The organism is Bacillus bingmayongensis (assembly GCF_000299035.1).
In the GTDB taxonomy this organism is placed as follows: Bacteria; Bacillota; Bacilli; order Bacillales; family Bacillaceae_G; genus Bacillus_A; species Bacillus_A bingmayongensis.
In genome coordinates this window covers 859506-917176 of the sequence record NZ_JH921518.1, presented here as the reverse complement: position 1 = coordinate 917176, position 57671 = coordinate 859506, and the positions used below count along the sequence as shown (strand labels likewise).

The window sequence follows — 57671 nt, the reverse complement described above, 5'->3', positions numbered from 1 at the left end:
TCCATGACGATTCCACGCGGTATTTCAGCAGAAGCTTTGCGATAATCTGTAAAATAGTAAATTCCAATTCCGATTACAATGACTAAACCTAATGTAAAAGTAATATAAATTTTTTTCATTTTCCAATCCCCTCCCAGTTTTATTTTAAAAGAAAAATCCAAGGATTTTTAAAGAGGGATTGAAAATTGCATGACAATTCCGATTATTAGCTTGTTCTATTTTAGAAAGAACGAACTTACAATAATAAGAGACAGGCAGCATAGAGGAGGTAGTAATGTGAAAAAGGTTATTAAGTGGTCGCTTTTTTTGTACGTTGGTTTTGCGCTATTTATATATTGGTATTTATTTGGATGGAATCATGAGATTATTCCAGATATGTATAAAGGAACGAGTGCTGATCCACAGACGTTTATGAATGCAAAGGAACTTACATTAAGTCAAGATTACTCGCGCGTGAAAAACTTACTCTTTTTTTTAGCTACACCTCTTGAATGGATTATTTTATTGTTTGTCCTTGTTTTAGGAGTATCAAGACGTTTTGAAAAATGGTCAAAGGAAACGACAAAAGTACGGGTTATTCAAGTCGCTATTTATCTTTTTTATTTATCATTGCTTACAACTGTTCTCTCATTGCCACTGCAATGGATGGGACATCAAATATCAATTGATTACGGTATTTCAACACAATCAACAGCGAGCTGGATAAAAGATCATGTGATTGATTTTTGGGTCAATTATATTATGATGCTTCTCATTGTTTCTGTGCTTTTATGGCTCATTTATAAATTTCCGAAGCGGTGGTGGTTAGCCGGTTGGGCTTTGTCTGTACCGTTTACAATTTTTTTAACATTTGTACAGCCTGTTTTAATTGATCCGCTGTATCATGATTTTTCTACGTTGCAAAATAAAGACTTAGAGGAGAAAATTTTAGCAATTGCTGACAGGGCACATATCCCAACTGAGCATGTATATGAAGTGAACATGTCTGAGAAAACGACGGCTCTAAATGCATATGTGACAGGGATTGGATCGAATTCCCGAATTGTATTATGGGATACAACGCTCCAGCAGTTAAAAGATAAAGAGATTTTATTTATCATGGCTCATGAAATGGGACATTACGTGATGAAACATATATATTGGGGTGTGGCGAGTTATATAGTGTTAACGTTTGTAGGGATGTATTTGATTAGTCGTATTATAAATATGTGTGTACGGAAATGGGGAGACACATTACAAATTTCGAAACTGGCATGTTTCTCAATTATACCATTGTTTTTTCTTATCTCTTCCGTATTGTCTTTTGCGGTGAGTCCAGTATCAAACTATGTATCTCGTATAGAAGAACGGGCGGCTGATCAATATGCATTAGATATGACGAAGGATGGAAAGTCTGGTGTAAAAACATTTCAATATTTATCAAAAACAGGATTAAGTCAAGTGAATCCGCCGGCGTTAGTGAAGTTTTTCTTATATACACATCCGCCAATTTTTGAGAGAATTCATGCATTTGAAGAATATGATAAACAAAAGAAATGAGGAGCAGCGGTGACGCTGCTTCTTTATTTTACAATTCCAGTTTATGGAGTCTTTTTAATCAACCACAAAAGGGGTTAGGATTGAGAGGCTTAAAAAATCATTCCTCAAGATCTATATTTCTTTAGTTATATCATATTGCAACAATTGTCGTTTATCATAGAACTTCTCATAAATAATACCCATTAAATAGAAAAATAATAGACCAAAACAAATATGAATGAGTGTAAATTTAGCTCCAAATGAAGTAAATTCATATATAATAACCGGTAATTTTGCAGTTGTCCAAACTCCTAGAAAAAATACAATGTATCGTATGCTCGCTCCTTTTTTTAATAAAAGTGCCGCGATTGGAAAAGCAATATAGAGGGGACCGGCTGCAATTCCTCCTAATAATAGAGAGAATAAGATTCCATAGATACCGGATTTTTCTCCCATATATTTAATTAATGTTTCTTTCTTCACCCACTGGTCAAGTAACCCTACGAATATTAAGACAGGAGGAAGTAGAAACAGCATATCTAAAATACTTTTTCCTGTTAATTGAAATGCGTTCCATCCTAACGATTGGTTTATAAAAGTCAATATAATGAGCCCAAATAGTAAAATGAAAAAGAAACGATATCTTTTTAATTCATTCATACCATCACCACCCAAATAATATACGAGAATATGAGAGACATTAACAATGCAGATGCATTACGAGAATAAGCAAAACTTCGCCCAAATATCTTTTGTTCCATCGGTAAAGTTGTGATTCCTACTGACATTAATGTAGACATTAATGCCGCAACTTGAGGGAGACCCGCACCATTTTGGACTAATGTATTTCCAAGAGGAAACACAACAAAGCTTGGAATGAGTGCGACAGAGCCAATTATTGCTGAATAAACAATACCGATGAATCCAGATTTTTCCCCAATGATGGAAGAAATGAACGAAGGTGTTAATATTGATAGTGATAGTCCAACGAAAAGCATAATTGATAGCATGGAAGGTATAAGATTACGAAATATTTTCCATGACTTTAATAAAGCCTCTTTTGTTTTGTTTCGATCCTTTATAAAAGAAATACTGATAAGAATAATGGCTAAAGAGTAAAGGAGAGCGCCATTAATCATGATTAGACTCTTTCCAGTCTTTATATTTGTCTAAGAAAAATGATAAGTTTTTAATTTTTTCTTCAATATCTATTTGAAAATCTTCTAATTTTCTTTTTCCAACTGTAGTAATTTTGTACATTTTTATCGGCTTATCTTGATCAGATGTATCCAAATAAGACTCAATAGCACCTTCTGTCTCTAATTTTTTGAGTGTACGATATATGATGGCACTATCAATTGGATTGATGGGAAGCTCCTCCTCACATTTCTGTAGAAGTTTCCCGCCATAACTATCTCCCTCTGTTAAAAACAGCAAAAGAAATGCACCTGTATGTCTCCCTGTATGTTTCATAAAACATCTAACCTCCTTAATGAAATGTAAAAAATGGCTTTGTTATAATAACAACAATGTACTGTTATTAACAGTAATATGTTACTGGCAGTATAACCTTAATATAATTTCATGTCAATTCTAAAATAAACAACGAGTTTTTGATCAAGCTATATTCTAAAGCTACAACAGGATCCATCCATGCTTATAAGGGGCATTGCATATTTTCACCCCATGCCATGTGAAAACAAACCAGAGGATGTCACTTTTGGTTTACATAGCCGTGATGTATATGTTAAAAAATCAAAATAGATTGTTTAGGAAAAAATATTTTTATGTAAAATATGGTAAAATATAAAGGGGAGGGCGAAAAAATGAAGACGTATATGAGGAAAACAAAATTGGAGAGATAGTTAGATGTTTTTTCAATTCTTAGTATTGTTATGATGATTGTATATATATTTATGAATTGGACAACTTTACCTCATACAATTCCGACACATTTTAACGCAAGCGGGGAAGCTGATGGTTTTGGTGGAAAATGGAGGATATTTATCCATCTAATCGTTGGTCTTGGTTTATATATTTTCTTTAATATATTAAGTCGTTTTCCGAATCTCTTTAATTATCCTGTTAATACGACTGAAGAAAATAAACCGCTAATCTTTGTGAATTCTCGTAAACTGTTAAGCTGGATGAACTTGCAAATTATTATGTTCTGTATATATAACACATGGGAAAATGCCCAAGCAGCTATAACAGGGAAAACGAGTATTTCTATGTTGCTTTTACTCATCTTCATTTTTGTTTTGTTTGGCACAATGGTATTTTATATTGTAAGAGGAATGCGTATTGCCAGTGCTACCTCATAAGTTATGTGCAGGTTTAAAATTTGGAAGATTAAGAAATTTCATGTGAAAATGTGTATTTCAGATTAATGGGGGTTGTTTTTATTGTTTCAAAAAAGTTCCACAAATGTACTATTTCAAACAAAATCATTACCAGCTATAAAAATGATAATATCGATGTCTATTTTCGGTTCAATCGGATTTTTCTCAGTGAAAACAAATTTACCTTCATTTGAGTTGGTATTCGTCCGTTGTATTTGTGCCACGATCTTCTTAACGTTATGCTGGATTGCAACAGGTCAGTTTAAAGAAGAGAAGTGGAACAAAAAAGAAGTAATACAAATACTAGCTTGCGGTGTCTTTCTTGTTTTTAACTGGGTGTTTCTATTTAAAGCTTTCGAAGTAATGTCAGTAACAATTGCGATTTCTGTGTATCATCTTGCACCAATTATTGTATTAATGATTGGGAGTGTTGTGTTCAAGGAAAGATTAACTTTACTATCTGTTATTTCGATTCTTATTTGCTTTGTAGGCACTGTGTTAGTCGCAGGTATGGATGGAAGTGTATCTATAGAGAAACTGATGTCCTCTGGAATGGTTTGGGCGCTACTTGCAGCGTTATTTTATGCATTTACGACTTTATTAGGGAAAGGGATTAAACAGACGAGTGCGTATGCAATGACATTTTTGCAAACCTTTTTAGGCATATTTCTATTGCTACCATTTGTAGACTTTGGAGCATTTCAAGGTTTAACACAAAGCAATTGGATAGCAATTACAGCGACAGGACTTATTCATACTGGTTTTGTTTATTATTTGTTTTTTGATAGTTTAAGAGATTTACCAACAAGGCTCATTTCTGTATTAGTGTTTTTGGATCCAGGTGTAGCAATTCTATTGGATACAGTATTTACTGGATTTCGTCCGACTGCAATGCAGACAGTAGGAATTATTCTTATTTTTGTTGGGATGGCGTTTACTTTCCGGAAACCGAAAGCAGGAAAAAAAGGAGCCAAGGAAGAAGTTTTCTTTTAAGAGACTTGCATACAATTCGAATTTTCTAACATGGATAGAGGGCGAATCGGCTCTCCTTTAATAGTGAAGTTCACAATAATAGATCTTAGAGATAGTTAGTTTTATTCATATGGTTTGGAAGTGCATCATATGTAATATAGATTATCAGATTCAGTCTATTATGTTTCTATTTTAAAAAATAGAATTGAAGGAGAGAGAGCCATGAAGAAAAAAATATTGTGTGCGATGGCTGTAGCGGGGATGATGAGCAGTATATTTGTAAGTACAAATGCGATTTCTGTAAAGGCAGAAGAGTATCCAGAGATGAAGGTATTTGAAGATGTTCCGCAAGGCCACTGGGCATTCGATGCAATTTATGATTTATCCTATCACAAAATTATTGAAGGATATGGAAATAAGAAGTTTGGTATGGGGGATCCGGTGACACGTGAACAAGTAGCGGTCGTAATTTATCGTACGCTGAAAATAGAAAAGCAAGGGGCTTTGAATAATCCATATCGAGACCTTAATGCAAATTCAACGATGTTTTTAGAAGAAATATTGGCATTAACAAAGCGCGGGATTTTTAAAGGTGATGAACATGGAAACTTCAGGCCAAAAGCGCCGTTAACTCGTGCGGAAATGGCGCAAGTTCTTACGAAAGCATTTGAATTTGAGATAAAGCAAAAGCATACGTTTCGTGATATACCTGAAAATTTCTGGGCAAAGGATGCGATTAGTGCATTGCAATCAAACAATGTGGTAGTAGGAACTGGAAGCGGGAAGTTTGAACCAAGAACGATCGTAACGCGTGAACAATATGCGCAGTTTTTATATAATGCCATCATAAATTACCATTTGAAGGAAGAATTAAAAGGTAAGTAGAGTTTAAGAAAGCTCTTTTAATTAATAGGAAAAGCGCAATTATAAAATAGTTGCGCTTTTTGTGTTTTTAGAAAGAATAAGGTCGTATTTCATATTTTAAACGGATATTTTATTGGAAATCCGCTTGTTTTGGCGGTTTTCTACCTAAAATAATTGATTTACATTAGATTTATTATCAATCTACTAAACAAAACATAAGGTGTAATATGATTCACAATTTTGTCACTTATAGCATAAAAAACTATATTGTGCCTGTTTTGTTAATTATTTATATTAAAATAAAAATACATATATAAAGGGGTCTATTTTGTGAACAAAAAAATTTTAAAAGTGGTAACATCATTAACAATTATGGGTGGCGTTTTGTTAAGTACAGATAGTGCTGCTGTAAAGGCTGAACAAAAGGTAGTACAAAAATCAGATCAAATCATATTTCATGATGTTCCACAAGGCCACTGGGCATATGATGCGATTCATGATTTAGCAAATGAAGGAATTATCGCAGGGTATGGTAATGGGATATTTGGTATGGGAGACAATGTAACACGTGAACAAGTAGCTAGATTAATATACCTTACTTTTGGTATAGAAGAACAAGATGAATATGAGAATCCATATGGAGATATCGATGAAAATTCAACGATGTTCCCAGAAGAAATATTAGCTTTAACAGAGCTCGGAATTTTTGCAGGTGATGAAAATGGGAACTTTAGACCGAAAGCAACATTAACACGTGCAGAAATGGCACAAGTTATTACGAATGCTTTTGAATTAGAAGTGAAAGCTCCTCATAACTTTACTGATGTTCCAGCGGGCCATTGGGCGAATGATGCAATTAGCGCAGTACAATCAAATTACATTGCACAAGGGGTTGGAGAAAGGAATTTTGCCCCAAGTATGAAAGTAACGCGTGAACAATATGCGCAGTTTTTATACAATGCAATCATAAATGATCCTTCTGCAGAATAAGAAAAAGTGAATGTATAAAATAGGGCAGGTGTTATATAACACCTGCCTTTTTATTGCATGAAAAGGTGACTGAATCAGTAGATGAAACCGATGTTTCATAAAAAAATAAGTTAAATTTTCAAAAAACTCCTTCCTTTTCTGAAAATTTGTTATATAATATAAAACATAAAATCAAATCTGTTATAAAACAGTTTAAGAAGGAGATGCTAATATGTCGACGCAAACTTCACGGGTTACACTCGCTGGAGAAGTATTACCGGCGTATGGAGAAATTTTGACACCGGAAGCGCTCACTTTTTTAAAAGAGCTGCATGAGAATTTTAATACACGCCGTAAAAGCTTACTGCAAAAACGTGTGGAAAAGCAAAAAAGAATTGATGCAGGGGAGTTTCCGAGCTTTTTACCAGAAACAGCACATATACGTGCTGGAGATTGGACGATTGCACCACTTCCGAAAGATTTGGAAGATCGCCGGGTGGAGATTACAGGACCAGTAGATCGTAAGATGGTTATTAATGCTTTAAACTCAGGTGCACATCTTTTTATGGCAGACTTTGAAGATTCTAATTCGCCGACTTGGCACAATGCGATAGATGGCCAGATTAATTTAAGAGATGCGGTTAAGGGAACGATTTCATATAAGAACCCGGGCGGCAAGGAATATCGTTTAGGTGATAAAACAGCTGTACTTATCGTTCGACCACGTGGTTGGCATTTGGAAGAAAAACATATGTTAGTCGATGGAGAAAAGATGTCAGGTAGTCTTGTTGACTTTGGTTTGTACTTTTTTCATAATGCGAAAACATTATTAGAAAAAGGAAGCGGACCCTATTTTTATTTGCCGAAAATGGAGAGCTATCTAGAAGCGAGATTGTGGAATGATGTTTTTGTGTTTTCGCAGAAATATATTGGGATTCCGAATGGGACGATTAAAGCAACCGCTTTATTAGAGACAATCCACGCTTCTTTTGAAATGGATGAAATTTTATATGAGCTTCGTGACCACTCAGCAGGACTGAATTGTGGGCGCTGGGATTATATTTTTAGTTTCTTAAAAAGTTTTCGTAATCATAATGAATTTTTGCTTCCAGATCGGGCGCAAGTTACGATGACGGCTCCGTTTATGCGCGCGTATTCTTTAAAAGTCATTCAAACGTGCCATCGCCGGAATGCACCAGCAATTGGCGGAATGGCAGCTCAAATTCCGATTAAAAATAATCCGGAAGCAAATGAAGCTGCTTTTGAAAAAGTTCGTATGGATAAAGAGCGTGAAGCTTTAGATGGACATGATGGGACATGGGTTGCCCATCCGGGACTTGTACCGGTTGCGATGGAAGTATTTGATCACATTATGAAAACACCGAATCAAATTTTTAGAAAACGTGAAGAGATTCATGTAACAGAAAAGGACTTGTTAGAAGTACCGGTGGGAACGATTACAGAAGAAGGACTTCGTGTGAATATTAGCGTTGGCATTCAATATATTGCATCGTGGTTAAGTGGCCGCGGGGCAGCACCGATTTACAATTTGATGGAAGATGCAGCAACTGCAGAAATTTCACGAGCGCAAGTGTGGCAATGGATTCGTCATGAAGGCGGGAAGCTGGATGACGGTCGCAAGATAACATTTGCTTTAGTAGAAGAATTTAAGGCAGAAGAGCTGGCAAAAATAGAACAGGAGATTGGTAAAGAAGCGTTTGAGAAAGGTAGATTTATAGAAGCAACAAAGCTCTTTACTAATTTAGTGCAAAATGATGAATTTGAAACATTTTTAACATTACCGGGTTACGAGATTTTATAAAAAGGAAAAGGGGATGGAAGAGATGAAAAACGAAAGAGTACAAAAGTTACAAGAAAGCTGGGAGTTAGATGAACGTTGGAAAGGGATAACGCGTCCTTATTCTGCTGAAGATGTAATTCGTCTTCGTGGATCGATTGATATTGAACATACATTAGCACGCAAGGGAGCAGAGAAACTTTGGCAATCGCTTCATACAGAAGATTATATTAATGCGCTTGGCGCGTTAACAGGAAACCAAGCGATGCAGCAGGTAAAAGCAGGATTAAAAGCAATTTATTTGAGTGGTTGGCAAGTGGCGGCGGATGCCAATCTATCCGGGCACATGTATCCAGACCAAAGTTTATATCCAGCGAACAGTGTACCAGCTGTTGTAAAACGTATTAATCAAACGCTGCAACGTGCGGATCAAGTTCAGCATATGGAAGGCAGCGGTGATACAGATTATTTCGTGCCGATTGTTGCGGATGCTGAAGCTGGATTTGGCGGGCAATTAAACGTATTTGAATTAATGAAAGGTATGATTGAGGCAGGAGCATCAGGTGTGCACTTTGAAGATCAATTATCTTCAGAAAAGAAATGCGGACATTTAGGCGGAAAAGTATTACTGCCAACGCAAACAGCGGTGCGTAATTTAATATCTGCAAGACTCGCTGCGGATGTAATGGGCGTGCCAACAATTATTGTCGCAAGAACGGATGCAGATGCTGCAGATTTAATTACGAGCGATATTGACCCAGTTGATCAAGAATTTATTACAGGAGAGAGAACGCCAGAAGGATTCTACCGTACAAACGCAGGGCTTGATCAAGCGATTGCACGCGGCTTAGCATATGCACCGTATGCAGATCTTGTTTGGTGTGAAACATCTGAACCGAATTTAGAAGATGCGAAGCGTTTTGCGGAAGCAATTCATGAGAAATATCCAGGGAAATTACTAGCTTATAACTGTTCACCATCCTTTAACTGGAAACAAAAATTAGATGAAAAAACAATCGCAAACTTCCAAAAAGAAATTGCTTCATACGGATACAAATTCCAATTCGTAACACTTGCAGGATTCCATGCGCTAAACTACGGTATGTTTGAATTAGCACGTGGCTACAAAGAACGAGGAATGGCAGCATATTCTGAATTACAACAAGCAGAATTTGCAGCAGAAGAGCACGGCTACTCTGCAACGCGTCATCAGCGCGAGGTTGGAACAGGCTACTTTGATGAAGTAGCACAAGTGATTACGGGTGGCACATCTTCCACAACAGCTCTGAAAGGTTCTACGGAAGAGGCGCAGTTTACGAAATAAGTGAGGAAGTGGGTGTCGATTTATGACACCTGCTTTTATTTTGTATTTATCCCGCTGTTTGAGGGTAGGTGAAGGATACTTACTCGTAAAAAGCCCGATTGGTGAAAGATTTCCGTCAACGAGGAAGGAAGAAAATTTTCGCTGGTGGAAGTCGTACTTTATAAGGGATACCAAAAATTAGAAAATTAAATTTTTAAAAAATATTGTACATTCTATTTTAAGTATGCTATAATTATCTCAGTTGAATAACTAAATCAAGCAATCCATATATTATCAAGTGCTGAAAACGAACGAGAAAAAGTATGTGAGAACTGTTTTATGTTTCGTATTTGATAATGTGTGGATTCTTTTTTTATGTATGAAGACTAAAAAAACTTATATTTTCTTAGGAGGAAATAATTATGACAGTAACAGGACAAGTAAAATGGTTTAACAACGAAAAAGGTTTCGGTTTCATCGAAGTTCCAGGCGGAAACGATGTATTCGTTCACTTCTCTGCAATCACAACTGAAGGTTTCAAATCTTTAGAAGAAGGCGAAAAAGTTAGCTTCGAAATCGAAGATGGCAACCGCGGACCTCAAGCTAAAAACGTTGTAAAACTATAATTTTATAGTATGTGATGAAAAAGGATGGCTTATGCCATCCTTTTTTTGTTGAGAAATTTGTAATCATTTTCCTATCGAAAATATGTAGTAGAAATTAATATTTTTTATTAACAATACATAATAAATTAAAACCAAATTCTATTTTGGATGGAAGATAGAAGTTTCATTTTCCCTGTAAGAGAGATGCGTAAATTGGTGTGTAAATACTTAGGAAATGAGTGATTTGTACAAGATTACTGAACAATGTACCTTAAACGAGATTTTGCTATGTTACAAATATTTCAAAAAGAAAAGATTGTATTTTTCTATAGCACTACATCTTTTTAATCTAAGAGAATAAGTGGATTTTATGTGGATATTTATATGAAGAAATATGATGAATTTTTAAAGTTTTATAAGAAAATGTAAAATATTTGAAAATATGAACAATTTTGTTTTTAAAATGATACAATTATCCATGCAGCTGCTGTTATGAATTGTAAGAAAAAATAATGAAGGAGCGAATGTAGGATGGGGGAACAAGCAGAACGCTATGTCGAAAATTATGTCGTAAACAAGAAAACTATGGCCTTACTTCCAGTTATTTTAGGGGAAAAACGTATTGTAACGAGAGTGGTTGAAGTAGAAGATTCTTTTTTCATGTTTCAAAAACCTCTTGATATTGTAGAACGAAGTTGTCGCAAGCACGGATCTAGTTTTTTAGGCAGAAAAGACGGTACAAAAGAGTTGACACGTATTACGCATAAAGCACCCATTGCAATTAGCCCGACAGATCAGCTCTACTTTTTTCCTACCTATTCTTATTCTAGAAAGGAATGTGCTTGGTTGTCTCACTTTCACATTGCCAATAATAAAGAACTAGCAGATGGTAACCTAATCATTCGATTCATCAACGGTTTTGCAGTGAAATTAGAAATGTCAAAGAGCAGTTTCGAGAATCAGCAAAACAGAACCGCAAAACTTCGGACAGAGTATGAGGATCGTAAAGATAAACAAGGGAGGCTCCAATTTAAGCCCATCGATAAAGAAGATGAATCTGCATTAAAGCCTGCATATGAAAAAGCGTATCTTGTGAAAGAAGAGGACATAAAGGAATGATGATTGATAAGTGGAAAGGATGGGACAACCATCCTTTTTTTATTTTTTGAATATGTAATATTCTGTCAAATTATAATAGATTATCATACAATAATAATGAAGGATTTTTACATAAAAATATGGAACATTAATAAATACATCTCCATATGTCGTATCTACCATTTCCTCTTTCCAACAAGCAGTGATAAAGTAGGGATAGGAATATAGCAAAGGGGTAAATCGTAGAATGGATTTTCAAACAATCAAAGAATATTTTTCAGAAGAAAATATGGATCGGGTTGTCGAGGCTTATAGAGCATTTGGGCCACTTCTTGGCATTGGTTTGCCGATGATAGAGGCGCTTATCCCGGCACTGCCACTTATTTTGTTTGTGATGGCGAATGCAGTTGCTTTCGGGTTTTGGTTTGGCTTTTTGTATTCATGGCTTGGATCGGTTCTTGGTGCATTAATTGTATTTTCAGTTATTCGTCGTTTTGGGCGAAGTCGATTCTTCTCGTTTGTGAATAAACATCCGAAAGTGCGCAAAGCGATGGGATGGATTGAACGAAAAGGATTCGCACCTATTTTTGTATTATTTTGTTTTCCTTTTACGCCGTCTGCACTTATTAATGTTGTGGCGGGCTTATCACGTATTAGCAGACGACAATTTGTGTTAGCGTTAGCGCTTGGAAAGTTAGTCATGATTTTGATTTTAAGTTATATTGGGCATGATTTAGCTTCTTTTATCCATAATCCTGTGAAAACAATTATTGTTATAGGTGTCATCTTTATTTTATGGTATGTCGGTAAGAAGATTGAGGTAAAGCTAGAACTACATTAAGACTAGTCTTCGCTGTAATTAAGGCTCCATTATAGAAAAGGGTGAGGGGAGAGGCAGATGAAGCGAGCTTTGAAAAAAGAAGGCCTAGAGTGGATGAGAACAATCCTTATAGGTGTGCTATTAGCTGTTTTTTTTCGAACGTTTTTCTTCTCAACGTATGTTGTAGAGGGGAAGTCAATGATGCCGACACTTCAAGATGGGAATATGCTTGTTGTGAATAAGGTTAGCTATCAAGTTGGAGAGTTGAACCGGTTTGATGTTGTCGTCTTTCATGCGAATAAAAAAGAAGACTATGTAAAGCGAATTATCGGTTTACCGGGTGACCAGATCGAATATAAACATGACAAATTGTATATAAACGGTCAATTTATTGATGAGCCCTATTTAGAAACATATAAGAGGCAAGCGGAAGGCCGGCAACTGACGGGTGATTTTACGTTAGAAGAATTAACGAGAGAAAAGGTTGTTCCGAAGGGGTATATTTTTGTGATTGGTGATAATCGTCTCGGCAGCTGGGATAGTAGACATTTTGGTTTTGTGAAAGCAGATACGGTTGTCGGGAAAGTGGATTTACGCTATTGGCCAATTAATGAAGTACAAACGAATTTTTCAAAAGGATAATGGAGGTGAAAAGACAAACAATCTTTGTTTGTCTTTTTGAATTTGTTGAAAAATGATACATGAAATCTTATTGGCGCAAATGCAAATATATCGACTGTTTCCCAACACTTTGGAAAAGACAAACAACCTTTGTTTGTCTTTTTTTATGCTATAATACAAGGATGATATCAAACTAACGTTCGTTATATTAGTGAGAGGTGGGATTACATGTCGCTTCGATTTGTGATTGGACGAGCTGGAAGTGGAAAAAGTACATTTTGTTTACATGAAGTGCAAGAAGAATTAAAGCAGCTTCCAAGAGGCGAAACAATTTTATATCTTGTGCCGGAACAAATGACGTTCCAAACACAGCAAGCTTTAATAGGAAGTGAAGAAGTTAGTGGCTCTATCAGGGCGCAAGTGTTTAGTTTTTCAAGGTTAGCATGGAAGGTCTTACAAGAAGTTGGTGGCGCAAGCCGTCTTCATATTGATGAGGCAGGCGTGCATATGTTACTGCGAAAGATTGTAGAAGCGCGTAAAGAAGGATTGTATGTGTTTCAAAAAGCAGCAGAACAAAATGGTTTTTTTGAACATTTAGGCAGCATGATTGCTGAGTTTAAACGTTATAATGTAACACCATCAAATGTATATGAGATGTGGCAACAGTTAGATGCTCATTCAAGTGGTGATGAGCAAAAATTATTAGCGAATAAAATGTACGACCTTCAGCTTTTATATGATGATTTTGAACGGGCTTTAATTGGTAAATATTTAGATTCAGAAGATTATTTACAGTTGCTTGTAGAAAAGCTTCCGTATTCTGACTATGTAAAGGGTGCAGAAATTTATATAGATGGATTTCATTCGTTCTCGCCAGGGGAGCTAGAGATTATTAGACAGCTCATGAGATGCGGGGCAAGAATAACAATTACATTAACAGTAGATGAAAAGACGTTAGCGCAGCCAGTAAGTGAACTTGATTTGTTTTATCAAACAGTGCTTACGTATGAAAAGGTAAAACAACTGGCGCGTGAAGAGAAAATCACGATTGAAAATACGATTTCAATGAGAGAACAACCGCGTTTTCGCTCGCCAGCATTAGCACATTTAGAAGCTGAGTTTGAATCTCGTCCTTCTATGAAATTTCAAGGTGAACCGAGCATTACGTTATATTCAGCGGCAAACTTGCGAGCGGAAGTTGAAGGGGTAGCCCGGGAAATTCGTAGACTTGTTGCGGAAGAGGAGTATCGTTACAGAGATATTACGGTTCTTCTTCGTAATGGAGAGAGTTATTATGATGTAATGAAAACATTGTTTACTGATTACGATATTCCGCACTTTATTGATGAAAAGCGTCCAATGTCACATCATCCACTAATTGAATGCATTCGTTCTGCGCTAGAAATAATTAGTGGGAATTGGCGTTATGATGCTATTTTCCGCTGTATAAAAACGGAACTGTTATATCCATTAGATGTAAGAAAAGAATCAATGCGCGAAGAGATGGATGAGTTTGAAAATTACTGTTTAGCATATGGCGTACAAGGAAAGAGATGGACGGCAGATGAACCGTGGACGTATCGTCGCTATCGTTCGTTAGATGGAGCCTTTGGAACACAAACAGATAGTGAACGTGAAATGGAAGAGAAAATAAACCGCCTTCGTGAAGTGGTAAGGACACCAATTATTCGTTTGCAAAAGCGTTTGAAACGTGCAAGTTCGATTGTACAAATGTGTGAAGCGGTATATTTATTTTTAGAAGAACTGGATGTTCCGAAGAAATTAGAAGATTTGCGTATGCGTGCTGAGGCAGAAGGGAATTTCCTATTTGCAACTGATCATAATCAAGTATGGGAAGAAGTAATGAATCTTCTCGATACATTTGTGGAAATGCTTGGTGAGGAAAAGATGTCTCTTTCGATGTTTATCGATGTAATGACAACGGGACTAGAGGCACTTCAATTTGCAAATATCCCGCCTTCGTTAGATCAAGTACTCGTTGCAAATATTGATCGTTCTCGCTTATCGGATATTCGTGCGGCTTTTGTAATTGGTGCGAATGAAGGGGTCATTCCAGCAGCTCCTTCAGATGAAGGTATGTTATCAGATGAAGAAAGAGAATTTCTCGTTTCAGCTGGTGTAGAATTAGCACCAACAACAAGGCAGACTTTATTAGAAGAGCAATTTGTTATTTATCAAACAGTAACTCGTGCATCTGAGAAGTTATATATTTCTTGTCCGCTTGCTGATGAAGAAGGAAAGACGCTCCTTTCATCCAGCTTTATTAAGAAAGTGAAAAGAATGTTTCCTTCTGTCAAAGAAGTGTTCGTAACGAATGATGTGAATGATTTGTCTCGTCAGGCGCAAATTTCGTATGTAGCGACGCCAGAGGTTACATTGTCATATGTAACGCAGCAATTACAAAATTGGAAACGATATGGTTTTGAAGGGAATCTTGATTTTTGGTGGGATGTATATAACTTCTATGTGACTTCGTCTGAGTGGAAGCAAAAAAGTAGTCGAGTACTCTCTAGTTTATTTTATCGAAACCGCGCGCAGAAATTGAGCCCCGTTGTAAGTAGAGATTTATACGGAGATAAAATTAAAGGAAGCGTCTCTCGCATGGAACTATTTAATCGCTGCGCATATGCTCATTTTGCGCAGCACGGATTATCGCTGCGAGAGCGTGATATTTTCAAATTAGATGCACCAGATATCGGTGAATTATTCCATGCGGCATTAAAGAAAATTGCAGACAAGTTACTCAGGGAAAATCGTACTTGGGCTGATTTATCTATAAAAGAGTGTGAGCATCTTTCGGCTGTAGTAATCGAAGAAATTGCACCGTTATTACAAAGACAAATTTTATTAAGTTCTAACCGTAATTTTTACTTAAAGCAAAAATTACAACAAATTATTTTCCGTACGTCACTTATCCTTCGTGAACATGCGAAGTCAAGCGGGTTTGTGCCAGTTGATTTAGAGGTTCCATTTGGTATGGGTGGTACAGGTTCACTTCCGCCGATGGAGTTCGCATTGCCAAACGGTGTGAAAATGGAAGTTGTTGGCCGCATCGACCGCGTAGATAAAGCAGAAGATGAAAACGGCACGTTCCTTCGCATTATTGATTATAAATCGAGCACAAAAGCTTTAGATTTAACGGAAGTATATTATGGTTTAGCCCTGCAAATGTTAACGTATTTAGATGTTGTTATTTCAAATGCGAATACGTGGATGAAAAAGGGTCAGACGGCATCACCTGCTGGGGTTTTATATTTCCACATTCATAATCCGATTGTAGAAATGAAAGGCGATGCTTCAGAAGAAGAAATCGAAAAAGAAATTTTAAAGAAATTTAAAATGAAAGGTCTCGTGCTAGGAGATGCGGATGTTGTTCGATTAATGGACAATAAGCTAAGTACGGGCAGCTCGGACATTATTTCTGCCGGCCTGAAAAAAGATGGTAGCTTTAGTGCACGTTCTAGCATTGCAAGTGAACAAGAATTTACAGTCTTGCAGCAATATGTGCATCATACATTTGAAAACATCGGTAAAGACATTACAGAAGGTGTTATTGATATTGCCCCGTATAAAATGGGGAACAAAGCAGCGTGTACATTCTGTAATTTCCGTTCTGTTTGTCAATTTGATGAATCACTTGAAGACAATCAGTTCCGCACGTTAAAAGATATGAAAGATAGTGAAGCGATGAAGAAAATGAGAGAGGAGGTTGGCGAATGATAGAGAATTGGCCAGCAAAGCCAGAAGGTAGTCAATGGACAGATGATCAATGGAAAGCAGTTGTAGCAGATGGCCGTGATATTTTAGTAGCGGCGGCAGCGGGATCTGGGAAAACAGCTGTACTTGTAGAAAGAATTATTCGCAAAATTATTAATGCTGAGAATCCAGTAGATGTGGACCGTCTGCTTGTCGTAACGTTCACAAATGCCGCGGCGCAAGAGATGAAGAACAGAATTGGCGAAGCGTTAGAAAAAGTATTAATCGATGAGCCAGGGTCAGGGCATATTCGGAAACAGCTCAGCTTATTAAATAAAGCATCGATTTCAACCATTCACTCGTTCTGTTTACAAGTGATTCGAACGTATTATTATATGCTCGATGTTGATCCGCGTTTTCGAATTGCTAATCAGACAGAAAATGAATTATTAAAAGAAGAAGTATTAGATGACATTTTAGAAGAGGAATATGGCACCGAGGGAAATGACATTTTCTTTGAACTAGTTGATCGATATACGAGCGACCGAAGTGATGATGACCTGCAGCGTATGATTTTGGCTCTTCATACGGAGTCAAGAGCGCATCCAGATCCAGAGAAATGGCTGGATAAACTTATTGAAGCATATGATGTGGAAGGGAAATCAATTGAAGATTTAATGTATGCGTCTTATTTATTAGAAGATGTGAAGTTTCAGTTGGAAACTGCTGAAAAGCATATTAGGAAAGCAATTGAGTTAGCTATGCTTCCAGATGGACCGGCGCCGCGCGTTGAGACATTACAAGCGGACCTTGTATTACTTGGAATGCTATCTGAAGCGGCGAGTCAGTCTTGGACAAGTGTATATGAAGCGATGCAAAATGTTTCGTGGCAAACGTTAAAGCGTATTAAGAAGAGTGATTACAATGAAGAGATTGTAAAACAAGTAGATTCACTTCGAAATAAAGCAAAAGATGAAGTGAAGAAATTGCAAGAAGAGTTATTCAGCCGGAAGCCCGAAAGCTTTTTACGTGATTTCAAGGAGATGCACCCTGTACTAGAAAAGCTTGTTCAAATTGTAAAAGTATTTACGGAGCGTTTTCAAACGATAAAGCGTGATAAGGGAATGGTTGATTTCACAGATTTAGAGCATTTTTGCTTACAAATTTTAAGTGAACGTACAGAAGATGGCGGACTGCACCCATCGCCAGTTGCGCTTCAATATCGCAATAAATTTGCCGAAGTACTTGTCGATGAATATCAAGATACGAACTTTGTGCAGGAATCGATTATTAAGTTTGTAACGAAAGACTCCGAACAAGAGGGTAATCTGTTTATGGTCGGCGACGTGAAGCAATCTATATATCGATTTCGATTAGCAGAGCCTGGCTTATTCTTAGGGAAATATAAACGTTTTACACCTGAAGGTATAGACGGCGGTATGAAGATTGATTTAGCGAAAAACTTCCGCAGTCGTCATGAAGTGTTAGCAGGTACAAACTTTATCTTCAAACAAATTATGGGTGAAACTGTCGGGGAGATCGATTATGACGCCGATGCTGAATTAAAGTTAGGTGCAAGCTACCCAAAAGGGGAAGATGTAGCAGCTGAGCTGTTATGTATTCATCAATCTGAAGAAGAGTCGGTAGAGGGAGAAGAAGGTATAGAAGTAGAAAAAGCACAGCTTGAAGCACGTTTAATGGCTGAGCGAATTAAAGCGATGGTTGATTCGGGTTATGAAGTATATGATCGTAAAACAGATAGTATGCGCCCTGTTCAATATCGTGACTTTGTTATTTTACTTCGCTCGATGCCGTGGGCTCCTCAAATTATGGAAGAGTTAAAATTGCAAGGGATTCCTGTTTACGCTGAGCTTGCGACGGGTTATTTTGAAGCGACAGAAGTGACTGTTATGATGAATGTATTTCGGGTAATTGATAATCCGATGCAAGATATTCCGCTTGCTGCTGTTCTTCGTTCCCCGATTGTTGGATTAAATGATGAGGAACTTGCAATGCTCCGGGCCCATGAGAAGAAAGGCTCGTTTTATGAAGTGATGCGTTCATTCTTACAAGGGGCGCCACTTGAGGAAGAAGCGGAATTACATGGGAAATTACAATGGTTTTATAACCTTTTGCAAGGGTGGCGTGAATTTGCGCGCCAGCAGTCTCTTTCTGATTTAATTTGGAAAGTATATCGTGAGACTGGTTATTACGATTTCGTTGGTGGTCTTCCAGCAGGAAAACAGCGTCAAGCTAACTTACGTGTACTATATGATCGTGCAAGGCAGTATGAGGCAACATCTTTCCGTGGGTTATTCCGTTTTCTTCGCTTTATTGAGCGTATTTTAGAACGCGGTGATGATATGGGAACAGCGAGAGCGCTTGGTGAACAAGAAGATGTTGTACGGATTATGACGATTCATAAAAGTAAAGGGTTAGAGTTCCCGGTTGTATTTGTAGCGGGACTTGGACGCCGTTTTAATACACAAGATTTAATGAAACGATTCTTACTGCACAAGGATTTCGGTTTTGGATCACAATTTATTGATCCTCGTAAACGAATTAAATATACAACGCTATCACAATTAGCCATTAAGCGTAAGATGAAGATGGAACTGATAGCGGAAGAGATGCGCGTTTTATATGTTGCTCTAACACGTGCAAAGGAAAAATTGATTTTAATTGGTACGGTGAAAGATAAAGAGAAAGAAATAGAAAAGTGGCTTGACCCGCGGGAGCATACAGATTGGTTGTTACCGGATTACGTTCGTGCAGGGGCATCTTGTTACTTAGATTGGATTGCACCATCGTTATATAGGCATCATGATAGTGAAATGCTTCTTGAACTTGGACAAGGCAATATACCAAATGAAATTTATGAATACGGTGCGAGCTGGAAAGTGGAAGTGGTCGATGGTCGAACTTTACTTGCACCTGAACCAGTGCAAGAAGAAAAGCAAGAATTATTAGAAGCACTTCGTGAGAAAAAAGCTGTTCCGCTAGAAAGTGAACGAAAAGAAGAGGTATATGCTCGTTTAACTTGGGAATATGCGCATGAAGGTGCAACAGCGCATCGGGCGAAGCAGTCTGTTACGGAGATTAAGCGGAATTATCAATCGGAAGATGGAAGTGATAATGCTTTTATTAAAAAGCTTCGTGCTCCGATAAAAACGCGTCCTCGTTTTATGGAGAAGAAGGGGTTAACCTATGCTGAACGTGGGACAGCTGTCCACGCCGTCATGCAACATGTTGATTTACAAAAACCAATTACTGTTGAAGTAATTGGGGAACAAATTGCGGAAATGGTAAATAAAGAATTACTAACATTTGAGCAAGCAGAAGAAATTGCGATTGATCGAATTGTAGCCTTTTTCGATACAGATCTTGGTAAGCGTGTGTTAGCTGCGAAAAGTGTAGAACGTGAAGTGCCGTTTACGATGATGCTTTCAGCAGAAGAAGCGTATCAAGGTTGGCAAGGTCAGAGCGGAGAATCCGTACTTGTTCAAGGCGTTATTGATTGTATGATAGAAGAGGAAGATGGGATTGTATTAATTGACTTTAAAACAGATACGATTGAAGGACGTTTCCCAGGCGGATATGATCAGGCAAGACCTATTTTAGAAGATCGTTATAAAGTGCAACTATCATTGTATGCAAAAGCTTTAGAGAAGAGTTTACATCATCCAGTGAAAGAAAAGTGCTTATATTTCTTTGATGGAAATCACATAGTAAATGTTGATTAAAAAAGTGAGTGAAACTTGAATCAGTGGGGGGCTTCATCCCTCACTGATTATTAGCCTTCACCAATCGGGATAAATGTGAAAAAGAGGAGAGATGTAACTCTAGAAAGGAGCTATGTAAAATGGTAACTTCAAAAAAAAGTTTAAGAACTTGCGACAATGGACACAGTTACTATAAAAGTAGTGATTGCCCTTCTTGCCCAATCTGTGAGAAAGAACGAAAACCAGAAAGTGGATTTCTTTCACTTCTCTCGGCACCAGCAAGAAGAGCATTGGAACACAATGAAATAACTTCTTTGCAGCAGCTCTCAAAATATAGTGAGAAAGAGATTTTACAACTGCACGGTATGGGACCAGCATCTTTACCTAAACTTAGAACTGCTTTGAAGGAAAGTGGGTTATCATTCAAACAATAAGAATGATTACACGTATTGAAGCGAGAACAAGAAAATCAAAAGAACGAAAAAAGTAGGAGAAATGTTCTCCTACTTTTTTTAAGCTGTTCCAATTTGATCTTGATCCGCAACGTCTGAATCAAAAGTGTTCGTTGCACTGACACCGTTAAATGTGTTAACAACAAAAGCAACATTTGATGCTCCTGAACCGTTATAAGCCTTTGTATTTTCCTTTGGGGAGACATTATAGAAGTCACCTAAGTTAAAAGAGCCGTTACTATTCTGAACGATGAGATTTCCGACAACAGAGGGCATGTTATTCACCTACTTCATCAGTCTTATTTAACATTACTATATGATTTATATTGTGAAGGGTTCATTTGTAATATATTGGCGGATTTGGTGAATGCGTGAATTATTAAATGCGTAGTCAACAGAGCCGATTTGAAAGCAAGCAGAATTTAATAAGGTACGAATCGTAACATCATTTACTTCAATAAAGGGACATTCATTTATAATATTCATTTTGACATCAGTTGACCGAGTTGGAATTGTGATTTTATCATCTGTAAAAATCGCATAAGCCTCTAATCTTCCTTCATCTTTTAAATAGTAAGGAATTTCACGGTGTACGACAAGAGCACGGCTTTTTAATTCCATCTGGTTTGCGTCACCAACTTGAAAGATACTAGCAATCCCCATAGAGATAACATTGGAGCGATGAACAACTGAAATGTGCCGAAACATAGAGAAACCTCCTTAACGGGGAGTAGCAGGAACATCAGTTACGAGAGGTACAAATGCACCTTCAATAACGGATTCGAGCGGTGTATCGAGAATAGAAGAGAGAATCAACAGATTCGCATCACCGATTAAAAAAAGTGCTGATGAAGATACCCCGTTCATTTCAATATTACCAACTTTTATTTCACGATTCACAACGGTAAAATTCATACATATTTACTCCTTTCGGAAGTTGTTCGGTATGTGCTGAATAAAGGAAAGGAATGCTTTATCGATATCTTGTTTCATGGCTTGAATGATTACATCTTTCATATACTGAGGGTTGGACGTAATCTCCTCATATGGCTGTACTTGCGATAAATAATAAGGAAGGCGGTGCTCCATTTGTTTTTTTATATCGTCCACCATCATTTGTCGATACATCTCATCGAGTGGTGTTCGTTCTTGTTGTTCAAAATGAAGGATACGACCATACGCTTCCTCATCTAAGTAACGATGCATCTCTTGAATGATATCTTGATAAAAATCAGGATTTGGTTTTGTCTCAGGGTTTACTTTTAATGTTTCAGTATCGACTTGAAAATCTTCAATTTGTTGATCTGTGGTTGCGAATGGATTTAAGCCGATATTTAACGTACCATTTAAATTTTCTACTTTTAGTTGATCAAATTTGTACTCAACTTTTCCTATGGAAGAGGAGGGACGGCGTTTGAGTTCATCAAGCTCTTCTGTTAATGTCCGTACTTGCTCTTCTAATGCGCAGATTGTTTCTTGCTGTTTTTGAAGAACTTGTTGAAACTGCTGTAGGTAAATGTATATATCTTGATTCACGATGTGAAACCTCCTTTTCAACAGGGAGGGTGTGTATGCTTGCTCTATATGTTTATGATAAAAATAGTTTAAGAAGAACCCATCATCGGTTTAATAGAAATAATTTGTCCTTTTGCTGTAAGCGGGCGAAGTGGCTCTGTAAATCCACCAGTATTGGAGAATTTAGATAACGCTTTAATGCTACCGGCACTTCCAATTTGAAAAACGGATGATGTTGTAATGCTTTCAATTTTTATATTGTTAATGATAATACTTTGCTGTACATAAAAGTTCACTTACGATTCGCCTCCTTTAAGTTGATCCAATTATAGCTTGATCGATAACGTCTGTATCATTAACCGTCGTCGTGTTTTGATAATTATATACAGAAACATTTTCACCTACATTAAAAGAACCAGCTCCTGCAAAAGCACGAGAGTAACTAATCGGCCTGATTGCAAATACATCTCCAATATGAAAAATACCACTTGATCCAATATTAACGATATGAATATGTCCAACCATTGCTGGCATAGCAAACACCTTTCATAATAAAATTTGTATTGCTGTTACGATATATACCCATTTTGATTTTCCGACATATAAGTTGCTCCTATGCATGGCTGGATGCTCTCTTCCATCTAAAAAGAATGGTTTTATGTCGTTTTTTCAATTTGGATTTATATATGTGTTTCATGTCAAGAAAATAATGGAATGAAAAAAATCCTTTTCTATTATTGTATGGGCATTTTCATTAAAATGTGTTTTTTTTTTAAATAAAAGACACACACTTCATTGTGTGTGTTTGTCTATAGTATGAGTTGGGACAAAATCTACTTTCATAAGCCAAACAACGTTTAAGAGCCTGTCCAGTTCTTGGCTACAACTTACTGTTTTTTGAGAGGTTATTCCATAGCGTTCAGCAAAATATATCATTTTTTCACGTTTTTTTTCAATTGCTTGCTCAAACATAGAATCGGCTCCATCTCTTTATAAATTTTAAGTATATATGTAGTACATATTATACAAAAGTTCCATAAAAAAGAAATAGCTTCGATAAAAAAAGTAAAAATTCTACATTATATTCCAAAAAAATAATAGAGAAGATGTAGAAAGTAAAGAATGTTGTAAAAATTAAAACGGATTGGCAGGTTTTTTTTTAAGGAATGCGAATACAATTACATTGTATGAGTTTTAGGATGGAGAGTGGAAATAGTGCGATTTGTAACAGTGAAGAAGGAAGAAAAAGTATTTGTTGGTATTGTGGATGAGCATGAAGAAACAGTGCTTCATATTAGAGAAGCGCAAAGGCAAAAAGGCGAAAAGATTACAGTTCCTATTACAATGTTAGAGTGTATTGAACAGGGAAATACCTTTATTGAAAAAGTAAAAGAAATTGCAAATTGGGCAAAAGAGAATGAAACGACGGCGTATTATCCCCTGCAAGACGTTAAAATATTAGCACCTATTCCAAGGCCGAGAAAGAATATTCTTTGCGTCGGAAAAAACTACCGTGATCATGCGATAGAGATGGGCGGGGAGGAATCCGTTCCGAAAGATATCATGATTTTTACAAAGGCGCCAACGACAGTTATTGGGAATGGTGAGAAGATCCATAGTCATCCGCATGCAACGGACGAACTAGATTATGAAGGCGAACTCGCAATTGTAATTGGAAAACGTGGAAAACAAATTGCGAAAGAGAAGGCGCTTGAATATGTTTTCGGCTATACAATTGTAAATGACATAACCGCTCGAGATATTCAAAGAAAACATAAACAATTTTTCTTAGGAAAAAGTTTTGATACATTTTGTCCGATGGGCCCGTATTTAGTCTATAAGAGAGCTATTGAAAATCCAAACAAATTAAACATTGAGACAAAAGTGAACGGGGAAATTCGTCAAACTTCAAATACTGCAAATATGATATTTTCAATAGAAGATATTATTTCTATCGTAAGTAAAGCGATGACGTTAGAGCCTGGGGACATAATCGCGACTGGAACACCAGCTGGAGTTGGGAAAGGATTTACACCGCCAAAATTTTTACATGCTGGTGATGAAGTGACAATCACGGTACAACATATTGGAACGCTTCAAAACGAAGTTAAATAGTAGTTTATCCATGTGGCTCATCCCTATATTATTTGCATTTCATAATGCTGAGGAATATTATTTTTTTCCTGAAATGAAATATTTACAGCCGATTCGTATGGAAGAAAATGCGGGACAAAAGGAAGATTTTTTCATTGCATTATGTTTATTAACAGCCATTGTTTTTCTGCTTGTATGTGCTCATTCTATATTTAAAAAGAAAGTTTTGCTTTATATATTGTTAGTTATACAAGCGATGATTTTTATGAATGGACTGTTTCACATCGGTGGGGCAATTTTGATAGAAAGATACGTTCCAGGATTGATAACAGCGTTGGTGTTGATTGTACCATTTTCATTGTTTTGGTTTCGGCAAGGGATAATAAGTGATTGGTGGCGATTGAAACATGTGGTTTCCTCCTGCGTAGTAGGTGTAGTGCTTCTATTTCCGATTATCGTTGGTATATGGCTTTTTTCAAAAATGATTGTTTCATAAAACAAGCTGCCTTATAAAAGGCAGCTTGTTCATATTAAGATAGTACCGCTTTAATTTTTTCGAATGCCCACTCTAGATCTTCTTCAGAAATAACAAGAGGTGGTGCGATACGAATTACATTTTCGTGTGTTTCTTTACATAAAAGACCAGCTTCTTTTAATTTTTCGCAATATGGACGAGCAGGCTCGTTCAATTCGATTCCGATAAATAATCCTTTGCCGCGGATTTCTGTAATCATTGGGTTATTAATTTCTTTTAATTGCCCAACTAATTTTTCTCCTAATTGAAGAGAACGCTCTGTTAATTTTTCTTCTTCTAATACTTCAAGAGATGCGATAGAAACAGCACATGCAAGTGGGTTGCCACCAAATGTAGAACCGTGAGAACCTGGCTCGAATACGCCTAAAATGTCGCGGTTTGCTGCAACACAAGAGATTGGGAATACACCGCCGCCAAGTGCTTTACCAAGTATGTACATATCAGGAGTTACGTTGTCCCAGTCGCAAGCAAATACTTTACCAGTACGGCCTAAACCTGTTTGGATTTCATCTGCTATGAATAAAACGTTTTCTTTTTTACATACTTCATAAGCTTCTTTTAAGAAACCAGCTGGTGGGATGTTAATTCCTGCTTCACCTTGAATCGGTTCTAAAATGAATGCTGCTGTATTTGGTGTAATTGCAGCTTTTAATGCTTCTAAATCACCGTAAGGAATAACAACGATGCCAGGAAGCATTGGGCAAAATCCGCGTTTATATTCTTCATTTGATGACATAGAAACAGCACCCATCGTACGTCCGTGGAAGTTATCTTCACAAACGATGATTTCTGCTCTGTTTGCTTCTACTTTTTTCACATCATATGCCCAGCGGCGCGCTGTCTTAATTGCGGTTTCAACAGCTTCTGCACCTGTATTCATTGGAAGTACCATATCTTTATTTGTTAGTTTCGCAACTTTTTCGTACCAAGGACCTAATTGATCGCTATGGAAGGCACGTGAAGTTAACGTAACACGATTAGCTTGGTCAATTAAAGCGTTAATAATTTTTGGATGACGATGACCTTGGTTTACTGCAGAGTATGCACTAAGTAAGTCCATATAGCGGTTTCCTTCAGGATCTTCTACCCAAACACCTTCCGCTTTAGCGATTACGATTGGAAGTGGATGATAGTTATTTGCCCCATATGTGTCTGTTAGTTCGATAATGTCTTTTGTTTGAATCATGATTGTTCCCCCTTTTGTTATTACAAGAAGTTTGTAAATACTCTAAATATTATATCATTTAAGCCCGAAAAAGCGAAATATTTCCTAAAAAAGAAATGAACATGGTATCATATAAAGTGAAAAAGTGTGAAAAGAGGAGGTAGGGGTACCATGACAACACATCTGCATATTACAGCGTGGGCATTGGGACTTATTTTATTCTTCGTAGCGTATTCTATGTATACAGCTGGGAGAAAAGGTAAAGGCATACATATGGGGCTTCGTCTTGTGTATATTATCATTATCGTAACAGGTTTCTTACTGTATCAAAGTATTATGAAAACAGCGACAGGGAACATGCATATGTGGTATGGCTTAAAAATGTTAGTTGGCGTTTGGGTTATTGCTGCAATGGAAATGATTCTTGTGAAAACAAGTAAGAACAAACCAGCAGGGGCGTTTTGGGCTCAATTTATTATTGCGCTTGTTATTGTATTATATCTTGGATTGCGTTTACCGATGGGATTTGACCTATTTTAGTAAAGAAAAGCCACTTTATTTTTTGTAAAAGAGAATAAGGTGGTTTTTCTTTTGTTCTCTTGACAAATAAATATAGTTGTAACTAAAATGATTACATATATATAATGATGTATAGGAGAGTCAGGTATGCAAACTTTTATCGGACGGAAAGTGAAAGTGAGTTATGAAAATGGACTTGTTTTTCAAGTTACTTATTTAAGTGAAACGAAGCTAAGGTGGGAGGCTTTAGAGGGCCCTAAAAAAGGACAAGCTGGTGAGGAAACGATTACCTCTATGGAAGTTAGACCTGGTATTTATTTTTTAAACTGGGTTGAAGAAGATGGTTTAACGATTAGTCAAATTTTGAACTTACATGAAATGAAATTGAATACATTTATGACGTTTGATCAAGGTGAAGGTAGACAAAGTTTATTTGAAACAGCTATTGTGGAAGATCTTTCAGCAAAATAAGAAAAACCGCTCGTTTATTAATAAACGAGCGGTTTTTCTTATTTTGCATCGATATGTAGTTGCTCACCATTTGTTTTTGTAAATTGAAAAATATTTTTGTTACATGCAGAAAACCGGACATAATGATGGTGCAGCGAGCAAATTATATCTTCGTTATCAAACAGAAGAATATTTACACCTTCACAAGGTTCCTTTTTTGGTTGGAATGATAAGAAGTTATGGCAATACATACAATCGTATAAAGAATAATTAAGCGATTGTAGGGCGTCTGTTAATAAAGAGAATGCGGAATCGGATAGTTCTTCTAACCATTCATGATAACTGAGTAACAATTTTTTACGAATTCGTATCATCTCACCGTTTTGCAATGGATGATGTTCATTTGCGATTTGCAATATATCTTGTTCGTAGAATCTTGCCGGTAGCCAATTGTTGTTATATAAAACTTCAAATCCATCTTCAATGATATCCTCTAGCAAAAATGCTTCATCATTTGCATCATCAAAAAATATCCATTCATTGTTTATATATTCCACATTCCCAATTGTATGGGCACGTGGTTGATTATACAAAATATGTTTGCGTTGTTTCATTCATGATTTCTCCTTTTATCGAAGTAGTTATTCTTGTTATGGACAGTTCAGTCGTTCTTTATAACTATGGAACACCTAAAGAAAGTTGGGCATAGAATAAGAACACGCTTCATACAGTGAAACTTCCATCAGCGGGGGGCGTTATCCCCCACTGATGGTTAGCCCTCACCAATCGGGCTTTTACGTGCAGTTGTCCCCGTTCTGCCTCTTTGGTTCTATCCGGATTTTGAACGGGGATTACTGCACGTTAATGCGGGGTAAAGTTATACGGATATAAGATAGGAAGGATGATTTATATGTGCGGGATTACAGGATGGATTGATTATAAGCGGTCGTTAGAAGGTGAAAGAGAGACGGTTACGAAGATGGCAGAAACACTTGCGAAGAGGGGACCAGATGATACGAATGTCTGGATAAAAAGGCACGTTGCTTTCGGGCATAAACGGTTAATTGTAGTTGACCCTGAGGGCGGGAAACAGCCGATGACATGTAGGTGTATGAAAGAAGAAGAGTATTATACAATTTGCTATAACGGTGAACTTTATAATACAGAAGATATTCGTAAAGAATTGTTGCAAAGAGGTTATACATTTAAAGGTCACTCTGATACAGAAGTGTTATTAGCGTCTTATATAGAGTGGAAAGAAGAATGTGTTGATCATTTAAATGGGATATATGCATTTGCGGTTTGGGATGAGAAAAAAGAACAAGTATTTATTGCACGGGATCGACTAGGGGTAAAACCATTATTTTACAAATATGATAATGGGAGATTATTATTTGCTTCGGAGTTAAAAGCTATTTTAGTTCATCCAAATGTTAAGACAGAAGTTACGACAGAGGGACTATCAGAAGTATTTGGATTAGGGCCGTCTCGAACACCTGGACATGGTATTTATGCAGGAATTCAAGAGCTTCGTCCGGGGCATGCTCTTACATTTTCAAAAGATGGCTTATGTATATGGAGATATTGGAATGTTGAGAGTAAAAAGCATGAACATTCATTTGAAGAGACTGTAGAGCGCACGCGCTTTTTACTACAAGATGCGATTACAAGACAATTGGTTTCTGATGTACCGTTATGTACATTTTTGTCGGGCGGAGTAGATTCAAGCGCAATTACCGCATTTGCAGCAAAGGCATATGAGAGAGAAGGGAAAGGGAAGTTACACACGTATTCGATTGATTACGAAGATAATGAGAAATATTTTAAAGCGAACGCTTTTCAGCCGAATTCGGATGCGCCATTTATTGATTTGATGACAGAAACATTTGGTACAATTCATCACCGCTGTGTTATTTCTAATGAACAGTTAGCTGAGTATTTAACAGAAGCGGTACTCGTTCGTGATTTACCTGGTATGGCAGATATTGATTCTTCATTATTATGGTTCTGCCGAGAAATTAAACAAGATTTTGTCGTTGGTTTGTCGGGAGAATGTGCCGATGAAATCTTTGGTGGTTATCCTTGGTTTTATCGGGAGGATGATTTACAATCGAGTGCATTTCCATGGATGAGGTCCACAGAGGCACGTGAGCAACTTCTTAAAACGGAATGGCGAAATAAATTAAAACTGCGGGACTATGTACAACAGAGATATGAAGAATCGATACAAGAAGTGCCGGTTTTAGAAGGGGAAAGTATAATTGAAGCAAAAAGGCGACAATTATTTTATTTAAATATGGTTTGGTTTATGACGACATTATTAGATAGAAAAGATCGGATGAGTATGGGAGCGAGCCTAGAAGTACGTGTTCCATTTGCGGATCATCGTCTTGTCGAATATGCATGGAATATTCCTTGGGAAATGAAAATGTATAAAAATCGCGAAAAAGGTCTATTACGTAAGGCGTTAGAAGGTGTATTGCCAAACGATATCTTGTATAGAAAGAAAAGTCCGTATCCGAAAACGCACAATCCGTACTACACAAAAGCGGTAACAGTGTGGTTACAGGATCTGTTAACAGATAACAACTCCATTTTGCATGAGTTGTTTGATAAAGAACAATTACAAGGGTTAATCCAATCAGGAGGGAGTGCATTTCAAACGCCCTGGTTTGGCCAGTTGATGACTGGACCACAGCTATTGGCGCATTTGGCACAAATTCATGTGTGGTTTAAGGAGTATGGAGTAAATATTAAAGAATAGTAAAAAGCGGCTTACAAGAATTGTAAGCCGCTTTTTTCGCTATTTCACTTGGATATAAACGTATTTATTTAGCAAACACATGATTACCAATTGCTGCAACAGTTTGACGTGTAGTAATCCATTTGTCAGTAGAGGTTTTTGGATTATAAAAATAAAGCCAATCAGAATTAACTCCTTTCGTAGAAATCGCTTCTTCTACCGCCATTCTTGCTTCGGGAGTTGATGGTTGATTAATTCTTCCATCTGTAACTGGTGTAAATGCATAGCCATACTTAATAGGTTGATTAATAACATCTGTAATTGTATTCGGAAATTCTGTTGAATCAACGCGATTTAATACAACTTTTGCTACTGCTACTTTTCCAGCGTACGGTTCGCTTCCTGCTTCCGCTGTCACCAAACGAGCCATTAAGTCGAATTCTTCTTCTGAAATGCCTGTCGTAATGATTAAGTGTTGACCTGCATAAATTCGGTCACCATTTGTATTGTTAGCTTGTCTAATTGATTGGATAGATACATTATATTGTTTTGCGATAGTTTCTAATGTATCTCCCCGTTGAACTTGATAAACAACTTGAGCTGAATGATTTGAAGCTGCTACATCTTTTTGAGGTGTAGGCTCGCTTGATGGGGCTGAGACTGGGATGGTTAAATGTTCACCGATATAAATTTGATCATTCGTCTTATGATTCGTTTGTTTAATTGCTTGAACTGAAACTCCATAGTGGCTGCTAATATCCCAGAGAGTGTCATTTTTTTTAACAGTATGAACCGTTGCGGCATCGGCCGTTCCTTGATTAGATACTAGTGTAATTGTTGCAGCAGATATAGGCAGTAAATTTTTCATTTTATGTAACTTCATCCGAAAAAACCTCCTGAAAATAGTTAAGAGATACTTAGTTATGAATATAAATGCATAAAAAAGAATATTTATTATTTATTCATGGTTAAGTTATTTATATACTAACAAATTGAGTGAGTATCGTCATTAATTGTATATCAACATTTTAATGAACTTTATGAAGTCGAATATTGTAATTATCTCATGTTTTACTAATCTGTTTTATTCATCTGTTATTCATTTTATTGTAATTTTAGGATGTTGATTGATACATTTTTATTTATCCCGCTATTTGCGGGCAGTAATACTCCCACCTCAAAATTCTGCGAAAACATTGTCCAGCTCTAGCGGCTAGAATCTCCGGTCGTTTCGCTCCCTCGGACGAGGCAAAAAGGGCCTCTCTGTCGGGTGCTCCAACGTCCTGCGATTCTGAGCGAGCCGCTTCCGCTTTTCTAAAGAAGTTAGGTGGGAGATAAACTGCTCGTAAAAGCCCGATTGGTGAGGGCTAATAATCAGTGGGAGATGGAGAAAACCCCCACTGATTAAAGTTTCACTTTATAGAAAGATACAGGTTGGGTGGGAAACAACGAATGTCTTAATTTGATGGCAATGTGATGATCTCCCTTATTGAAGAAGTGATAAAACGAGAATATGACAAATTTCATTAGATAAATTGTCAAATGAAATTAAAAATCATATTGTAAATAATACTTATTTAGAATTATTATTTTGACGTATTTATTATCAGTTGGTATACTGGAAACAAATGTTCTTGAAAAAGATTCTCATTTCCGATATTGAGGTGAATATAAATGAATAAGAAGAAAATAGGTTTACTTGTGATGGCGTATGGGACGCCAGAGTCATTAGAGGATGTAGAGGCATATTATACGCATATACGTCACGGTCGCAAGCTGTCTCAAGAAGCGCTTGATGATCTAATTGGTCGCTATAAAGCAATAGGTGGTATTTCGCCACTTGCGAAAATTACAAAAGAACAAGCTAGAAAGCTAACAACTGAGTTAAATAAGTGTTTTTCAGAATATGAATTTGTATGCTATTTGGGACTAAAACATATCGCTCCATTTATTGAAGATGCGGTGGAAGAGATGAAGCAGGATGGCATTGAGGAAGCGATCAGTATTGTATTAGCACCTCATTATTCAACCTTTAGTATTAAATCATACAATGATCGTGCAATAAGTGTGTCTAACAAAATAAATGGTCCCGTTATAAATTCGATTGAACAGTGGTACGAAGAACCGAAATTTATTGCGTATTGGGCAAACAAAATAAAAGAAACATTTACTAGAATTACAGACTGGGAGAAAGCCGTTGTCATTTTTTCTGCGCATAGTTTACCAGAGAAAATTATTGCTGCTGGCGATCCTTATGTGGAGCAACTACAGCATACAGCAGATTTAATTGCTGAAGCAGCAGAGATTCAAAATTATACAATTGGCTGGCAAAGTGCTGGGAATACACCTGATCCATGGATCGGACCAGATGTACAAGATTTAACAAAAGATTTATATGAAAAGTATGGTTATAACTCTTTCGTGTATTGTCCAGTTGGATTTGTGGCTGAGCATTTAGAAGTGCTGTATGACAACGATTATGAATGCAAAGTTGTGACCGATGAGTTAGGCGCGTCCTATTTCAGACCGGCTATGCCAAATGCACAGGAATCATTTATTGATTGTTTAGTAGAAATTGTTTTCAAAAAAGCGAATGAAATAATTGACAAAAAAGTAATTTTGAATAATAATTAATTTATAATAATTTTAAATAAGTAATTAATATTATGAAATAATAGGAGGTTCCCCTTGATGAATCCAAATAATCGCTTAACAACAAACCAAGGTGCTCCAGTAGGAGACAACCAAAATTCTCGTACAGCTGGTCGCCGTGGGCCGGTATTATTAGAAGATTATCATTTAGTAGAAAAGCTTGCTCATTTTGATCGTGAACGTATTCCAGAGCGTGTAGTACATGCGCGTGGTGCGGGCGCTCATGGTGTTTTCGTAACGAAAAATAGCATGAAAAAATATACAAAAGCAGCATTTTTACAAAACGTTGGAACAGAAACACCTGTATTCGTTCGTTTCTCAACGGTTATTCATGGGCAAGGTTCTCCAGAAACAGCTCGTGACCCACGTGGCTTCGCTGTGAAGTTTTATACAGAAGAAGGAAACTATGATATCGTTGGTAACCATTTACCTGTTTTCTTCATTCGTGATGCAATTAAATTCCCTGACATGGTGCATTCTTTAAAACCAGCACCGGATACAAATATTCAAACGCCAGATCGTTACTGGGATTTCATGACGCTATCACCAGAATCTACGCACATGATGACATGGGTATTCTCTGATTACGGTACACCTGCAAACTATCGTCAAATGGAAGGTTTCGGTGTGCATGCGTTTAAATGGATTAATGCAGAGGGTAAAATTGTTTATATTAAATATCATTGGAAACCACAGCAAGGTGTACGTAACTTGAGTGCAAAAGAAGTAGAACAAGTACAAGGAAAAGACTTCAACCATGCAACTCGTGATTTATTTGATGCGATTGAAAAAGGTAATTATCCAAAATGGGATCTTCACGTACAAGTAATGCAACTTGATGAAATGGATTCTTTAGACTTCGATCCGTTAGATCCAACAAAAGTTTGGCCAGAAGATCGATTCCCATTAATGGAAGTAGGGACAATGACGTTAAATCGTAACCCGCAAAACTTCTTTGCGGAAGTAGAGCAGGCTGCGTTTACGCCAAGTGCAACTGTATCTGGTATTGAACCATCTGAAGATAAATTATTACAAGGGCGTTTATTCTCTTATCCAGATACACAGCGTTACCGTCTTGGTGCGAACTATTTACAAATTCCAGTAAACTGTCCATATGCAGCTGTTCGCAATCAACAACGTGATGGGGCAATGCAAATGAATCAACAACCATCAACAATTAACTACGAGCCAAATCGTCATGCTGAAAATCCAGTTGAAGATCCAGCGTACCGTGATTCAACTATGAAACTTGAAGGCTATGTATCTCGTGAAAAAATCGATAAACCAAACGACTTTAAGCAAGCGGGTGAGCGTTACCGTTCATTCTCTAAAGAAGAACAAGATAACTTAATCGCAAACTTAACAAATGATTTAAAAGATGTGCATGAACAAACGAAATTACTTGCGATTTGCAACTTCTTCCGTGCGGATCAGGAGTACGGTATGCGTTTAGCGAAGGCGTTAAACGTTGATATTTCAGCGTATGTAGGGAAACCTGCGAAGTAATAACATTTCTGGTTCTCTTTTATACTTGAATTTCAACTGCTATATGTGTCTACTAATATAATGAATAAAAAAGGCGACTGATTTTCAGTCGCTTTTTTTTATAGTATTTTTTATTTATCCCGAATTAACGGACAGTAAGACCCCCATCTCAAGATTCAGAGAGAAGTAAGGAAGATAGGTGGGGGATAACTGCCTGTAAAAGCCCGATTAGTGAGAGCTGATAATCAGTGGGGGATGAAGAAAACCCCACTGATGGAAGTTTCACTTTATAGCAACGGCATTTGAAGTAATAATAGTTATGCACCTTCTTATTGTTAGTAAAAACTTTAAGTGTAAGTGTTACCGTGCCTCTTTTTGGATTGCCATCCCCTCTATTGACTTTTCACTATACTCATAAGCCTTCTCCCCATGCATCGAAATATCCAGTCCCATTTGCTCCTCATGCTCATGTACGCGAACAGGAAGGAAGAAGTTAATAGCTTTAATAATGGCGTACGTCATTATAATTGTAAAAGCGTATGTTGCTCCAATTGCGATTAGTTGTTTCCAAAGGAGTGCGGCATTTCCGTAAAATAATCCGTCAGCGCCACCACTATTTACAGAAGTTGTTGCAAATAGTCCAGTTGCAATACCGCCCCATGTACCACCGATGCCGTGACATCCGAATGCATCAAGTGCGTCATCATATCCAAGTTTATGTTTTAAAAAGAAGACAGCTCCGAAGCAAAGAACGCCGCCGATTGCTCCGATTAAAAGAGCGGAGAACGGGGTGACAAATCCGCATGCTGGTGTAATTGCGACTAGGCCTGATACGGCACCGCAAGCTGCTCCCATTACAGTCGGTTTTGATTGGAAGAACCACTCTGCTAGGATCCATGTTAAAGCAGAAGCGGCTGCAGCGGTATTTGTATTAATGAAGGCAGTCAGCGCTACGTCGTTTAGTGTAAGGGCACTGCCGACGTTAAAGCCGAACCATCCAAACCATAATAAGCCTGCGCCTAAAATGGTAAATGGTAAATGATGAGGGGAAGATCCGTTTAAGTCTTTTCGTTTACCTAGGAAGATGGCTAATACAAGCCCAGCAACTCCTGATGTGATATGAACAACGTTACCACCAGCGAAATCTAATGCGCCGAGTTCGCGAAGCCATCCGCCAACGCCCCATACCCAGTGAGCAACAGGGTTATAAACGATTGTCGTCCAAAGAAGAATGAAAATAAGAAAAGCAGAAAATCGCATTCGTTCAGCGAAAGCTCCTGAAATTAACGCTGGAGTTAAGATTGCAAACATGAGTTGAAACATCATAAATAAATTGTGTGGAATAGTAGCGGAGTAGTCTGGATTTGGTGTAAAAGTTACGTTTTGTAAGCCGAACCAATCTAATGTACCAATGATGCCGTTCCAATCTGGGCCGAATGATAAAGAATAGCCGATAAAAATCCATTGGATAGAAACAATCGCCATCGCGCTATAACTATGCATCGTTGTACTCAGTACGTTTTTGCTACGAACCATCCCGCCGTAAAAAAGTGCCAAACCTGGCGTCATAATCATGACCATTACTGTCGCTAAAAATAAAAACACAGTGTCTCCCATATTCATTCTTTTCCCCTCCTATAATGTTATAAAAGATTACATTTAATGTTATGTTTCATATCATATTCAATAATTAATAAAAAATCAACACATTTTTCAGAAAATTTAAAATGATATGTAAGGAAATCTAACATGCTGTTTGTGTAAGTGCGGTTTGTTGAGAAAATTGATATACTATTCTTATAATTCGAAAGAAGTTGGGGGATATTCTGTGAAGAAGATGTGGAGAAGAGGAGTGTTGATTTGTTTTTGTATGATATTTTGCTTATTAGAGCCTGTTCATACATTAGCGGAAGAAAAAAGAGAATGGCAAGACGAAGTGATTTATTCTATAATGGTTGATCGTTTTAATAATGGAGATGCGAAAAATGATAAACAGCTTGATGTGGGGAATTTAGAAGGCTATCAAGGGGGAGATATACAAGGAATTATAAAGCGGGTGGATTACATAAAGGACATGGGGTTCACCACGATTATGCTTTCACCAATTTTTAAAAGTGACACGTATGATGGGGAGGGTTCGGTTGATTTTCAAAAGGTGAATGAACATTTTGGCACGTTACAAGATGTGAAACAGCTCGTGCAAGAAGCACATAAACGGGATATGAAAGTCGTGTTGCAATTTGTTGCAGAAAAAGAGCAAGAACAGCTTATTGATTCGATCAAGTGGTGGATGAAAGAAGCGGATATAGATGGAAGTTATCTTTTCCACAGTAAAGAAATATCTCGTACTTATTTAAATGAAGTAAAACAAAGTGTTCAAGGAATCAAAAAAGATTTCCTCGTTATGACTGATGAGAATATACATAATGAGTACCATAAGCACATAACAGATGTATTTTCAAAACCAGATACCTCTATTAAACCTTTGTATGAAGCTAGTTTAATAGATGATGATAAAGTAATAAGTGCTTTTTTAGACAATCAAGACACAAAGCGATTTGTCCGAATTGCGAAAGAGAATGAACAGTATCCACCAGCACGTTTAAAACTCGGGCTCGCATATTTATATACATCACCAGGAGTGCCAATTATTTACTATGGAACGGAAATTGCGCTTGATGGCGGGGAGGTGCCGGATAATCGCCGGTTAATGGATTTTAAAACTGATGAAAAGTTTTTACAATATGTAACGAAATTAGGGGAGATTCGTCAGAAATTCCCATCTCTCCGCCGCGGAACATTTGAGTTGTTATATGATAAGGCTGGAATGAGTGTACTAAAAAGAACATATCAAGATGAAGTGACACTTGTTGCGATTAACAACACGAAAGAGACGCAAAAAGTTTCGCTTTCGGCGAGTGAGATGAAAGAAAATCAAGAATTAAAGGGACTATTGGAAGATGAAATCATTAGAGAAGAAGATGGGAATTATTATCTCGTATTAAAACGGGAAGAAGCGAATGTATATCAAGCTAGAGAAAAAACGGAGATTAACTGGGTGTTTGTATCTTTATTAGTCTTAGTAAATGTTTTGTTTATTGCATTTTTAATTGCTGTAAAGAAACGGAAGAAATCATGAGAGTGGTATTTTTTTAGTGCGCTGTATATTGGATATAACTCCATTTTGAAAAAAGAACTGACCGCTTCTATGCATGATTGGATGCGCTCTCCCGCCTAAAAAGAAAGGTTTCTCAATCGATAGTTACTGTTGAATGGTTAATATATTGAAAACATCGCTAAAAGAAAAAATCCTCCGAGTAGAGGATTTTTTTCTTTTTAGCGATAGTTGATAAATTGTACATCAATTGGTAAATCAGCGCCGCGAATTGCTGAAATGACTGCTTGTAAGTCGTCACGGCTTTTTCCAGTTACACGTACTTGATCATCTTGTACTTGTGTTTTTACTTTTAATTTTAAGTCTTTAATAATGTTGTTGATTTTCTTAGCGTTATCTTTATCGATACCTTGTTGCAGTGTTGCGCGTTGACGCACTGTGTTACCAGCAGCACTTTCTACTTTTCCGTAGTCTAAGTTTTTAATTGGTACTTCGCGTTTAACTAGTTTTGAAATAAGTACGTCTTTCACTTGCTCTAATTTAAATTCATCATCAGAAGTTAAAACGATTACTTCTTTTTCTAATTTAATATCACTTTTGCTTCCTTTAAAGTCATATCGATTTTGAATTTCTTTTAACGCGATGTTAATAGCATTTGTTACTTCTGGTAATTCTACTTTTGAAACGATGTCAAAAGAACTGTCTTTTGCCATAGTAAGCACCTCCAAATTAAATTCCATCTTCTATTATAGTGAATTTTGGAGAGTTGGACAAATAAAGGAAAAATCGTGTTATAATGAAGCTTTCTTTGGAATGATAAAAATATACTTTATATATAGAAGGGAATTAAAATATATGTATTTACAACCAGGATCGATTGAACAGGTAACTGTTTTACGTGAAACGGAAATCGGATATATGGTCGGATTTGACGATGAGGATGGTTATGAAGAAGTATTCTTACATAAAAATGAAGTAGCGGGGGAAATTGAAGAAGGGGATACGATTGATGTATTTCTATACCTTGACCATCAAGAACGAATTTCTGCAACGATGAAGACACCGCTTATTACGACAAGTGATTGGAATTGGGTAAAAGTTGTAGAAGTGAAAGAGCGTTTAGGTGTGTTCGTTGATATCGGTGTTTCTAAAGATATCTTAATCCCAGCTGATGAATTTCCGATTTATACACCGGTTTGGCCAGAAGAGGGCGACGAATTGTATTGTACATTAAAATTAACAAATCGAGGTCGTCTAATTGCTCTTCCAGCAAGAGATTCAGATATGCAGGAAATTATCGTTGATGCAACGCCATCTATGCGTAATAAAAATGTGAATGGACGCGTGTATCGCTCGCTTCAAGTTGGTTCGTTTGTATTAACGGATGAACATTTCCGTGCCTTTTTACATCATACAGAAAGAAAAGAACAAGTTCGTATTGGTGAGCGTGTAACAGGCCGTATTATTGAAGTGAAAGATGATGGTACGATTAATATTTCACTTCTTCCACGTAAAGAAGAGGGAATGGAAGATGACGCTGCGGTGATTTATGAGTATATGGAGAGCCGCGGAGGAGCGATGCCGTTTTGGGATAAGAGCCATCCAGAAGATATTAAAGAGCGTTTTAATATGAGTAAAGCAGCGTTTAAACGTGCACTTGGTAAGTTGATGAAAGAAGAGAAGGTTTATCAAGAAGAAGGTTGGACGTACTTCAAGAAATAATAAAAAAATCCGAACAGGCATGAGCTTGGTCGGATTTTTTATTATTGTGCCTGTTGTTCCGAAAGACGAGAGAACGTATCTTTCAAATCACTATCTTTTACTTTAATATCAGCTTTTTTGAATTCGTCTAACAATATTTGTTGACCAGTAGTTTGATCTGCTAACCGCTCTTCTTCTAGATTTTTACGAATGGAATCTTTTACTTCATCATATGGTTTTAATTCTTTTTTATCAGTAAGTTTAATAATGTGATAGCCGTGTGATGATTTGATAGGTTTACTAATTTCACCGACATTTAATTTGTAAGCAGCCTCTTCAAATTCAGATACCATCTTACCTGGGCCAAAGTATCCAAGGTCTCCGCCATTTTCTTTTGAACCTGGATCCTCAGAGTGTTGTTTTGCTAATTCTTCAAATGAAGCACCTTCATCTAGTTGCTTCTTAATGTCATTTGCTGTTTTTTCATCATTTACTAAAATGTGACTGGCTTTAATTTCAGGTTTATAGTTAGCTTTTACATCTTTCTCTGTAACAGTTTTCTTAATGGCTTTGTCCATTGCTAATTTGAATCTAATTTGATTTTTAAAGTCGTCTTCATCTTTTAAACGATTGCTTTCTAATACCGTTTTGAATTGATCACCGAACTGCTCTTTTGCCTTTTTTAACTCTTTATCGACTTCATCATCAGATACTTTATATTTTTTGGTCATGATATCTTGCGCCATCATTTCATATAACATATCTTTTCCGTACCGTTCTTTTAATTGTTTGTCAAAATCACCTTTTGTAATGGTTGAGACTTTTGATGTTGCAAGTGTCTCCGAGCTATCTTTTGGACCGCAAGCAGATAGCATTAACGTTCCGAGTGCAGCTGTTGCTATCCATAATTGTTTTCTTTTCATATTAACACCTCATCTAATTATGTTGATATTATTGTAAAATAGTGAAGTGAACATGAAGTGAATTTGATATGTTTTTTGTGAAATAAAGTGAAACTTTAATCAGTGGGGGGGTTCTTCATCCCCCACTGATTATTAGTTGAACGAATCGGGCTTTTACGGGCAGTTGATCCTTCGCCTAAATTCCTTGCTTTCGCTGAACTTTGAGGTGAGGATCTTACTGCCCGTTAATGCGGGATAAAAAAGTACATCAACAAGATTGTTGATGTACGAAATAATTAAAGGTGATCTGTTTTTTTAGAATATGCACGTTTGCCTTGCTGGATATTTTTTTGTTCCTGTTCATTTTTCTCTGTACGCTTTGCGTTATTATCGCGTGCTTTCTTGTCGTTATCGCTCGTATGTGGCATACGTCTCAACTCCATTTCTAAACAGTTGTACGTTTATCATTTCCATTTTCGTAAAGACTATGTATACAATGTAATCGTAAATGCATTATCTATAAAGGTGGATGGGATATGGACTTAAAATTAAATTATGCTGAATTAACGAAAAAACTGATTGTTGTTATCATTGCGGGATTATTAAATGCAATTGGAATGAATTTATTTTTAACGCCAGCAAAAGTATATGCGAGTGGTTTCGCGGGATTATCTCAATTGCTTTCGCAAGTATTAGGTGATTTTGCGTCCATTCATATATCGACAGGGGTACTTTTTGCTTTATTTAATATTCCGGTTGTTATTTTAGCATGGAAAAAGGTCGGAAAAGCGTTTACGTTATTTAGTTTTTTATGTGTTGTATTTATGACGCTATTTTTAGAAATCGTACCAGTGAAAGCTGTTTCAAATGATATTATATTAAACGCCATTTTTGGAGGGCTTATTTCAGCAATAGGAGTCGGAATTGCTTTGAAATGGGGGGCGTCCACAGGTGGTTTAGATATCATCGCAATGATTTTATCAAAAGTGAAAGATAAGCCGGTTGGAACGTATTTCTTTTTCTTTAATGCAATTATCATCATTGCAGCTGGTTATATGTACGGTTGGGAAAAAGCGTTATATACATTAGTAACGTTGTATGTGTCAACACGGATTATCGATGCGATTCATACACGTCATGTGAAAATTACAGCGTTTATCGTTACGAAGAATGGTGTCGATGTAAGGAAGGCGATACAATCTCGTTTAGTAAGGGGGATTACCACTGTGCCAGCTACAGGGGCATATACAAATGAAAATAAAGAAATGCTTATGATTGTCATTACCCGTTATGAGCTATATGAACTAGAAAGAATTATTAAACAAGTAGACCCTGGTGCATTTACAAATGTGGTTCAAACAGTCGGTGTTTTTGGATTGTTTCGGAAAGATTAAAGAGGACCAATTTGGTCCTCTTGTTTTAATGTGTACTAGTAATGTTTTGTAGTTGCTGTTGCATTTCGCGTAATTGGACCTTTTCAGCAGTTGAAGAATTGGCATAAGCGGATTGCAAAGCATTTTTTGCTCTATAAACGAGTTCCTGTTGCTCGGTGCCGCTTGAACAAGAAACGGCGTCAGAAACAGCATCTCGCGCTTGCCTAAATAATAAGTTACCCATTTAAACCCCTCCGAGAGAAGAGTTGTTTCGTTCTTTTTCTGCATCAGCTAATGTACCGCGGTACGGGAATCTTTCAGCATGCTTCATAACAGCATCGGCCCCTTGTTGGGTGAAACGTTTTGATTTGTTCTTTTTACCCATTCGTAATTCCCCCTTTTTTAGCAGAAAACAACTGACACATCGCTGTGTCTGGTTATAGTATGAACGTTTTGCGCCAAACTATAAGTAGGGAATTTTTAGATTACAATCCAAGAACCTCTTCTAAATAAAGAGCGATGCCGTCTTCTTCGTTTGTTAATGTCGTGTGGTTTGCTAATGATTTTAATTCAGGGATAGCATTTCCCATGGCAATGCCGTGGCCTGCGTATTCAATCATCTCAAAATCATTATCTTCGTCACCGAAAGCGATGATTCGTTCTTGTGGAATGTTATAATAGCTAGAAACTTTTTGAAGTCCGATTGCTTTATTAAGACCGCTTTTTACAATTTCAATAATCGGCCAAGGAGCACCCCATTTACGGTGATCAATCACTTCGGCATGCATATCTGTTAAATGCTGACGAATAGCGGTTGATTGTTCATCCAGTGCATCAATTAATAAGCATGTTGGATGATCTTGTAAAATGTTTAGTAAATCTCCTGTGAAGATATTTGGAGAGCCAAATTCAAATATATGCTTTTTATCCTCATCAATTTTGCGAACATATACATCGTCAATTACTTCGGCATAAATGTTTTTCACGCCAAAATCAAAGCAAGCGCGAACAATTTCTTGTGCAGTGGAAAGTTCAAGAGGAGAATGGTGTGTTCCCCAATTCGCATCAAGCGGGTGATGAACATAAGCACCGTTAAAGTTAACGATAGGTGTGTTCAAACCAAGTTCTTTATAATAAGCGTGACTGGCACGAAATGGACGCCCTGTTGAGATGACAACAACATGCCCTTGTTCTTTTGCTTTTTCAATTGTGTTCTTTGTTCGAGTGGAAATAATTTTATTGTCAGTAAGTAAAGTTCCGTCTAAATCCAATGCGATTAAATGTTGTTTTTTCATGTTTTCACCTCTTATGAAAATTTTTTTGTTTCTATCTGTATTTCCGTTGTAATATGCAGAAATAAGAGGTTGGAAAGTGTATAGAGAAACAACCATGAATGGAAGTTTCATTATATATTCATCTTACGTCGAGAAACGTGTTAGTGTCCACTATTTCCTACTAAAAATCAGAAAAGTCAATGATTTTTTCGAAAGTTCAAATAATGTTTCTTTCATTTTGTACAATTTGTGAAAAGGGTTACATTGCGCGCGCAGCAAGACGTATAATGAAAACGTAATCTTCTCGTATATGTTTGACTCTCCTTTGGAACTGGCCTAGAATAGGTCGGTTTCTTTTTTTTCAACAAAAGCTACTTTTTCTCCTGCTTTATCATGTAAATTCATACATGTGAACGGCAATAAAAAATATGACTTGTTTCCTAAACATAACAGAAAGGCTTTTTCAAAAATGGACATACTAACGGTGTAAAGATGTCATGGAAGGAGAATGAAGATGGGACAAAATCACAGGTTTCGTTCTGGACAGAAAGCACCGAATGATGGAATATATGTAGAAATTGGTGAAACAGGGAGTATGGTTAAAGATCCACAAATGGTGAAACTAACTGCCGGTGAAAGGTTTCCTGAAAATACGAATCATAATCGTCAGTGGACATATAAAAGAAAACCGTAAGAGAAGCCGCAATTTATATTGCGGCTTTTGTGATTGGAGAGCAGGGGATAAGAGGAGAATCTGATGTATGATATACATACTTTTTTGGAAGCTAGTTTGAAATTCATAATCAAATTCATTGTATAAAAAAGACAATTGGCGTATAATCAAATCAAAGGTCAAAGAAAGTCAAACTTTTGGAGGAACTGTAAAGATGGACTTAAATCAAATGACGACGAAAACACAAGAAGCGATTATGAGTGCTCAATCTTTAGCGGTATCTCATCATCATCAAGAAGTAGATACTGTTCATCTATTACTTGCATTGCTGCAGCAACAAGATGGATTAGCAGTACGTATTTTTCAAAAAATGAATGTCGATATAGAACAATTAACGAAAGAAGTAGAAAGATTGCTTCAAAAAAAGCCGTCTGTTACAGGAAGTGGTGTAGAAGCTGGCAAAGTGTATGTGACAAATGCTTTAGGGCAACTACTTGTAAAGGCCGAGGCGGAGGCAAAAAAACTGCAAGATGAATATATTTCAGTGGAACATGTATTGCTCGCATTTTGTGAGGAAAAAGGTGATGTAAATTATATATTTACAAACTTTCGTATTACAAAGGATACATTATTACAGTCTTTAATGGAAGTTCGGGGGAATCAGAGAGTGACTAGTCAAAATCCAGAAGTAACATATGAAGCGTTAGAAAAATATGGTCGTGATTTAGTGGCGGAAGTAAGACAAGGGAAAATTGATCCGGTCATTGGGCGGGATAGCGAGATTCGCCGAGTTATTCGTATTCTTTCTCGTAAAACAAAAAATAATCCTGTTTTAATTGGAGAACCAGGCGTTGGGAAAACTGCAATTGTTGAAGGATTAGCACAACGAATCGTGCGAAAAGATGTGCCAGAAGGATTAAAAGATCGAACAATCTTTGCATTAGATATGAGTGCGCTTGTCGCAGGTGCAAAGTTCCGTGGTGAATTTGAGGAACGTTTGCAAGCTGTTTTAAATGAAATTAAAAAAAGTGAAGGGCGTATTTTATTATTTATTGATGAACTTCATACTATTGTGGGTGCTGGTAAAACAGAAGGAGCAATGGATGCTGGGAATATGTTAAAACCAATGCTTGCGCGTGGGGAACTTCACTGTATTGGAGCAACTACCTTAGATGAGTATCGAAAATATATTGAGAAAGATCCAGCGCTAGAACGTCGTTTCCAACAAGTGTTAGCAGAAGAACCGACTGTAGAAGATACGATTTCTATTTTACGTGGTTTAAAAGAGCGCTTTGAAATTTATCATGGTGTAAATATTCATGACCGTGCGATTGTAGCGGCGTCTGTATTGTCTGATCGATATATATCTGATCGTTTCTTGCCAGATAAAGCAATTGACCTTGTCGATGAAGCGTGCGCAACAATTCGAACAGAAATCGATTCTATGCCAACGGAATTAGATGAAGTAACGCGCCGTATTATGCAGCTGGAAATTGAAGAAGCTGCTTTAGGAAAAGAAACGGATCGTGGTAGTCAAGAACGACTAAAAACATTGCAACGTGAATTATCTGATTTAAAAGAAGTTGCAAATGGAATGCGAGCGCAGTGGCAAAAAGAAAAAGAAGAAATTCATAAAGTTCGTGATTTACGTGAACATCTGGAACGTCTGCGTCGTGAATTAGAAGAAGCAGAAGGAAATTATGATTTAAATACAGCAGCTGAGCTTCGTCACGGTAAAATTCCAGCAATGGAAAAAGAGTTAAGAGAAGCTGAAGAAGCGGGAACGCATAATGGACAGGAAAATCGTCTATTGCGTGAGGAAGTCAGTGAAGAAGAGATTGCCAATATTGTTTCACGCTGGACAGGAATTCCAGTTGCGAAACTTGTTGAAGGAGAACGTGAAAAACTACTTCGTTTAGAGCAAATTTTATCAGAGCGCGTAATTGGGCAAGAGGAAGCGGTAAGTCTTGTAGCAGATGCGGTTCTTCGTGCACGCGCGGGTATTAAAGATCCAAATCGCCCAATCGGTTCATTCATTTTCTTAGGACCTACAGGTGTTGGGAAAACAGAACTTGCGAAAACGTTAGCGCAATCTTTATTCGACAGTGAAGAACAAATGATTCGTATTGATATGTCTGAGTATATGGAAAAACACGCTGTGTCCCGTTTAATTGGAGCACCTCCTGGATATGTAGGATATGAAGAGGGCGGACAATTAACAGAAGCAGTACGTCGTAAACCATACTCTGTCATTTTATTAGATGAAATTGAAAAAGCGCATCCTGAAGTATTTAACATTTTACTGCAAATGTTAGATGATGGACGTATTACTGATTCACAAGGACGAACAGTAGATTTCAAAAATACAGTCATTATTATGACATCAAATATTGGTTCTAGTCACTTGTTAGAAGGATTACAAGAGAACGGTACGATTAAAGAAGAATCTAGAAACCGTGTGATGGGAGAACTTAGAGGGCATTTCCGCCCAGAATTTTTAAACCGTGTGGATGAAATTATTTTATTTAAACCACTTACAACAAATGAAATTAAAGGAATTGTTGATAAAATTGTAAAAGAATTGCAAGGACGTCTAGTAGACCGTCATATATCAGTGGAATTAACAGAAGCAGCAAAAGAATTTGTTGTGGAATCTGGGTTTGATCCGATGTATGGAGCGCGTCCATTAAAAAGATATGTGCAGCGTCAAATTGAAACGAAATTAGCAAGGGAATTAATTGCAGGGACAATTACTGATAATAGTCACGTAGTTGTTGATGTACAAAATAATGAACTAGTTGTTCATGTAAAATAAAAAAAGAGTTCGGATTACATCCGAACTCTTTTTTTATTAGTGTTGTTCTACTGGTTCGTTTGGAATTGCTGCTGCAATTGCCATTACAAGTACAGCAAGAACAACTGAGAAAATAGACGCTTGTTGGAAATCGTATGTACCGCCAGTCATAGAGCTAATTACGTAGCTCATCATATGCACAAGCATAAACGACCAAATAAATGCCCAAATTACACGCATCTTTTCACACCCCTATTCGTTCAATCTGTCCTTATTGTAACACAATTGAAAAAAGAATATAGAAAAAATATTTGTAGATTTTGCAAAGCAAATTTGCATTCTGTTCATACATTATAAAGGAGTAGTTTTTTATGTTTAGAAAATAAGGCGGGAGAATGATGAGTGTTACGGAACGTTTTTTTTACTTAGAACAAGAACCATGTGCAATTTATTTACCAGAGAAGCCCAATGGATTTGGTGTCATGCTTCTTGGTGATTACAATTATTTTATTGAGAATAGTACAAGTTTATGGACGCAGCATGAGGGACGCGCTCATTTTCTAAATGGGCTGATAGAGAGTGGGTATACGGTTTTTTCATCTAATTTATATGGGAGACACTGGGGGAATGATCAGGCGGTTCGTTTAGCAAAGCGCTTATATCATGTTGTTATGAGAAAAGAAACATTAAATGAGAAAATTCATATCATTGCAGATGGAATGGGCGCGCTTGTGGCTCTTGAAATGATGAATCAGTATCCAGAATGTGTTCGATCTGTAGTGATGCTGGCTCCGTGCCTAGATTTGCCTGCGCATGTGGAATTTGAAAAAGAGCATAAATTTTTCTATAAAAGGTTAGTGAGAGAGTTAGTGCTTGCGTATGATGTGAAGGAAGCGCAATTAGAAGCGAAAATTGCTAAGAAGTCATTTTCTTATTTACCTTCTTGTGTGCCTGTGAAAATATTTGTATCTACACAAGAACAAAAAGCGCGTAAGCAATTGTTACGTGAATATGAAAAAAAGCGAATAAATGAGAATTGTGAGACATCACTATCGTTTCATTTACAGCATGTGAAATATAAAATGGTTCAACATACATGTCGTTTCTTTAAAAAATATGAAGAAGATTTATGAAGCTCCGATATACATAGATGAGGAGCTGTTTGTTTAGAGAAAGAAAGGGTTGGTGACATGAAGCGCGTATTTATTATAGGGGCACTTTCATTTGTAGGTTATCATCTGGTAAATAAAATGCTTGCAGAAGAAGTAGAAGTATATGGCCTTGATTTTGCTGATCTGGAAAGTATGTCAAAAGTAAGTGAAGAAAAGTTATTTTTAATTGGACGGAATGATTTGTTTACTTATTCGTCTATAAGAGATGAAGACGGATGGAAGACGATTGAAACTGATAATTTTGATGTGGTTTACTTTTGTTTATGTGAACCGAACAGGCAAAGCGGATTTCGGAATGAACGAATCATTTTACAATATTTGAAGCGTGTTATTCATATGTGCGAAAGAAAACAAGTAAAGCTAAATGTACTTTCTTCTATTGAAGTAGCGAATGTGCAAGATCAATCTGAAAATAAACGATTATTTATGAAAGTAGAGGAAGAAGTGGAGAAGGCGAATATTCATTATAGTATACTTCGTGTTCCAACTTTATATGGACCGTGGCAGCCTTCCTTTATGACATATCACAGGCTTATTCTTTCTGAAATTATGGAGAAGGAATGTCCGCTTGTTCAAAATGAAAATGGAGCGGACCTTCTTTATGTAGAGGATGTGTGTGAATATTTATGGGAAAAAGGCAAAACAATAGAAAATTTAGGTGTATATAATATGGTCAGTGGTAAAAAAAATCTATGGGAAAAAGGAATTATCCTTTTAAATGCCGAGGATAAAGTAGAAAAAACTGTTAAAGAAGTGAAAAGAGAAGAGATAAAGAGTATCTGTATTGTGAAAAATACACCGTTAGAATATGGTTTAAATAAACAACTGAGACATTTAAAACGATATAAAGAGTTATACGAAGAACACAACATATGTTAAACTATACAAATATAAATTGAAAAACCGATATAAAACCTTTCTTTTTTAGGTGGGAGAGATGCATAGAAGCCATACCCCATACCAAGTTAAAAACAAAGAGAGAACACGAGTGCAAGTCACCTTTTGTTTTGTAGCACCGACTTATATGTTGAAAAATCAAAAGGAATTTATATAGTGTAGAAGTAAGGAGATTAGTGCTCCTTTGATGGAAAGGATGAAGAAATATGAACGAAAAAAATATGCAGTTTTTACAAATCGCTATGAAACATCTGCCGGAAGCAAAGGCTATTTTGGATGATAATGGGATTGCGCTTGATATGGAAAAAGCGCAACCAGTACTAGAGTTATTAATGAAAGTAATGAATGAAGCATATGAGCTTGGAAAAGCGGAAAGATAAGGTCGACAATATGTCGGCTTTATTTTTTTACTTAGAAATATATTCTAGACAAATAAACATTTATGTTTTAGAATTAGTACCAAGTCATAATAATTGATATAAAACGGAGGGCTGCGGTGTGAACGTAGGCATTTTAGGAATCGGGAGATATGTGCCAGAAAAAGTAGTCACAAATCAAGACTTAGAGAAAATCATGGATACATCCGATGAATGGATTCGTACAAGAACGGGAATTGCAGAGAGACGCATTGCCGATGATACAATAAATACTTCATATATGGCAGTGGAAGCTGCTAAGAAAGCACTTGAAGATGCAGGGATTAGCGGAGAACAAATTGATCTTATTTTAGTTGCGACGGTAACGCCAGATCGTTCTTTTCCAGCGGTTGCTTGCGTTATTCAAGAACAAATTGGTGCGAAGCATGCAGCGGCGATGGATTTAAGTGCGGCATGTGCTGGGTTTATGTACGGAATGATTACAGCGCAGCAATTTATTCAAACTGGAACTTATAAAAACATACTAGTAGTTGGTAGTGATAAATTATCTAAAATTGTAGATTGGAACGATCGCAATACAGCAGTGCTATTTGGAGATGGAGCAGGTGCTATTGTAATGGGAGCTGTTTCAGAAGGAAAAGGCATTCTTTCATTTGAATTAGGAGCGGATGGAAGTGGTGCTAAACACCTTTATCAAGATGAATATGTTATGATGAATGGAAGAGAAGTCTTTAAATTCGCTGTTCGTCAAATTGGTGATTCTTGTCTTCGTGTTGTAGAAAAAGCAGGTCTTACGAAAGAAGATGTGGATTTTTTAGTTCCTCATCAAGCAAATATTCGTATTATGGAATCGGCGAGAGAAAGATTAGGTTTACCGCAAGAAAAAATGAGTACAACAATAGAGAAGTTTGGAAATACGTCAGCTTCTTCGATTCCGATTGCTATGGTAGAGGAATTACAAAATGGACGTATCCAAGATGGTGATGTAATCATATTAGTTGGTTTTGGCGGCGGATTAACATGGGGAGCAGTTGCTCTTCGTTGGGGTAAATAAGGACTCATAGAAAAAGGAGTGTATTTTGTATGGAAAAGAAGCGTGTCGTAATTACAGGATTAGGAGCTGTCACGCCGATTGGAACGGATGTTGAAACGGCTTGGAATAACATTAAAAATGGTGTATCTGGAATCGGACGTATTACACGCATAGATCCAGAATTATTTCCTGCAAAAGTAGCAGCAGAAATTAACGACTTTGAAGTCGAGAAATATATAGATAAAAAAGAAGCGCGCCGTATGGACCGTTTTACGCAATATGCTGTAGCAGCAGCGAAAATGGCCGTTGAAGATGCGAAATTAGAAATTACAGAAGAAAATGGTCCGCGCATTGGTGTATGGGTAGGATCTGGTATTGGTGGTATGGAAACATACGAGGAACAATTTAAAATCTTTACAGAAAAAGGACCGCGCCGCGTTAGTCCGTTTTTCGTACCAATGATGATTCCTGATATGGCTGCTGGCCAAGTGTCGATTGCAACAGGTGCGAGAGGAATTAATACTTGCTCTGTAACAGCTTGTGCATCAGGAGCAAACTCAATCGGTGATGCTTTTAAAGTCATTCAGCGTGGTGACGCAGATGCGATGATTACAGGCGGAGCAGAAGCACCGTTAACACATATGGCTTTTGCAGGATTCAGTTCAGCTAAGGCATTAACATTTAATGAAGATCCAGCAACTGCTTGTCGTCCATTCGATAAAAATCGTAGTGGATTTGTAATGGGGGAGGGCGCAGGTATTCTTATACTTGAAGAGTTAGAACATGCATTAGCACGTGGTGCGCGTATTTATGCTGAAATTGTTGGATATGGTGCAACAGGTGATGCGTTCCATATTACAATGCCTGCTCCTGGCGGTGAAGGCGGCGTTCGTGCGATGCGTCAAGCATTAGCAGATGCAGGTCTTCAGCCTGAGGATATTGATTATATTAATGCACATGGTACAAGTACAGATGCAAATGAGAAATACGAAACAATGGCGATTAAAGAAACATTTGGTGAACATGCATATAAAGTGGCGATTAGCTCTACAAAATCAATGACTGGACACTTATTAGGCGCAGCTGGTGCTGTTGAGGCGATTTTCTCTGTCAAATCTATTACAGATGGAGTGATTCCGCCAACAATCAACTATGAAACACCAGATCCAGAATGTGATTTAGATTACGTACCAAACAAAGCGAGACATCAAGAAGTACGCACTGTTTTAAGTAACTCATTAGGATTCGGTGGTCATAACGCAGTATTAGTATTTAAAGCGTATAAATAATTGTAGTAAGAGGGTGTTTTGAGAAGTAGCAAAGGGGCTATTTCTTAAAACACCCTTTCTTTTTTTGAGGGGGGAGAGAGCGTCTGTCCGTGCGTAGGAGCGGTCAGAGCCTATGCCGTGTGAAGACAGTAGGAGGGAATGAGTGAGGGATTTGCTTTTGAAAAAAGTGTAAAACAGCATGACTTTATTTTAGCCCCATATTTTAGAAATGAAGCTAATCCCCCAAAGTATGTATGCAAGTTGCGTTACGATGTACATTGAAAATTCAAAACCGGAAAGTTTTCTTTTTAGTTTCATTTTCCTTAAATACAAGTAAAAACAAAATGTAGATAACACTAGTAATAATTGAGAAATCTCATTTATATTTTCTGATATATTAATATAAAATCAACCCCTTACATAAAATTGTAGGATACAATCCAAGCATATCATAAAAATCATTTTATTTAACATAAATTTCCACATTATCACTTCGCTTTCGTTCTTTTTGTTGCATACATATAGAAGGAAGGGGGGAGTGAAGATGGGGATTATTCAAACGGCAGATTGGTTACATCTTTACTATGGACGTCCAGAAAAACTTTGCGAGAAGTTTACAAAATACATTCCATTGCCAAAAGAAAGATTGTACCGTTTTTTAATTTCTAAAGGTATGTACCGTCCGGTGTTAGATGGAGAAAAAGAAATTGGACAGTTAGAGAAAAGGCAGATTTGGAAAGAGCTTGCCAAGGAGTATGAAGAACTTAAGGATTGGTTACAAGGCCCGGATGTTCCTGTCTTTATTTTATTATCAGATCCATATAATCGTACTGTACAAGCGGAATATAACGGGAAAGCTGGCTTAACAATGCGTCATGTGATTTTTTTGTTTGTATGCGGACGAAATACAGCGAAAGAATTAAAAGCATTACTTACGCATGAATATCATCATATATGTCGGTTACACCAAATTGAAAAGAAAGAAAAGGACTATACATTACTTGATACGATTATTATGGAGGGATTAGCAGAGCAAGCGGTGTATGAAAGACACTCAGAAGTGAATTATGCACCGTGGACATCATACTATACAAAAGAGGAAGCGGTTCATTATTGGGAAAAGGTTGTAAAAAAGAAAAAGGATATTAAGAGAGGAACAAGGGAGCATGATTGTTTACTAAATGGAATGCAAATGTACCCGAAGATGCTTGGATATGGCGTCGGATTTCATATTGTAAAAGATTGTGTGGAGTTTGAAAAAGACAATACCCTTTCTTTATTGTCTATGGATGCCATACGTATATTAAATAAAGCGAATGCGTTTACTGCTTAAAATCCTTAATTTGAAATAGGTGATGAATAGAAAAAACTTGGCGCTGCCAAGTTTTTTTGCATGATGAAAATGAAAGTAAGAAGTAGTGAAGAAATAATATATAACGAGAGAAAACCTAATTTTTAGGTGGAAGAGAGCGTCCGTCCGAGCGTAGGAGCGGTCAGTGCTTTTTTCGCCGTGCCGTGTGAAGACAGAAGGAGGAAATGAGTGGAAGTCTGTTATTGTTATCATGGCCGTGATTGATATGTGGAAAAACAAAATGAATATATGTGTAGAATATATTTCCTTTAATGGAATAAAATCTACAAAAAATGAACATAATGAGATGTACAAACAGTAGTGAAGTGAGGGGTAGAAAATGTTATATCTACATGATGTATGGGTAAATTGGTTTGAAGGTGAAGAAAATGGGTATAACGTTTGTCATTTTTACGAATGGCGGAAGGATGATACGATCGAATTATTAGATCAAGTGCCATTATTAAAAGTAGATTCCACATTATATCATTACATCGAGAACGAATTATTGGAACTTCCGCAAAAACTATTGGAAGACGTACATCATAAGGCATATATTCGTAAAAATCATGAGCGTTTGCAACAAGAGTATTGTTTTGTTGTTACAGATGGAAAAGGAATTATTGCAGTAGATTCAATTGGGTACAATATACCGATTCGAAAAAGTAGGCTTATTCCTCGTCAAGAACAGATGGTATATGAGATGGTGGAAAATGTTAAAGCAGAAAAGTATGAGTTTCAAATGGAAGAATCACAAAAAGAACATCATATTTTATCGCCATCGCCATATATTATGAATGGCTTAACTCGTAAAGAACGACAATTAAAACAATTGCTTTTTATGGCGTTAGATCAACTACATACAACGAAAAATCCAGCTGAAATCCGCTATTGGTATACAGAATGGGATCCATCTGCATATGGGACTGTTCAACATATGCAATTTGAAGATGTATGGGAGCGCCTCTATGAGGAAGCGAAATATGGCTGGTCAGAGAAGCATGAACAGCTATGTGAACGCCTTGTAAAAGGGCAACCATTCTTTGAAAAGCTATGGGAAATGGAAAATGAACAAAAGGTAAATTAAAAAATCCGCCAAATTTGGCGGATTTTTTAATTTAGTTTATTTTTAGCTTTTTGATATAATCCAGCTCCAGTGGCAAGCTCTTCGTGTCTAAGAACCTTCTGCATAAGAAGGCAAAAGAACCTTAGCCAGTCAGAGCTGAACGAGCCGCTTCCGCTTTTTGATATAATCTAGCTTCAGCGGCAAGAATGCTCGGTGGCTTCGCGCCTTCCTGCGAGGCAAAAAGCGCCTCCGCTTTTTGTTATTACCTCCGCTTTCTGCTTAATCCCATTGCGTTTTCTACTTTTCGTAGTTGTTTGAATGCAACGCGGTTTGCTTTTTCAGCACCTTTGTCAAGGATTTCATCTAATTCAGGAGAGTTAATGAGTTCATTATATTTTTCTTGAATTGGACGAATTGCTTCTACGACTACTTGAGCTAAGTCGCCTTTAAAGTCGCCGTATCCTTTTTCTTCATAGTGAGCTTCTAATTCTTCAATTGTTTTGCCTGAGAATGAAGAGTAGATTGTTAATAAGTTGGAAATACCAGGTTTGTTTTCTTTGTCGTATTTTACAATGCCATCGGAATCAGTTACGGCACTTTTAATTTTCTTTTCAATTGTTTTTGGATCGTCAAGCATACTAATCATTGATTTTGGATTTGGATCAGATTTACTCATTTTTTTCGTAGGTTCTGTTAATGACATAACACGAGCGCCTACTTTTGGAATGCGAATCTCTGGAATTGTGAAAATTTCACGGAAACGTTTATTGAAACGCTCTGCTAAATCACGAGTTAATTCCATATGTTGTTTTTGATCGTCGCCAACTGGCACAATCTCAGTATTGTAAAGTAAGATGTCAGCTGCCATTAATGGTGGATACGTAAGTAATCCAGCTGGAACAGATTCTTTGCCAGATGATTTATCTTTATATTGCGTCATACGTTCTAATTCTCCGACATATGCGATAGATTGCATAATCCATCCTAGTTGAGCGTGCGCTGGCACTTCTGATTGCACAAATAAAGTTGATTTTTCAGGGTCAATGCCACAAGCGACATATAGTGCAGCAAGGCTGCGGATGTTTTTACGAAGTTGTACAGAATCTTGAGGGACTGTAATTGCATGTTGGTTTACAATGCAGAAATAACAATCATGTTCGTTTTGTAATTCTGTAAATTGTTTCATTGCTCCTAAATAGTTTCCAAGCGTAATTGTTCCGCTTGGTTGAATACCAGAAAAAATAACTGACATAAATAACTCCTCCTTGAAATTTGTATGTATTGTTGAAGAGTGGGGAAGTAGGTTAATACGAGCCGCTTCCGCTTTTTGTTGTAATCCAGCTCCGGCTCCTAGCCCTTCGTGTCTAAGAACCTTCCACACGAGAAGATAAAAAGCACCTTCTGTGTGAAAGAACCTTAGCCACCCAGGGCTAAGCAGTCGCCTCCGCCTTTTGAGTAATCCAGCTCCAGCGGCAAGAATGCTCGGTGGCTTCGCGCCCTCCTGCGAGGCAAAAGGCGCCTCTACGTCAGGAGCTCCATCCCCCTCGCATTCTAAGCGAGCCGCTTCCGCTTTTTGATATATACAAAAAAGCCCATTCATCCCAAATGTATATAGGGACGAATGGACCGCGGTACCACCCTAATTATTTCACAAATAGTGAAATCTCTTTTATCCATTATAACGCCTGGATGTAACGCCAAAGCCTACTTCTTTCGGTTCGGTTTGGTGCTCAAAAGCCCATTCCATACTGTACAATTACTTGTTCACACCGACCACAAGCTCTCTGAAATTGCTGCAATATGTACTCTTCTTTCTCATCGCATACATATGAATTTATTATAACCTAGCTCTAATTCTTAACTTTTAACAGTTAAGAGAGCCATTTGCGCTTTTTATAATAAAATGTTTTGCAAATTATTATATCATATGGAAAATCGTTTGCAAACTACAGCAAAATAGTAAAGCTAATGACTGTAGAGATGAGGCCTAAAAGAACACCTGTAATGCAGAAGGGGTATGTCCATGCGAAAGAATACGTTTTATATATTCTTTCTTTTTTATCTATTTCGGATTCTTCCTCTTCAATTAAAGATTCTATTTTTTTATTTGTTCCAAATACTTTTTGGAAAGCGTACATCGTTATATTGAAAAATCCACTTTGAAATAGAAATAAAAAACCGCCTAAAATAATAAAAAATAACGCAATATAAAACATAATATTGACAAAATTCAACAAATATTGCACTGGAAATAGGAATGCGCCAACACTAGAAGCGATTAATGCCAATAATATTAATATGCAAGTGCGGAAATAAAGTTTATTCAAAATCTTCCCCTCCTTCAAAATATTACTAGAATTATTATACTATAAAAGTTATAATGAGTACTAGAAATAATTATTTGAAAATTATACGCAATTCTGCATTTTATTTCAATATGATAAGAGCAATGTTAAGGTATCCCTTTACAGAAAATATAAAAAATAAATATTTTATTAAAAATTTTAACAAAAAAACAAAAAACTATATTCACAATCGTCGTATTATATGTATAATGAAAATTGTAGAAACTTGGAGATTATTCTTGCAATTCTGCTTTTTGACAAGTGACGGTACAGGAAGTGCATTAGGGGAGGCTGTACAACATGAAGAAAAAGATGTCGCTATTACTTGCATCGACATTGACTGCAAGTATGTTACTTGGGGCTTGTGGATATCAAAAAGAGGATACCAAAGCAAAAGAAAAAGAGAACAGCAGTAGTAATGGAAAACAAATTGTTAATTTGACGGAAGTGTCTGAAATTCCGACAATGGATGCATCTATGACATCAGATTCCTCGTCTTCAATGGTATTAAACAACACAATGGAAGGATTATACCGTGTTGGAAAAGACCAAAAGGCAACACCAGGCGTAGCGGAATCTTATGAGAAACTTGAAGATGGCAAGAAATACATCTTTAAATTACGAAAAGATGCGAAATGGTCAAATGGAGATCCTGTAACAGCACATGATTTTGTTTATTCTTGGAAACGTGCAGTGAATCCAGATACAGGTGCTACATATTCTTATATCATGTTTGATATTAAAAATGCAGAAAAAATTCATAAAAAAGAATTACCAGCTACTGAATTAGGTGTAAAAGCAATTGATGATTATACATTAGAAGTAGAATTAGACAATCCTGTTCCTTACTTTGTTGATTTAACAGTTTATCCTGTTTTCTATCCATTAAATGAAAAGTACATACAATCACAAGGGAATAAATTTGGTTTAGAGGCAAATACAACACTTTATAATGGACCATTTGTACTGAGTGAATGGAAACATGAAAGCAGCTTCCAATTTCAGAAAAATCCATCATATTGGGATAACAAAACAGTTAAACTGGAAGAAGTCAACTTTAATATCGTTAAGGACACAGCAACATCTATAAACTTATATGATACAAATGCAATTGACCGGGTTGGTTTAGCATCTGAATTTGTAGACAAGTACAAATCAAGTTCAGAATTTAAAGCAACGAAAGAAGCTGGAGTCGCATATCTACGTTTCAATCAAGGAAATAAATTTTTAGCAAATAAAAATTTACGTAAAGCCATTTCGATGTCCTTTGATCGTAAAAATATTGCTAAAGTTATCTTAAATAATGGAGCTATACCGGCCTATGGATTTGTTGGAAAGGATTTTGCTGAAGGACCTAATAAGAAAGACTTCCGTGCTGAAAGTGGAAAGCTTGTTGAAACAAACGCAAAAGAAGCAAAAAAATTGTGGGAAATAGCCAAAAAAGAGCTTGGTACAGATAAGGTTGAATTAGAGTTATTAAATTTCGATAACGAAGATTCTAAGAAAATTGGTGAATTCTTAAAAGGCGATATCGAAAAGAATTTACCAGGAGTGACAATCAAGATTAAGCATCAACCATTCGCTCAAAAAAATAAATTAGAGGATACACAGCAATACGATGTTTCCTTTGGTATTTGGAGTCCAGACTATCCAGATCCAGTTTCATACTTAGATATGTTTGTTACCAATGGTACACAAAATAAAACAGGATATTCAAATCTCAAATATGATGAATTAATTTTAAAAGCAAAAACAGATACGAAAGATTTACAAGCTCGTTGGGACAATCTTTTACAAGTTGAAAAAATATTAATTAAAGAAGATACGGTGATTGCACCAATTTTCCAAAAAGGAACATCGTATTTGCAAAAAGGTGCCGTAAAAGATATTGTCAAACATAATTATGGTGGTAGATTCTCCTTTAAATGGGCATCTGTTGAGCAAAACTAATTTTTATCTCGCTATTTGCGGGCTAATAATCAGAGGGGGATGAAGAAAACCCCCCGCTGATTAAAGTTTCACTTTATTCCATCGTTTACAAGGGTATATGCTTATGATGGGCATGTACTCTTATTTTAAAAAAATAAAAGTAAGAATATTTCAAACTATCTTATTGCTTTTGAGAAAAATGGGGAGGTGCTTGACGATGGGACGTTATGCATTAAAGCGTTTCGTGTACATGGCTTTGACATTATTTTTAATTACTACGCTGACATTCTTTTTAATGAAATTACTGCCGGGTTCTCCACTTAAAAACCAGGAGAAATTATCTCCGGCACAAAAAGAAATCATTTTAGAAAAATATGGTTTAAATGATCCAGTACCAGTTCAGTATGCACGCTATTTAGGAAACTTAGCAAAAGGTGATTTA

The 57671-nt window shown here is 36.9% G+C and carries 60 protein-coding genes and 1 other annotated feature (2 of these 61 cut by a window edge); of the genes, 35 read left to right on the top strand and 25 right to left on the bottom strand.

Translation table 11 applies throughout. The features are described from left to right. A protein-coding gene (locus Y7E_RS0119285; protein ID WP_017152902.1) for an SCO family protein crosses the window boundary here: on the bottom strand, positions 1–119 show its 5' portion. It extends 466 nt beyond the left edge of the window; 119 of the gene's 585 nt are visible here — the first part of the coding sequence; it begins with the start codon at positions 117–119; its stop codon lies beyond the left edge, outside the window. 157 nt (positions 120–276) lie between these two features. Here Y7E_RS0119285 and Y7E_RS0119280 point away from each other — a divergent pair, with 157 nt between their 5' ends. Beyond that, a complete protein-coding gene (locus Y7E_RS0119280) occupies positions 277–1539 on the top strand; it encodes a M48 family metallopeptidase (protein ID WP_017152901.1) in 1263 nt (420 codons plus the stop codon). A 111-nt stretch (positions 1540–1650) separates the two neighbouring features. Here the strand turns inward: Y7E_RS0119280 and Y7E_RS0119275 are convergent, their stop codons facing one another. Genes Y7E_RS0119275 through Y7E_RS0119265 form a run of 3 tightly spaced genes read right to left on the bottom strand, consistent with a single transcriptional unit; the run spans position 1651 to position 2991 of the window. Next, positions 1651–2178: a permease gene (locus Y7E_RS0119275; protein ID WP_017152900.1), complete on the bottom strand. Its 528-nt coding sequence runs from the start codon at positions 2176–2178 to the stop codon at positions 1651–1653. Further along, entirely contained in the window at positions 2175–2657 is a 483-nt protein-coding gene (locus Y7E_RS0119270) for a hypothetical protein (protein ID WP_017152899.1), read from the bottom strand. Before Y7E_RS0119270 ends, Y7E_RS0119275 begins: the two co-directional genes overlap by 4 nt. Beyond that, a complete protein-coding gene (locus Y7E_RS0119265; RefSeq protein WP_017152898.1) occupies positions 2650–2991 on the bottom strand; it encodes a PadR family transcriptional regulator in 342 nt (113 codons plus the stop codon). Before Y7E_RS0119265 ends, Y7E_RS0119270 begins: the two co-directional genes overlap by 8 nt. Before the next feature lie 422 nt (positions 2992–3413). Here Y7E_RS0119265 and Y7E_RS0119260 point away from each other — a divergent pair, with 422 nt between their 5' ends. From Y7E_RS0119260 to Y7E_RS0119200, 13 genes are all read left to right on the top strand, one after another. After that, a complete protein-coding gene (locus Y7E_RS0119260) occupies positions 3414–3842 on the top strand; it encodes a DUF1648 domain-containing protein (protein ID WP_017152897.1) in 429 nt (142 codons plus the stop codon). Positions 3843–3983: 141 nt separating this feature from the next. Then, positions 3984–4853, top strand: coding sequence for a DMT family transporter (locus tag Y7E_RS0119255; RefSeq protein ID WP_034278842.1), 870 nt, complete (start codon positions 3984–3986; stop codon positions 4851–4853). Between the two features lie 201 nt (positions 4854–5054). Further along, complete coding sequence (locus Y7E_RS0119250) at positions 5055–5717, top strand: S-layer homology domain-containing protein (RefSeq protein ID WP_017152895.1); 663 nt, start codon at positions 5055–5057, stop codon at positions 5715–5717. Positions 5718–6026: 309 nt separating this feature from the next. After that, the gene (locus Y7E_RS0119245) at positions 6027–6686 is read left to right on the top strand and encodes an S-layer homology domain-containing protein (protein WP_017152894.1); all 660 of its coding nucleotides are present in this window, start codon (positions 6027–6029) and stop codon (positions 6684–6686) included. 211 nt (positions 6687–6897) lie between these two features. After that, the gene (gene aceB, locus Y7E_RS0119240; RefSeq protein WP_017152893.1) at positions 6898–8487 is read left to right on the top strand and encodes a malate synthase A; all 1590 of its coding nucleotides are present in this window, start codon (positions 6898–6900) and stop codon (positions 8485–8487) included. A gap of 22 nt (positions 8488–8509) precedes the next feature. Next, positions 8510–9787, top strand: coding sequence for an isocitrate lyase (gene aceA, locus Y7E_RS0119235; protein ID WP_017152892.1), 1278 nt, complete (start codon positions 8510–8512; stop codon positions 9785–9787). 401 nt (positions 9788–10188) lie between these two features. Next, entirely contained in the window at positions 10189–10392 is a 204-nt protein-coding gene (locus Y7E_RS0119230) for a cold-shock protein (protein WP_003195857.1), read from the top strand. A gap of 510 nt (positions 10393–10902) precedes the next feature. After that, positions 10903–11490 carry a competence protein ComK gene (locus tag Y7E_RS0119225; protein ID WP_017152891.1) on the top strand — a complete coding sequence of 196 codons (588 nt, stop codon included), beginning with the start codon at positions 10903–10905 and terminating at the stop codon, positions 11488–11490. A gap of 226 nt (positions 11491–11716) precedes the next feature. After that, a complete protein-coding gene (locus Y7E_RS0119220) occupies positions 11717–12310 on the top strand; it encodes a TVP38/TMEM64 family protein (protein ID WP_017152890.1) in 594 nt (197 codons plus the stop codon). 57 nt (positions 12311–12367) lie between these two features. Then, positions 12368–12931 carry a signal peptidase I gene (gene lepB / locus Y7E_RS0119215; protein WP_017152889.1) on the top strand — a complete coding sequence of 188 codons (564 nt, stop codon included), beginning with the start codon at positions 12368–12370 and terminating at the stop codon, positions 12929–12931. 207 nt (positions 12932–13138) lie between these two features. Beyond that, positions 13139–16651 (top strand): helicase-exonuclease AddAB subunit AddB, encoded by a 3513-nt coding sequence (gene addB, locus Y7E_RS0119210; RefSeq protein WP_017152888.1) that lies wholly within the window; start codon positions 13139–13141, stop codon positions 16649–16651. Further along, positions 16648–20370, top strand: coding sequence for a helicase-exonuclease AddAB subunit AddA (gene addA, locus Y7E_RS0119205; RefSeq protein WP_017152887.1), 3723 nt, complete (start codon positions 16648–16650; stop codon positions 20368–20370). The genes addB and addA overlap by 4 nt, the downstream gene beginning before the upstream one ends. Positions 20371–20489: 119 nt before the next feature. Continuing rightward, on the top strand, positions 20490–20783 hold the full coding sequence (locus tag Y7E_RS0119200; protein ID WP_017152886.1) for an RNA polymerase alpha subunit C-terminal domain-containing protein: 294 nt from the start codon (positions 20490–20492) through the stop codon (positions 20781–20783). Between the two features lie 78 nt (positions 20784–20861). Here the strand turns inward: Y7E_RS0119200 and gerPF are convergent, their stop codons facing one another. From gerPF to Y7E_RS0119160, 7 genes are all read right to left on the bottom strand, one after another. Beyond that, complete coding sequence (gerPF, locus tag Y7E_RS0119195) at positions 20862–21077, bottom strand: spore germination protein GerPF (protein WP_017152885.1); 216 nt, start codon at positions 21075–21077, stop codon at positions 20862–20864. A gap of 45 nt (positions 21078–21122) precedes the next feature. Continuing rightward, positions 21123–21509, bottom strand: a complete 387-nt coding sequence (locus tag Y7E_RS0119190; RefSeq protein WP_017152884.1) for a spore germination protein GerPE — start codon at positions 21507–21509, stop codon at positions 21123–21125. Positions 21510–21521: 12 nt separating this feature from the next. Next, the gene (locus Y7E_RS0119185) at positions 21522–21716 is read right to left on the bottom strand and encodes a hypothetical protein (protein WP_017152883.1); all 195 of its coding nucleotides are present in this window, start codon (positions 21714–21716) and stop codon (positions 21522–21524) included. 6 nt (positions 21717–21722) lie between these two features. Beyond that, positions 21723–22337: a spore germination protein GerPC gene (gene gerPC / locus Y7E_RS0119180; RefSeq protein ID WP_017152882.1), complete on the bottom strand. Its 615-nt coding sequence runs from the start codon at positions 22335–22337 to the stop codon at positions 21723–21725. Positions 22338–22405: 68 nt separating this feature from the next. Then, positions 22406–22612 (bottom strand): spore germination protein GerPB, encoded by a 207-nt coding sequence (locus Y7E_RS0119175; RefSeq protein WP_017152881.1) that lies wholly within the window; start codon positions 22610–22612, stop codon positions 22406–22408. Between the two features lie 16 nt (positions 22613–22628). Next, a complete protein-coding gene (locus tag Y7E_RS0119170) occupies positions 22629–22850 on the bottom strand; it encodes a spore germination protein (protein ID WP_017152880.1) in 222 nt (73 codons plus the stop codon). Between the two features lie 258 nt (positions 22851–23108). Further along, positions 23109–23288, bottom strand: coding sequence for an aspartyl-phosphate phosphatase Spo0E family protein (locus Y7E_RS0119160; protein WP_017152879.1), 180 nt, complete (start codon positions 23286–23288; stop codon positions 23109–23111). Positions 23289–23531: 243 nt separating this feature from the next. Between Y7E_RS0119160 and Y7E_RS0119155 the strand changes: the two genes are divergently transcribed. Next, positions 23532–24431, top strand: a complete 900-nt coding sequence (locus Y7E_RS0119155; RefSeq protein ID WP_017152878.1) for a fumarylacetoacetate hydrolase family protein — start codon at positions 23532–23534, stop codon at positions 24429–24431. Then, positions 24403–24906: an HXXEE domain-containing protein gene (locus Y7E_RS0119150; RefSeq protein ID WP_237741395.1), complete on the top strand. Its 504-nt coding sequence runs from the start codon at positions 24403–24405 to the stop codon at positions 24904–24906. The genes Y7E_RS0119155 and Y7E_RS0119150 overlap by 29 nt, the downstream gene beginning before the upstream one ends. A 34-nt stretch (positions 24907–24940) precedes the next feature. Here Y7E_RS0119150 and rocD read toward each other — a convergent pair whose 3' ends face one another. Further along, positions 24941–26131, bottom strand: coding sequence for an ornithine aminotransferase (gene rocD / locus Y7E_RS0119145; RefSeq protein WP_017152876.1), 1191 nt, complete (start codon positions 26129–26131; stop codon positions 24941–24943). A gap of 150 nt (positions 26132–26281) precedes the next feature. Here rocD and Y7E_RS0119140 point away from each other — a divergent pair, with 150 nt between their 5' ends. Further along, positions 26282–26650: a YisL family protein gene (locus Y7E_RS0119140; RefSeq protein WP_017152875.1), complete on the top strand. Its 369-nt coding sequence runs from the start codon at positions 26282–26284 to the stop codon at positions 26648–26650. Between the two features lie 126 nt (positions 26651–26776). Continuing rightward, entirely contained in the window at positions 26777–27100 is a 324-nt protein-coding gene (locus tag Y7E_RS0119135) for a MoaF-related domain-containing protein (RefSeq protein WP_017152874.1), read from the top strand. A 38-nt stretch (positions 27101–27138) separates the two neighbouring features. On the opposite strand, the gene Y7E_RS0119130 is transcribed toward Y7E_RS0119135, so the two are convergent. Continuing rightward, on the bottom strand, positions 27139–27693 hold the full coding sequence (locus Y7E_RS0119130) for a DUF2777 domain-containing protein (RefSeq protein ID WP_017152873.1): 555 nt from the start codon (positions 27691–27693) through the stop codon (positions 27139–27141). Positions 27694–27989: 296 nt separating this feature from the next. On the opposite strand from Y7E_RS0119130, the gene asnB reads away from it, so the two are divergent. Further along, positions 27990–29843: an asparagine synthase (glutamine-hydrolyzing) gene (asnB, locus tag Y7E_RS0119125; protein ID WP_017152872.1), complete on the top strand. Its 1854-nt coding sequence runs from the start codon at positions 27990–27992 to the stop codon at positions 29841–29843. A gap of 64 nt (positions 29844–29907) precedes the next feature. On the opposite strand, the gene Y7E_RS0119120 is transcribed toward asnB, so the two are convergent. Next, complete coding sequence (locus Y7E_RS0119120; protein WP_017152871.1) at positions 29908–30705, bottom strand: LysM peptidoglycan-binding domain-containing protein; 798 nt, start codon at positions 30703–30705, stop codon at positions 29908–29910. A gap of 791 nt (positions 30706–31496) precedes the next feature. Here Y7E_RS0119120 and hemH point away from each other — a divergent pair. Together hemH and katB are read left to right on the top strand one after the other, a co-directional pair. Continuing rightward, positions 31497–32456, top strand: a complete 960-nt coding sequence (hemH, locus tag Y7E_RS0119115; RefSeq protein ID WP_017152870.1) for a ferrochelatase — start codon at positions 31497–31499, stop codon at positions 32454–32456. 57 nt (positions 32457–32513) lie between these two features. Continuing rightward, positions 32514–33980 carry a catalase KatB gene (katB, locus tag Y7E_RS0119110; protein WP_017152869.1) on the top strand — a complete coding sequence of 489 codons (1467 nt, stop codon included), beginning with the start codon at positions 32514–32516 and terminating at the stop codon, positions 33978–33980. 339 nt (positions 33981–34319) lie between these two features. On the opposite strand, the gene Y7E_RS0119105 is transcribed toward katB, so the two are convergent. Further along, positions 34320–35582 carry an ammonium transporter gene (locus Y7E_RS0119105; protein WP_017152868.1) on the bottom strand — a complete coding sequence of 421 codons (1263 nt, stop codon included), beginning with the start codon at positions 35580–35582 and terminating at the stop codon, positions 34320–34322. Positions 35583–35829: 247 nt separating this feature from the next. Between Y7E_RS0119105 and Y7E_RS0119100 the strand changes: the two genes are divergently transcribed. Then, positions 35830–37098 carry an alpha-amylase family glycosyl hydrolase gene (locus Y7E_RS0119100; RefSeq protein ID WP_081584699.1) on the top strand — a complete coding sequence of 423 codons (1269 nt, stop codon included), beginning with the start codon at positions 35830–35832 and terminating at the stop codon, positions 37096–37098. Between the two features lie 197 nt (positions 37099–37295). Here Y7E_RS0119100 and Y7E_RS0119095 read toward each other — a convergent pair whose 3' ends face one another. Continuing rightward, positions 37296–37787: a YajQ family cyclic di-GMP-binding protein gene (locus Y7E_RS0119095; protein WP_017152866.1), complete on the bottom strand. Its 492-nt coding sequence runs from the start codon at positions 37785–37787 to the stop codon at positions 37296–37298. Positions 37788–37929: 142 nt separating this feature from the next. Between Y7E_RS0119095 and Y7E_RS0119090 the strand changes: the two genes are divergently transcribed. Further along, positions 37930–38796, top strand: a complete 867-nt coding sequence (locus Y7E_RS0119090) for a CvfB family protein (protein ID WP_017152865.1) — start codon at positions 37930–37932, stop codon at positions 38794–38796. 41 nt (positions 38797–38837) lie between these two features. Here the strand turns inward: Y7E_RS0119090 and prsA are convergent, their stop codons facing one another. Continuing rightward, positions 38838–39698 (bottom strand): peptidylprolyl isomerase PrsA, encoded by an 861-nt coding sequence (gene prsA, locus Y7E_RS0119085; RefSeq protein ID WP_017152864.1) that lies wholly within the window; start codon positions 39696–39698, stop codon positions 38838–38840. 275 nt (positions 39699–39973) lie between these two features. Further along, positions 39974–40105, bottom strand: a complete 132-nt coding sequence (locus tag Y7E_RS31020; protein ID WP_017152863.1) for a DUF3941 domain-containing protein — start codon at positions 40103–40105, stop codon at positions 39974–39976. Positions 40106–40213: 108 nt separating this feature from the next. Here Y7E_RS31020 and Y7E_RS0119075 point away from each other — a divergent pair, with 108 nt between their 5' ends. After that, positions 40214–41071: a YitT family protein gene (locus Y7E_RS0119075; protein ID WP_017152862.1), complete on the top strand. Its 858-nt coding sequence runs from the start codon at positions 40214–40216 to the stop codon at positions 41069–41071. Positions 41072–41096: 25 nt separating this feature from the next. On the opposite strand, the gene Y7E_RS0119070 is transcribed toward Y7E_RS0119075, so the two are convergent. The 3 genes from Y7E_RS0119070 to Y7E_RS0119060 all read right to left on the bottom strand — a co-directional run bounded on the left by Y7E_RS0119070 (position 41097) and on the right by Y7E_RS0119060 (position 42345). Then, positions 41097–41294: a DUF3813 domain-containing protein gene (locus tag Y7E_RS0119070; RefSeq protein ID WP_017152861.1), complete on the bottom strand. Its 198-nt coding sequence runs from the start codon at positions 41292–41294 to the stop codon at positions 41097–41099. After that, positions 41295–41435: a hypothetical protein gene (locus tag Y7E_RS0119065; RefSeq protein WP_003195901.1), complete on the bottom strand. Its 141-nt coding sequence runs from the start codon at positions 41433–41435 to the stop codon at positions 41295–41297. Positions 41436–41535: 100 nt separating this feature from the next. Further along, the gene (locus Y7E_RS0119060; protein WP_017152860.1) at positions 41536–42345 is read right to left on the bottom strand and encodes a Cof-type HAD-IIB family hydrolase; all 810 of its coding nucleotides are present in this window, start codon (positions 42343–42345) and stop codon (positions 41536–41538) included. A 493-nt stretch (positions 42346–42838) separates the two neighbouring features. Here Y7E_RS0119060 and Y7E_RS0119055 point away from each other — a divergent pair, with 493 nt between their 5' ends. Both Y7E_RS0119055 and clpB read left to right on the top strand, forming a co-directional pair. After that, positions 42839–43018, top strand: a complete 180-nt coding sequence (locus tag Y7E_RS0119055) for a YjzC family protein (RefSeq protein ID WP_017152859.1) — start codon at positions 42839–42841, stop codon at positions 43016–43018. 193 nt (positions 43019–43211) lie between these two features. Further along, positions 43212–45812 (top strand): ATP-dependent chaperone ClpB, encoded by a 2601-nt coding sequence (clpB, locus tag Y7E_RS0119050; RefSeq protein WP_017152858.1) that lies wholly within the window; start codon positions 43212–43214, stop codon positions 45810–45812. A 36-nt stretch (positions 45813–45848) separates the two neighbouring features. Here the strand turns inward: clpB and Y7E_RS0119045 are convergent, their stop codons facing one another. After that, positions 45849–46031, bottom strand: a complete 183-nt coding sequence (locus tag Y7E_RS0119045) for a YjzD family protein (protein WP_017152857.1) — start codon at positions 46029–46031, stop codon at positions 45849–45851. A gap of 158 nt (positions 46032–46189) precedes the next feature. Here Y7E_RS0119045 and Y7E_RS0119040 point away from each other — a divergent pair, with 158 nt between their 5' ends. The 5 genes from Y7E_RS0119040 to fabF all read left to right on the top strand — a co-directional run bounded on the left by Y7E_RS0119040 (position 46190) and on the right by fabF (position 50559). After that, on the top strand, positions 46190–46924 hold the full coding sequence (locus Y7E_RS0119040; RefSeq protein WP_017152856.1) for an esterase/lipase family protein: 735 nt from the start codon (positions 46190–46192) through the stop codon (positions 46922–46924). 57 nt (positions 46925–46981) lie between these two features. Continuing rightward, positions 46982–47842: an NAD-dependent epimerase/dehydratase family protein gene (locus Y7E_RS0119035; protein WP_017152855.1), complete on the top strand. Its 861-nt coding sequence runs from the start codon at positions 46982–46984 to the stop codon at positions 47840–47842. Between the two features lie 224 nt (positions 47843–48066). Beyond that, complete coding sequence (locus Y7E_RS0119025) at positions 48067–48240, top strand: ComZ family protein (RefSeq protein WP_017152854.1); 174 nt, start codon at positions 48067–48069, stop codon at positions 48238–48240. A 118-nt stretch (positions 48241–48358) separates the two neighbouring features. Beyond that, positions 48359–49291 carry a beta-ketoacyl-ACP synthase III gene (gene fabH / locus Y7E_RS0119020; RefSeq protein WP_017152853.1) on the top strand — a complete coding sequence of 311 codons (933 nt, stop codon included), beginning with the start codon at positions 48359–48361 and terminating at the stop codon, positions 49289–49291. A 29-nt stretch (positions 49292–49320) separates the two neighbouring features. Then, positions 49321–50559: a beta-ketoacyl-ACP synthase II gene (gene fabF, locus Y7E_RS0119015; RefSeq protein WP_017152852.1), complete on the top strand. Its 1239-nt coding sequence runs from the start codon at positions 49321–49323 to the stop codon at positions 50557–50559. 189 nt (positions 50560–50748) lie between these two features. On the opposite strand, the gene Y7E_RS34895 is transcribed toward fabF, so the two are convergent. After that, the gene (locus tag Y7E_RS34895; RefSeq protein WP_081584669.1) at positions 50749–50940 is read right to left on the bottom strand and encodes a hypothetical protein; all 192 of its coding nucleotides are present in this window, start codon (positions 50938–50940) and stop codon (positions 50749–50751) included. A 142-nt stretch (positions 50941–51082) separates the two neighbouring features. On the opposite strand from Y7E_RS34895, the gene Y7E_RS0119005 reads away from it, so the two are divergent. Next, entirely contained in the window at positions 51083–51871 is a 789-nt protein-coding gene (locus tag Y7E_RS0119005; protein ID WP_017152850.1) for a DUF2268 domain-containing putative Zn-dependent protease, read from the top strand. Between the two features lie 358 nt (positions 51872–52229). Beyond that, positions 52230–52976, top strand: a complete 747-nt coding sequence (locus tag Y7E_RS0118995) for a YjbA family protein (RefSeq protein ID WP_017152848.1) — start codon at positions 52230–52232, stop codon at positions 52974–52976. 241 nt (positions 52977–53217) lie between these two features. Here Y7E_RS0118995 and trpS read toward each other — a convergent pair whose 3' ends face one another. Together trpS and Y7E_RS0118985 are read right to left on the bottom strand one after the other, a co-directional pair. After that, positions 53218–54207, bottom strand: coding sequence for a tryptophan--tRNA ligase (gene trpS / locus Y7E_RS0118990; protein ID WP_026049268.1), 990 nt, complete (start codon positions 54205–54207; stop codon positions 53218–53220). Positions 54208–54565: 358 nt separating this feature from the next. Further along, positions 54566–54783: a binding site (T-box leader), on the bottom strand. A gap of 118 nt (positions 54784–54901) precedes the next feature. Continuing rightward, complete coding sequence (locus tag Y7E_RS0118985; protein WP_017152846.1) at positions 54902–55282, bottom strand: DUF3899 domain-containing protein; 381 nt, start codon at positions 55280–55282, stop codon at positions 54902–54904. 318 nt (positions 55283–55600) lie between these two features. On the opposite strand from Y7E_RS0118985, the gene Y7E_RS0118980 reads away from it, so the two are divergent. Both Y7E_RS0118980 and opp3b read left to right on the top strand, forming a co-directional pair. Continuing rightward, complete coding sequence (locus Y7E_RS0118980) at positions 55601–57250, top strand: peptide ABC transporter substrate-binding protein (protein ID WP_017152845.1); 1650 nt, start codon at positions 55601–55603, stop codon at positions 57248–57250. Positions 57251–57446: 196 nt separating this feature from the next. After that, positions 57447–57671, top strand: the 5' portion of a protein-coding gene (gene opp3b, locus Y7E_RS0118975; protein ID WP_017152844.1) for an oligopeptide ABC transporter permease. It continues 705 nt past the right edge of the window; 225 of the gene's 930 nt are visible here — the first part of the coding sequence; its start codon is at positions 57447–57449; its stop codon lies beyond the right edge, outside the window.

Bases quoted from the DNA above. Each gene is read 5' to 3' on its own strand.
- Y7E_RS0119075 (WP_017152862.1), top strand. From the start codon at position 40,214: ATGGACTTAAAATTAAATTATGCTGAATTAACGAAAAAACTGATTGTT.
- Y7E_RS0119130 (WP_017152873.1), bottom strand. From the start codon at position 27,693: ATGAAACAACGCAAACATATTTTGTATAATCAACCACGTGCCCATACA.
- Y7E_RS0119070 (WP_017152861.1), bottom strand. From the start codon at position 41,294: ATGGGTAACTTATTATTTAGGCAAGCGCGAGATGCTGTTTCTGACGCC.
- Y7E_RS0119200 (WP_017152886.1), top strand. From the start codon at position 20,490: ATGGTAACTTCAAAAAAAAGTTTAAGAACTTGCGACAATGGACACAGT.
- Y7E_RS0119220 (WP_017152890.1), top strand. From the start codon at position 11,717: ATGGATTTTCAAACAATCAAAGAATATTTTTCAGAAGAAAATATGGAT.
- Y7E_RS0119275 (WP_017152900.1), bottom strand. From the start codon at position 2,178: ATGAATGAATTAAAAAGATATCGTTTCTTTTTCATTTTACTATTTGGG.
- Y7E_RS0119045 (WP_017152857.1), bottom strand. From the start codon at position 46,031: ATGCGTGTAATTTGGGCATTTATTTGGTCGTTTATGCTTGTGCATATG.
- Y7E_RS0119260 (WP_017152897.1), top strand. From the start codon at position 3,414: ATGATGATTGTATATATATTTATGAATTGGACAACTTTACCTCATACA.
- katB (WP_017152869.1), top strand. From the start codon at position 32,514: ATGAATCCAAATAATCGCTTAACAACAAACCAAGGTGCTCCAGTAGGA.
- Y7E_RS0119160 (WP_017152879.1), bottom strand. From the start codon at position 23,288: ATGTTTGAGCAAGCAATTGAAAAAAAACGTGAAAAAATGATATATTTT.
- Y7E_RS0119060 (WP_017152860.1), bottom strand. From the start codon at position 42,345: ATGAAAAAACAACATTTAATCGCATTGGATTTAGACGGAACTTTACTT.
- addB (WP_017152888.1), top strand. From the start codon at position 13,139: ATGTCGCTTCGATTTGTGATTGGACGAGCTGGAAGTGGAAAAAGTACA.
- Y7E_RS0119190 (WP_017152884.1), bottom strand. From the start codon at position 21,509: ATGTTTCGGCACATTTCAGTTGTTCATCGCTCCAATGTTATCTCTATG.
- aceB (WP_017152893.1), top strand. From the start codon at position 6,898: ATGTCGACGCAAACTTCACGGGTTACACTCGCTGGAGAAGTATTACCG.
- lepB (WP_017152889.1), top strand. From the start codon at position 12,368: ATGAAGCGAGCTTTGAAAAAAGAAGGCCTAGAGTGGATGAGAACAATC.
- Y7E_RS0119055 (WP_017152859.1), top strand. From the start codon at position 42,839: ATGGGACAAAATCACAGGTTTCGTTCTGGACAGAAAGCACCGAATGAT.
- Y7E_RS0119040 (WP_017152856.1), top strand. From the start codon at position 46,190: ATGAGTGTTACGGAACGTTTTTTTTACTTAGAACAAGAACCATGTGCA.
- Y7E_RS0119035 (WP_017152855.1), top strand. From the start codon at position 46,982: ATGAAGCGCGTATTTATTATAGGGGCACTTTCATTTGTAGGTTATCAT.
- Y7E_RS0119120 (WP_017152871.1), bottom strand. From the start codon at position 30,705: ATGAAGTTACATAAAATGAAAAATTTACTGCCTATATCTGCTGCAACA.
- gerPF (WP_017152885.1), bottom strand. From the start codon at position 21,077: ATGCCCTCTGTTGTCGGAAATCTCATCGTTCAGAATAGTAACGGCTCT.
- Y7E_RS0119025 (WP_017152854.1), top strand. From the start codon at position 48,067: ATGAACGAAAAAAATATGCAGTTTTTACAAATCGCTATGAAACATCTG.
- Y7E_RS0119090 (WP_017152865.1), top strand. From the start codon at position 37,930: ATGTATTTACAACCAGGATCGATTGAACAGGTAACTGTTTTACGTGAA.
- Y7E_RS0119005 (WP_017152850.1), top strand. From the start codon at position 51,083: ATGGGGATTATTCAAACGGCAGATTGGTTACATCTTTACTATGGACGT.
- Y7E_RS0119100 (WP_081584699.1), top strand. From the start codon at position 35,830: ATGATATTTTGCTTATTAGAGCCTGTTCATACATTAGCGGAAGAAAAA.
- Y7E_RS0119140 (WP_017152875.1), top strand. From the start codon at position 26,282: ATGACAACACATCTGCATATTACAGCGTGGGCATTGGGACTTATTTTA.
- asnB (WP_017152872.1), top strand. From the start codon at position 27,990: ATGTGCGGGATTACAGGATGGATTGATTATAAGCGGTCGTTAGAAGGT.
- fabF (WP_017152852.1), top strand. From the start codon at position 49,321: ATGGAAAAGAAGCGTGTCGTAATTACAGGATTAGGAGCTGTCACGCCG.
- Y7E_RS0119225 (WP_017152891.1), top strand. From the start codon at position 10,903: ATGGGGGAACAAGCAGAACGCTATGTCGAAAATTATGTCGTAAACAAG.
- Y7E_RS0119105 (WP_017152868.1), bottom strand. From the start codon at position 35,582: ATGAATATGGGAGACACTGTGTTTTTATTTTTAGCGACAGTAATGGTC.
- Y7E_RS0119185 (WP_017152883.1), bottom strand. From the start codon at position 21,716: ATGAATTTTACCGTTGTGAATCGTGAAATAAAAGTTGGTAATATTGAA.
- Y7E_RS0119255 (WP_034278842.1), top strand. From the start codon at position 3,984: ATGATAATATCGATGTCTATTTTCGGTTCAATCGGATTTTTCTCAGTG.
- Y7E_RS0119230 (WP_003195857.1), top strand. From the start codon at position 10,189: ATGACAGTAACAGGACAAGTAAAATGGTTTAACAACGAAAAAGGTTTC.
- Y7E_RS0119265 (WP_017152898.1), bottom strand. From the start codon at position 2,991: ATGAAACATACAGGGAGACATACAGGTGCATTTCTTTTGCTGTTTTTA.
- trpS (WP_026049268.1), bottom strand. From the start codon at position 54,207: ATGTCAGTTATTTTTTCTGGTATTCAACCAAGCGGAACAATTACGCTT.
- aceA (WP_017152892.1), top strand. From the start codon at position 8,510: ATGAAAAACGAAAGAGTACAAAAGTTACAAGAAAGCTGGGAGTTAGAT.
- Y7E_RS0119250 (WP_017152895.1), top strand. From the start codon at position 5,055: ATGAAGAAAAAAATATTGTGTGCGATGGCTGTAGCGGGGATGATGAGC.
- Y7E_RS0118980 (WP_017152845.1), top strand. From the start codon at position 55,601: ATGAAGAAAAAGATGTCGCTATTACTTGCATCGACATTGACTGCAAGT.
- Y7E_RS31020 (WP_017152863.1), bottom strand. From the start codon at position 40,105: ATGCCACATACGAGCGATAACGACAAGAAAGCACGCGATAATAACGCA.
- Y7E_RS0119135 (WP_017152874.1), top strand. From the start codon at position 26,777: ATGCAAACTTTTATCGGACGGAAAGTGAAAGTGAGTTATGAAAATGGA.
- Y7E_RS0119065 (WP_003195901.1), bottom strand. From the start codon at position 41,435: ATGGGTAAAAAGAACAAATCAAAACGTTTCACCCAACAAGGGGCCGAT.
- addA (WP_017152887.1), top strand. From the start codon at position 16,648: ATGATAGAGAATTGGCCAGCAAAGCCAGAAGGTAGTCAATGGACAGAT.
- prsA (WP_017152864.1), bottom strand. From the start codon at position 39,698: ATGAAAAGAAAACAATTATGGATAGCAACAGCTGCACTCGGAACGTTA.
- Y7E_RS0119095 (WP_017152866.1), bottom strand. From the start codon at position 37,787: ATGGCAAAAGACAGTTCTTTTGACATCGTTTCAAAAGTAGAATTACCA.
- Y7E_RS0119270 (WP_017152899.1), bottom strand. From the start codon at position 2,657: ATGATTAATGGCGCTCTCCTTTACTCTTTAGCCATTATTCTTATCAGT.
- Y7E_RS0119170 (WP_017152880.1), bottom strand. From the start codon at position 22,850: ATGCCAGCAATGGTTGGACATATTCATATCGTTAATATTGGATCAAGT.
- hemH (WP_017152870.1), top strand. From the start codon at position 31,497: ATGAATAAGAAGAAAATAGGTTTACTTGTGATGGCGTATGGGACGCCA.
- clpB (WP_017152858.1), top strand. From the start codon at position 43,212: ATGGACTTAAATCAAATGACGACGAAAACACAAGAAGCGATTATGAGT.
- rocD (WP_017152876.1), bottom strand. From the start codon at position 26,131: ATGATTCAAACAAAAGACATTATCGAACTAACAGACACATATGGGGCA.
- Y7E_RS0118995 (WP_017152848.1), top strand. From the start codon at position 52,230: ATGTTATATCTACATGATGTATGGGTAAATTGGTTTGAAGGTGAAGAA.